At 64.9% G+C, this 44,200-nt stretch carries 39 protein-coding genes and 3 tRNA genes; 20 read left to right on the top strand and 22 right to left on the bottom strand.

Annotated features, from left to right (window positions below; translation table 11 throughout):
- On the bottom strand, positions 1–657 hold a 657-nt coding region (locus KHY18_RS17270), incomplete at its 3' end, for a Crp/Fnr family transcriptional regulator (RefSeq protein ID WP_249729190.1).
- Between the two features lie 205 nt (positions 658–862).
- Here KHY18_RS17270 and ppa point away from each other — a divergent pair.
- The 4 genes from ppa (at position 863) to KHY18_RS27270 (ending at position 6,021) form a co-directional block, all read left to right on the top strand.
- Positions 863–1,390 carry an inorganic diphosphatase gene (gene ppa / locus KHY18_RS17265; RefSeq protein WP_213302532.1) on the top strand — a complete coding sequence of 176 codons (528 nt, stop codon included), beginning with the start codon at positions 863–865 and terminating at the stop codon, positions 1,388–1,390.
- Between the two features lie 212 nt (positions 1,391–1,602).
- Positions 1,603–3,396, top strand: a complete 1,794-nt coding sequence (locus KHY18_RS27275) for a methyl-accepting chemotaxis protein (protein ID WP_213302529.1) — start codon at positions 1,603–1,605, stop codon at positions 3,394–3,396.
- Between the two features lie 232 nt (positions 3,397–3,628).
- Positions 3,629–4,117 carry a chemotaxis protein CheW gene (locus KHY18_RS17255; protein ID WP_213302541.1) on the top strand — a complete coding sequence of 163 codons (489 nt, stop codon included), beginning with the start codon at positions 3,629–3,631 and terminating at the stop codon, positions 4,115–4,117.
- A 152-nt stretch (positions 4,118–4,269) separates the two neighbouring features.
- Complete coding sequence (locus tag KHY18_RS27270) at positions 4,270–6,021, top strand: methyl-accepting chemotaxis protein (protein ID WP_213302526.1); 1,752 nt, start codon at positions 4,270–4,272, stop codon at positions 6,019–6,021.
- A gap of 4 nt (positions 6,022–6,025) precedes the next feature.
- On the opposite strand, the gene KHY18_RS17245 is transcribed toward KHY18_RS27270, so the two are convergent.
- A complete protein-coding gene (locus KHY18_RS17245) occupies positions 6,026–7,267 on the bottom strand; it encodes a GNAT family N-acetyltransferase (RefSeq protein ID WP_213302522.1) in 1,242 nt (413 codons plus the stop codon).
- A gap of 83 nt (positions 7,268–7,350) precedes the next feature.
- On the opposite strand from KHY18_RS17245, the gene KHY18_RS17240 reads away from it, so the two are divergent.
- Both KHY18_RS17240 and KHY18_RS17235 read left to right on the top strand, forming a co-directional pair.
- Positions 7,351–8,997, top strand: coding sequence for an NAD+ synthase (locus KHY18_RS17240; protein WP_213302520.1), 1,647 nt, complete (start codon positions 7,351–7,353; stop codon positions 8,995–8,997).
- A 46-nt stretch (positions 8,998–9,043) separates the two neighbouring features.
- Positions 9,044–9,382: a P-II family nitrogen regulator gene (locus KHY18_RS17235; protein WP_213302517.1), complete on the top strand. Its 339-nt coding sequence runs from the start codon at positions 9,044–9,046 to the stop codon at positions 9,380–9,382.
- A 27-nt stretch (positions 9,383–9,409) separates the two neighbouring features.
- Here KHY18_RS17235 and KHY18_RS17230 read toward each other — a convergent pair whose 3' ends face one another.
- Genes KHY18_RS17230 through KHY18_RS17205 form a run of 6 tightly spaced genes read right to left on the bottom strand, consistent with a single transcriptional unit; the run spans position 9,410 to position 12,895 of the window.
- The gene (locus tag KHY18_RS17230) at positions 9,410–10,012 is read right to left on the bottom strand and encodes an LOG family protein (protein WP_213302514.1); all 603 of its coding nucleotides are present in this window, start codon (positions 10,010–10,012) and stop codon (positions 9,410–9,412) included.
- On the bottom strand, positions 10,009–10,401 hold the full coding sequence (locus KHY18_RS17225; protein ID WP_213302512.1) for a diacylglycerol kinase: 393 nt from the start codon (positions 10,399–10,401) through the stop codon (positions 10,009–10,011). Before KHY18_RS17225 ends, KHY18_RS17230 begins: the two co-directional genes overlap by 4 nt.
- Before the next feature lie 21 nt (positions 10,402–10,422).
- Complete coding sequence (locus KHY18_RS17220) at positions 10,423–10,989, bottom strand: RDD family protein (RefSeq protein WP_213302510.1); 567 nt, start codon at positions 10,987–10,989, stop codon at positions 10,423–10,425.
- The gene (locus tag KHY18_RS17215; protein ID WP_213302509.1) at positions 10,989–11,858 is read right to left on the bottom strand and encodes a DUF3106 domain-containing protein; all 870 of its coding nucleotides are present in this window, start codon (positions 11,856–11,858) and stop codon (positions 10,989–10,991) included. The genes KHY18_RS17220 and KHY18_RS17215 overlap by 1 nt, the downstream gene beginning before the upstream one ends.
- Before the next feature lie 21 nt (positions 11,859–11,879).
- Positions 11,880–12,329: a DUF3619 family protein gene (locus KHY18_RS17210; RefSeq protein WP_213302507.1), complete on the bottom strand. Its 450-nt coding sequence runs from the start codon at positions 12,327–12,329 to the stop codon at positions 11,880–11,882.
- Positions 12,326–12,895, bottom strand: a complete 570-nt coding sequence (locus KHY18_RS17205; protein ID WP_213302539.1) for an RNA polymerase sigma factor — start codon at positions 12,893–12,895, stop codon at positions 12,326–12,328. The genes KHY18_RS17210 and KHY18_RS17205 overlap by 4 nt, the downstream gene beginning before the upstream one ends.
- 312 nt (positions 12,896–13,207) lie before the next feature.
- On the opposite strand from KHY18_RS17205, the gene KHY18_RS17200 reads away from it, so the two are divergent.
- The 7 genes from KHY18_RS17200 (at position 13,208) to pbpG (ending at position 22,882) form a co-directional block, all read left to right on the top strand.
- Entirely contained in the window at positions 13,208–14,992 is a 1,785-nt protein-coding gene (locus tag KHY18_RS17200) for an acetolactate synthase 3 catalytic subunit (protein ID WP_213302505.1), read from the top strand.
- 133 nt (positions 14,993–15,125) lie between these two features.
- Positions 15,126–15,617 (top strand): acetolactate synthase small subunit, encoded by a 492-nt coding sequence (ilvN, locus tag KHY18_RS17195; protein ID WP_175504496.1) that lies wholly within the window; start codon positions 15,126–15,128, stop codon positions 15,615–15,617.
- 56 nt (positions 15,618–15,673) lie between these two features.
- Positions 15,674–16,690: a ketol-acid reductoisomerase gene (gene ilvC / locus KHY18_RS17190; RefSeq protein ID WP_213302503.1), complete on the top strand. Its 1,017-nt coding sequence runs from the start codon at positions 15,674–15,676 to the stop codon at positions 16,688–16,690.
- A 558-nt stretch (positions 16,691–17,248) separates the two neighbouring features.
- Entirely contained in the window at positions 17,249–18,082 is an 834-nt protein-coding gene (gene pssA, locus KHY18_RS17185) for a CDP-diacylglycerol--serine O-phosphatidyltransferase (protein WP_213302501.1), read from the top strand.
- A 289-nt stretch (positions 18,083–18,371) separates the two neighbouring features.
- The gene (gene leuA, locus KHY18_RS17180; protein ID WP_213302498.1) at positions 18,372–20,042 is read left to right on the top strand and encodes a 2-isopropylmalate synthase; all 1,671 of its coding nucleotides are present in this window, start codon (positions 18,372–18,374) and stop codon (positions 20,040–20,042) included.
- An 83-nt stretch (positions 20,043–20,125) separates the two neighbouring features.
- Complete coding sequence (locus KHY18_RS17175; RefSeq protein WP_213302495.1) at positions 20,126–21,664, top strand: 2-isopropylmalate synthase; 1,539 nt, start codon at positions 20,126–20,128, stop codon at positions 21,662–21,664.
- A 117-nt stretch (positions 21,665–21,781) separates the two neighbouring features.
- Positions 21,782–22,882, top strand: coding sequence for a D-alanyl-D-alanine endopeptidase (gene pbpG, locus KHY18_RS17170; protein ID WP_213302492.1), 1,101 nt, complete (start codon positions 21,782–21,784; stop codon positions 22,880–22,882).
- A gap of 89 nt (positions 22,883–22,971) precedes the next feature.
- Here pbpG and KHY18_RS17165 read toward each other — a convergent pair whose 3' ends face one another.
- The 3 genes from KHY18_RS17165 to aat form a co-directional block, all read right to left on the bottom strand.
- Positions 22,972–23,790: an IclR family transcriptional regulator gene (locus KHY18_RS17165; protein ID WP_213302489.1), complete on the bottom strand. Its 819-nt coding sequence runs from the start codon at positions 23,788–23,790 to the stop codon at positions 22,972–22,974.
- A 73-nt stretch (positions 23,791–23,863) separates the two neighbouring features.
- Complete coding sequence (locus tag KHY18_RS17160) at positions 23,864–24,637, bottom strand: arginyltransferase (protein ID WP_213302486.1); 774 nt, start codon at positions 24,635–24,637, stop codon at positions 23,864–23,866.
- The gene (aat, locus tag KHY18_RS17155) at positions 24,634–25,374 is read right to left on the bottom strand and encodes a leucyl/phenylalanyl-tRNA--protein transferase (RefSeq protein WP_213302483.1); all 741 of its coding nucleotides are present in this window, start codon (positions 25,372–25,374) and stop codon (positions 24,634–24,636) included. The genes KHY18_RS17160 and aat overlap by 4 nt, the downstream gene beginning before the upstream one ends.
- A gap of 195 nt (positions 25,375–25,569) precedes the next feature.
- Between aat and KHY18_RS17150 the strand changes: the two genes are divergently transcribed.
- Positions 25,570–25,872: a hypothetical protein gene (locus tag KHY18_RS17150; protein ID WP_213302480.1), complete on the top strand. Its 303-nt coding sequence runs from the start codon at positions 25,570–25,572 to the stop codon at positions 25,870–25,872.
- Positions 25,873–25,991: 119 nt separating this feature from the next.
- Here KHY18_RS17150 and KHY18_RS17145 read toward each other — a convergent pair whose 3' ends face one another.
- From KHY18_RS17145 to KHY18_RS17130, 4 genes are all read right to left on the bottom strand, one after another.
- Positions 25,992–27,038, bottom strand: a complete 1,047-nt coding sequence (locus KHY18_RS17145; protein WP_213302477.1) for a Bug family tripartite tricarboxylate transporter substrate binding protein — start codon at positions 27,036–27,038, stop codon at positions 25,992–25,994.
- Positions 27,039–27,100: 62 nt separating this feature from the next.
- Positions 27,101–27,976 (bottom strand): TauD/TfdA dioxygenase family protein, encoded by an 876-nt coding sequence (locus tag KHY18_RS17140; protein WP_213302475.1) that lies wholly within the window; start codon positions 27,974–27,976, stop codon positions 27,101–27,103.
- Between the two features lie 153 nt (positions 27,977–28,129).
- On the bottom strand, positions 28,130–28,588 hold the full coding sequence (locus KHY18_RS17135) for a RidA family protein (protein WP_213302472.1): 459 nt from the start codon (positions 28,586–28,588) through the stop codon (positions 28,130–28,132).
- Between the two features lie 34 nt (positions 28,589–28,622).
- Positions 28,623–30,029 carry an aminotransferase class V-fold PLP-dependent enzyme gene (locus KHY18_RS17130; RefSeq protein ID WP_249729189.1) on the bottom strand — a complete coding sequence of 469 codons (1,407 nt, stop codon included), beginning with the start codon at positions 30,027–30,029 and terminating at the stop codon, positions 28,623–28,625.
- 363 nt (positions 30,030–30,392) lie between these two features.
- Here KHY18_RS17130 and KHY18_RS17125 point away from each other — a divergent pair, with 363 nt between their 5' ends.
- Both KHY18_RS17125 and KHY18_RS17120 read left to right on the top strand, forming a co-directional pair.
- A complete protein-coding gene (locus tag KHY18_RS17125) occupies positions 30,393–31,769 on the top strand; it encodes a cache domain-containing protein (protein ID WP_249729186.1) in 1,377 nt (458 codons plus the stop codon).
- Positions 31,766–32,401, top strand: a complete 636-nt coding sequence (locus KHY18_RS17120) for a response regulator (protein WP_213302466.1) — start codon at positions 31,766–31,768, stop codon at positions 32,399–32,401. Before KHY18_RS17125 ends, KHY18_RS17120 begins: the two co-directional genes overlap by 4 nt.
- Before the next feature lie 60 nt (positions 32,402–32,461).
- Here KHY18_RS17120 and KHY18_RS17115 read toward each other — a convergent pair.
- The 4 genes from KHY18_RS17115 to KHY18_RS17100 all read right to left on the bottom strand — a co-directional run bounded on the left by KHY18_RS17115 (position 32,462) and on the right by KHY18_RS17100 (position 33,307).
- Positions 32,462–32,537, bottom strand: a tRNA-Asn gene (locus KHY18_RS17115).
- Between the two features lie 41 nt (positions 32,538–32,578).
- Positions 32,579–32,654: transfer RNA gene (locus KHY18_RS17110), tRNA-Asn, on the bottom strand.
- Between the two features lie 56 nt (positions 32,655–32,710).
- Positions 32,711–32,786, bottom strand: a tRNA-Asn gene (locus KHY18_RS17105).
- Between the two features lie 80 nt (positions 32,787–32,866).
- Positions 32,867–33,307, bottom strand: coding sequence for a YbaN family protein (locus KHY18_RS17100; RefSeq protein WP_213302463.1), 441 nt, complete (start codon positions 33,305–33,307; stop codon positions 32,867–32,869).
- Between the two features lie 72 nt (positions 33,308–33,379).
- On the opposite strand from KHY18_RS17100, the gene def reads away from it, so the two are divergent.
- Positions 33,380–33,919, top strand: coding sequence for a peptide deformylase (gene def, locus KHY18_RS17095; RefSeq protein WP_213302460.1), 540 nt, complete (start codon positions 33,380–33,382; stop codon positions 33,917–33,919).
- An 87-nt stretch (positions 33,920–34,006) separates the two neighbouring features.
- Here def and KHY18_RS17090 read toward each other — a convergent pair whose 3' ends face one another.
- Entirely contained in the window at positions 34,007–36,598 is a 2,592-nt protein-coding gene (locus KHY18_RS17090) for a [protein-PII] uridylyltransferase (protein ID WP_213302457.1), read from the bottom strand.
- A gap of 76 nt (positions 36,599–36,674) precedes the next feature.
- Positions 36,675–37,490 carry a type I methionyl aminopeptidase gene (gene map / locus KHY18_RS17085; protein WP_213302454.1) on the bottom strand — a complete coding sequence of 272 codons (816 nt, stop codon included), beginning with the start codon at positions 37,488–37,490 and terminating at the stop codon, positions 36,675–36,677.
- Between the two features lie 145 nt (positions 37,491–37,635).
- On the opposite strand from map, the gene purL reads away from it, so the two are divergent.
- Positions 37,636–41,637, top strand: coding sequence for a phosphoribosylformylglycinamidine synthase (gene purL, locus KHY18_RS17080; protein WP_213302451.1), 4,002 nt, complete (start codon positions 37,636–37,638; stop codon positions 41,635–41,637).
- A gap of 78 nt (positions 41,638–41,715) precedes the next feature.
- On the opposite strand, the gene KHY18_RS17075 is transcribed toward purL, so the two are convergent.
- Positions 41,716–43,194 carry a hypothetical protein gene (locus KHY18_RS17075; RefSeq protein ID WP_213302448.1) on the bottom strand — a complete coding sequence of 493 codons (1,479 nt, stop codon included), beginning with the start codon at positions 43,192–43,194 and terminating at the stop codon, positions 41,716–41,718.
- A 227-nt stretch (positions 43,195–43,421) separates the two neighbouring features.
- On the opposite strand from KHY18_RS17075, the gene KHY18_RS17070 reads away from it, so the two are divergent.
- Both KHY18_RS17070 and KHY18_RS17065 read left to right on the top strand, forming a co-directional pair.
- Positions 43,422–43,919, top strand: coding sequence for an RNA polymerase sigma factor (locus tag KHY18_RS17070; protein ID WP_349630310.1), 498 nt, complete (start codon positions 43,422–43,424; stop codon positions 43,917–43,919).
- A gap of 60 nt (positions 43,920–43,979) precedes the next feature.
- On the top strand, positions 43,980–44,200 hold a 221-nt coding region (locus KHY18_RS17065; protein WP_213302442.1), incomplete at its 3' end, for a DUF4880 domain-containing protein.

Genomic DNA, 44,200 nt, shown 5'->3' with positions numbered 1-44,200 from the left:
CTGCTGCAGGTCTTGCAGTATCTGATTGGTGGTCTGGCGCGACAGCGCGAGCATGCGCGCCAGCTGCTCCTGCGACAGATTGAGCATGCGCCGCGACTGCGTGGTGTCCAGGCGCAGGCCGTAGTCTTCGGCCATGGTCACCAGCCGGCGCGCAAGCCGCTGCGGCGCGGCGAGCACCGACTGGTCTTCGAGGGTGATCAGCGCCTGGCGCAGCTTGAGCGTGACCAGCAGCGCCAGCGAGCGCCAATGTTCGGGGTGCTGGTCCAGCCATTGCAGCAACGGTGCCAGCGGCACCTGCAGCACGCAGCTGGGTTCGGTGGCATACACGTCGTGCGAGCGCGCGGACTCGTCGAACAGCGACAGCTCGCCAAACCAGGCCGGGGCTTCGAGCAGCGTCAGCAGCGTGCTGCGCGCGCGCGCGCCGCCGCCGGCGCTGGAAATGGACAGCGTGCCGCGCAGCACGGCGTAGAGGCCTCCGGGCGGATCGCCGGACAGGAACACGGCTTCGCCCGGCGCGAGCTGCTGCACGCGGGCCAGGCCCGTGAGCTGCTGGGCCAAGGTCTTGGGCAGTCCATGGAACCAACGGCCCGAACGCAGGATGATCAGGTGCTCGGGCAGCAGCGGCGAGAAGAGGGGTGAGGGCGCTTGCGTCAACATCACGACAGACCGACGGTGAATGGACAACATCCCTATTGACGCATGCCTGCCGGTTTTCCAGACGCATGAAAACCCTGATCCTCCCGCAGGTCGAACGCCTGCCGAGGTGATTTTCCCCGGCGTGCGCAGGGACGACCCGGGGCTGCGCCTAAAATCAGGGCCGATCCCGCTGTGGACCCCTCAATTCATTCAACTCAAGATCATCATGTCCCTCGACAAAGTCTCCCCTGGCAAGAATGCGCCCGATACGTTCAACGTGGTCATCGAAATCTCGGCCAACTCCCATCCCGTGAAGTACGAAGTGGACAAGGAATCGGGCGCGATCTTCGTCGACCGTTTCATGACCACGGCCATGCACTACCCCACGAACTACGGCTATGTGCCGCAGACGCTGTCGGGTGACGGCGACCCGGTCGACGTGCTGGTGATGACTCCTTTCCCACTGCCACCGGGCGTGGTCGTGCCCTGCCGCGTGCTCGGCATTCTGATGATGGAAGACGAAGCCGGCGTCGACGGCAAGGTGCTGGCCGTGCCCACCGCCAAGATCCTGGCGCAGTACGCCAAGATCGAGTCGATCGCCGACGTGCCCGAAATCACGCTGGCGCAGATTTCGCACTTCTTCGAACACTACAAGGATCTCGAAAAGGGCAAGTGGGTCAAGGTCCAGGGCTGGCAAGGCGTTGACGCCGCCAAGAAGGAAATCGTCGACGGCATCGCCAACTACAAGGCCTGAGGCGAGCGGCAAGCCATGGTCCGACGCACGCGCTTTCAGCCACGCCATTCCAGGATGGCGGGGCAAGCGTGTCTACCGGGCCACAGGCGTTGAATTCCCAGCGTGTTGTCAGCAAAGACAGCACGCTGTTTTGTTTGGGGCATCCATCTGCGCGCGACCGGCATGCGCGCGCAGGCGGGTGAGGGATGGCAAGCCTTCGAAGAAAGAAACACATGAAGTTGGCTGATATGCGCCTGGGAATGAAGCTGGGGCTGGGATTTTTTCTGGTGGTGTTGTTGACCGTCGCCGTGGGCGGCCTGGCGCTGTGGCAGTTGCAGAAAATCAATGCGGCCGCGAGTTTTCTCGGTGGCCAGGCGCTGCAAAGCGTGTCCGATACGGGCGACATCCGCGTGCAGTGGAACCGCCTGCGCCGGCTGGACGCAGGCCTGCTCTCGGCCAAGAGCGTGGAGGAAGCCACTGGCGTGGCGTCCGGCGCGCCAGCCGTTATGGAGCAGCTGCAGACGCTGGAGCGCAACTATGAAACGCTGGACCACAATCCCGAGGAACGCACGCTGATGGCCCAGTACCAGACCGAGCGCCAGGCCTATGTCGGCAGCCGCGAAGCCCTGCTGCAGGCGGCCAAGGAAAAGGATTACACCCTGCTCGAACAGGATTCGCTGCTGGGCGATGCCGTGGGCAATGTGTACCGCGGCGCGTCCGAAACCGCTTTCGTGGCGATCACGGAAACCGTGGGCCGGCTCAATGCGCTCAGCCAGCAACGCGCCAAGGAGGCGCAGCAGGCCGCGGCCGCGGCCTATGACGCCGCTCGCATCTGGGTCGTCGCCGGCGTGGGCCTGAGCGCCATCATTGCGGCTTTGTTTGGCGCGCTGGTGACGCGTTCCGTGACCCGGCCCGCGCGCCAGGCCGTCGACGCCGCCAACCATATCGCCCAGGGCGACTTGTCGCAGGCGATCGCGCCGGGCAACAAGGACGAAATGGGCGATCTGCTGCAGGCCTTGCAGCGCATGCAGACCAGCCTGGTGCAGACCGTCAACAGCGTGCGCAACAACGCCGAAGGCGTGGCCACGGCGAGCGCGCAGATCGCATCGGGCAACAGCGACCTGTCGGGCCGCACCGAAGAGCAGGCCAGCGCGCTCGAGCAGACTGCGGCGTCGATGGAGCAGCTGGGCTCGACCGTGCGCCAGAACGCCGACAACGCGCGCCAGGCCAACCAGCTGGCGCTGAACGCCTCGGCAGTCGCGGTGCAGGGCGGGGACGTGGTGGCCCAGGTGGTCGGCACGATGAAGGGCATCAACGACAGCAGCCGCAAGATCGCCGACATCATCGGCGTGATCGACGGCATTGCGTTCCAGACCAATATTCTGGCGCTGAACGCGGCCGTGGAAGCGGCGCGCGCCGGTGAGCAGGGCCGGGGCTTCGCGGTCGTCGCCAGCGAAGTGCGCAGCCTGGCGCAGCGCAGCGCAGAAGCGGCCAAGGAAATCAAGTCGCTGATCTCGGCCAGCGTCGAGCGCGTGGCCCAGGGCACGCATCAGGCCGATCTGGCGGGCGAGACCATGACCGAAGTGGTCGGTGCGATCCGCCGCGTGACCGACATCATGGGCGAGATCAGCGCGGCCAGCAGCGAGCAGAGCACGGGCGTGGCCCAGGTCGGCGAGGCGATCACGCAGATGGACCAGGCGACGCAGCAGAATGCGGCCCTGGTCGAGGAAAGCGCGGCCGCGGCCGACAGCCTGCAACGCCAGGCGCAGGACCTGGTCCAGGCCGTGGCGGTGTTCCGTCTGGCCCAGGGAGCGCAGGCTCGCGCCATCATCGCCAGCGCATTGCCGGCGGTGCAGCCTCCATCCGCGCGCGTTGCCGCCGAACTGCCCGCGGCGCCGCGCGCGCCGGCCAAGGCGCCGCAAGTGACCGCAGTACCCGCTGCCGCTGCTGCAGTGCCCGCCGTTGCCGCGCCGGCTCCCGCAACGCCGGCGCGCCAGACCGCGGACAGCGACTGGGAGACGTTCTGAAGGCCGGCAAGTCCTTTTTTGGGGCCTGCCTCCGTTTTTTAGTGACAATATGTAATTCGGTCGTGTGAGGGCGCTGCTGCCCTTGCGACCGGAACCCCATTCACACAGACCTGGGAACGATCGGGTGGCGCGGCGTTGGGCCTGCGCATCCGTTTTCCAGGTACATCCGCATACGCGGCAAGCTCAACCCTAGGGAGCCTTCATGCTTTCGAATCTTTCTTCTTCCGGCGGCATGCGTTCGCGCACCGCTTCCCAGACGGCCCAGGTGGCCAAGGCCGAGTTTCTGACGTTCCAGTTGGGCAAGGAAGAGTACGGCATCGATATTCTGCGCGTGCAGGAAATCCGCTCCTACGAGACGCCTACGCGCATTGCGCATGCGCCCGATTTCATCAAGGGCGTGGTCGATCTGCGCGGCGTGATCGTGCCTATCGTCGATCTGCGAATGAAGCTCGCGTGCCCGACCGTGGAATACACGGCGTTCACCGTGGTGATCATTCTCAATGTCGCCGACACCGTGCTGGGCGTGGTCGTCGACTCGGTGGCGGATGTGGTCAATCTGGCGCTCGATGCCATTCGCCCCACGCCCCAGTTCCAGTCGCAGGTCGATGAAGCGTTCATCAAGGGCATCGCCACGGTCGACGAACGCATGCTGATCGTGATGGACATCGAAGCCCTGCTGAGTTCGGCCGATATGGGTCTGCTCAAGGCCGCGGTCGGCTGAATCGGCGGACGCGGGGGTGACTGCGTCCAGGCCGATGGAGCAATGGCGCAGTACCGCCCCGGGGCATTTCCATCTCCGCTAGATTGCGCAACGCAAGCATTTCATTACATTTGATCCCGGGCCACCGGGGCGATTCACCAGAGACAAGAATCATGCGCTACGCTCACTTGAAGATCGGCACCCGCCTTACCTTGGCGTTTTCGGTACTGTTGTTGATTACCGCCGGCATCGCCGGCATGGCCGTATGGCGGCTTGAGGCGCTCAAGGAAGCGAATCAGGCCATCGCCACGGTGCAGATGCAGCGCGCCCTGCTCACGCAGCGCTGGGCGTCGGCCATCGAAGCCAACTGGGTGCGCACGTCGGCGCTGATGCGCAGCAGCGAGCCCGCGTATCTCACCACCTTGCGCAACGACATGGCGACGGCCAGCGAAAGCGTCAATCAGGCGCAAAAGCAACTCGAAGAGCTGGTGCACGACGACAGGGGCCTGGCCCTGATGGCCGAAGTCACCAAGCAGCGCAAGATCTATTCCGATTTCCGTTCCGGGCTGCAAAAGCGCCTGGCCCAGGGCGACGACGTCTCGCAGGAGCGTGACGGTCAGCTCAAGACGCTGGCCGATAGCTATCTGAAGTCCGTTTACGCGGTGGCCGACGACGCGGCCAAGAGCCTGACCGCGGTGCAGGCCCAGGCCCATGACTCGGCGACCACCAGCCAGGTGCTGCTCACCGCCGGCGCGGCCCTGGCCCTGCTGATCGGTCTGCTGCTGGGCGCGATGACCACGCGTTCGATCACGCGCCCCATCCACCGCGCGGCCGAAGTCGCGGGCGCCATTCGCAATGGCGATCTGACATCGAAAATCGATGCCACCGGCAAGGACGAAACCGCGCAGATGCTGCGCCGCCTGGCCGGAATGCAGGACAACCTGCGCAATATCGTGGCGCATGTGCGCCAGGGCTCCGAGGCCGTGGCCACGGCCAGCGCGCAGATTGCCTCGGGCAACAGCGACCTGTCGGGCCGTACCGAAGAACAGGCCAGCGCGCTGGAACAAACTGCGGCCTCGATGGAGCAGTTGGGCTCTACCGTGCGCCAGAACGCCGACAACGCGCGCCAGGCGAATCAGCTGGCGCTGAACGCGTCTACCGTGGCGGTGCAGGGCGGCGACGTCGTGGCCCAGGTGGTCGGCACCATGAAGGGCATCAACGACAGCAGCCGCAAGATCGCCGACATCATCGGCGTGATCGACGGCATTGCGTTCCAGACCAATATTCTGGCGCTGAACGCAGCCGTGGAAGCGGCGCGCGCGGGCGAGCAGGGCCGGGGCTTCGCGGTCGTGGCCAGCGAAGTGCGCAGCCTGGCGCAGCGCAGCGCTGAGGCGGCCAAGGAAATCAAGGCCTTGATCACGGCCAGCGTGGAGCGCGTCGAGCAGGGCACGCAGCAGGCAGATCTGGCGGGCGAGACCATGACCCAGGTGGTGGGCGCGATCCGCCGCGTGACCGATATCATGGGTGAGATCAGCGCGGCCAGCAGCGAGCAGAGCACGGGCGTGGGCCAGGTCGGCGAAGCGATCACGCAGATGGACCAGGCGACGCAGCAGAATGCGGCACTGGTCGAGGAAAGCGCGGCCGCGGCCGACAGCCTGCAGCGCCAGGCGCAGGAACTGGTCGAAGCCGTGGCGGTGTTCCGCCTGGACGACGGCCATGCCAGCGCCCCGCGTCTGGCGCCCGCGGCGCGTGCGCCCCAGCCCGCGCCACAGCGCAAGCCCGTGGCCGCGAAGCTCGCGCCGTCGGTGCAGCACAAGCCCGCGCCCGCGGCGCCCGTGGTGCCCGCCGTGCCGCACAGCGTCAGTTCGCGCGGCCGGCCGGCGCAGAGCGCGACCAGCGGCACCGACGACTGGGAAAGCTTCTAAGGCTTCACGCGGGCTTGGGCTCTGGGCTCTGGCCCTGTGCGGCGACCGCCGCGCGCAGCGGGCTGTGCGCGTGCAATTCTTCGAGATAGGCCTGCACGCCCGCGCCTTCGCGCTCCAGAAACCGGTCCACGGCATCGGCGAACGCCGGATGCGCGATCCAGTGGGCGCTGGCCGTGGGCGTGGGCAGCAGCGCGCGCGCCATCTTGTGCTCGCCCTGCGCGCCGCCCTCGAAGTGCGCCACGCCGTGCGCAATGCACCACTCGATGGGCTGGTAGTAGCAGGCTTCGAAGTGCAGGCAGTCGACGCGCTCCAGCGCGCCCCAGTAGCGGCCGTAGGCCACGCCGTGCGGCGCGCCCGCATCTTCGGCCGCGGCGGCGTTGAGCGCGATCAGGCTCGCGGCAATCGGCTGGCCGTCACGCTCGGCGATGAACAGCAGCCAGTGTGCTGCCATCTGCGCGCCCATGCGCGCGAAGAAGTCGCGTGAAAGATAAGGCGCGTTGCCGTGCTCGTAGTACGTGCGCGCGTAGCAGCTGTAGAAGAAATCCCAATCCGTGTGCTGGATCTGCGCGCCGTGCAGCGCCCGGAACGTCACGCCGGCCTCGGCCACCTTGCGGCGTTCCTGGCGAATCTTCTTGCGCTTTTCCTGCTGCAGCTGGGCCAGGAAATCGTCGAAATCGCGCAGCGGGCGCTCGCCCGCGGTGTCGATCGCGTGGTTGTTCCAGTGGAACTGCACGCCGCCGCGTTCCATCCAGCCGTCGGCGCGGCAGGCCGCGAGATCGGCGTCCTCGGTGAACAGCGCATGCACCGACGACCAGCCGTCCTGCGCCTGCACCCAGCGGCGCACGGTCTTGGCGAGCAGCGCGCGCAGCGCTTCGCTGCGCGCCAGCAGGCGCGAGCCGGGCACGGGCGTGAACGGCACGGCGATCACCGCCTTGGGGTAGTACTCGAGGCCATGCTCGGCATAGGCGCGCGCCCAGGCCCAGTCGAACACGTACTCGCCCGAGGAATGGTTCTTCGCATAGAGCGGGCAGGCCGCGACCATTTCATCGCCTTCCCACAGCGTGAGGAAGCAGGGCTGCCAGCCGGTTTCCAGCGTCGCGCTGCCGCTGGTTTCGAGCGCTTCCAGGTACTCGTGGCGCATGAAAGGCGTGGGCACGGGCTGGCGCGCAAGCAGGTCATTCCAGGCCTGAGCGGGGATCTCCTGCACTGCGGTGAACACGCGGGTGATAATTGCACTTTCAGCCATGCCTGCTCCCGGCGTTCGCTGCCGAATTTCCGGCCCTGGGAGAAGCGCTTTTGCGATGGGCCTTGTCGGCCTGATTTCTATCCATGACGTTCTCCATCTGCACTGCTCAGCGCAATTTTGTTGTGGGCGATCTGCCTGGCAATGCGCAAAAAATCATTGATGCCGCGCGCGCTGCGCATGCGGCCGGCGCGCGCCTGCTGCTCACGCCCGAACTCGCGCTGTGCGGCTACGCGGCCGAAGACCTGCTGCTGCGCCCCGCGTTTCTCGACGCCTGCGAGCAGGCCCTGCATACCGTAGCACGGGAAACCGCCGACCTCACGGGCCTGGCCATTGTCCTGGGACACCCCCGGCGCGCGGCCGGCGAGCGACTGTGCCACAACGCGGCCAGCGTGCTGCGCCACGGGGTTGTCGAAGCCAGCTATGCCAAGCAGGCCCTGCCCAACTACGCGGTGTTCGACGAGCAGCGCTACTTCACGCCTGGCGCCGCGCCCTGCGTGTTCGAAGTCGATGGCGTGCGCGTGGGCCTGCTGGTCTGCGAGGACGCGTGGCTGCCCGGCCCGGCGCGCCAGGCCGCCCAGGCCGGTGCGCAACTGCTCGCGGTCATAAATGCTTCGCCTTTCCATGGCGACAAGCCCGGCGTGCGCGAAGCCATGCTGCGCGAGCGCGTGCAGGAAACCGGCCTGCCCGTGGTCTATGCCCACATGGTTGGCGGCCAGGACGAACTGGTGTTCGACGGCCACTCGTTTGCGCTGGGCGCCGACGGCGCGGTGGTCGCACGCGCTGCGGGCTTTGAAGAAAGCCTGATGAGCGTGCAGGTGACGGCGCAGGCCGGTGCGCTGGCTTTGCAGGGCGAAGTGCTGCCGCTGGCGAGCGCGCACGAGCAACTGTGGCGCGCGCTGGTGCTGGGCGTGCGCGACTATGTGGGCAAGAACCGCTTTCCCGGCGTGCTGCTGGGCCTGTCGGGCGGCATAGACTCGGCGCTGGTGCTGGCGATCGCCGTCGACGCGCTGGGCGCCGACAAGGTGCGCACGGTGATGATGCCTTCGCCCTATACGGCCGACATCAGCTGGATCGATGCGCGCGACATGGCGGCGCGCGTGGGCGCGGCCTACGAGGAAATCTCCATCGTGCCGCAGTTCGAGGCCTTCAAGGCCGCGCTGGCCGCCGATTTCGCGGGCCGCGCCGAAGACACGACCGAAGAGAATCTGCAGGCACGCATTCGCGGCACGCTGCTGATGGCGCTGTCGAACAAGTTCGGCGCGCTGGTCGTGACCACGGGCAACAAGAGCGAAATGGCCACGGGCTACTGCACGCTCTACGGCGACATGGCCGGCGGCTTCGCGGTGATCAAGGACCTGGTCAAGACCCAGGTGTTTGCTCTGGCCAACTGGCGCAACGCGCATGACCCGTTCGGCACCGGCAGCAATCCGATTCCCGAACGCATCATCACGCGCCCGCCCAGCGCAGAGCTGCGTCCGGACCAGAAAGACCAAGACAGCTTGCCGCCTTATGAGGTGCTCGATGCCATCGTCGAGCGATACATGGAAAATGACGAATCCGTGCAAGACATCGTGGCCGCGGGCTTTGCCGCCGCCGATGTCGAGCGCGTGACGCGCCTGATCCAGATCAACGAGCACAAACGCCGCCAGGCGCCGATAGGCGTGCGCCTCACGCGCCGCAGCTTTGGCAAGGATTGGCGCTATCCGATCACCAATAAATTCCGGGCGTGATGCAGCAATGCATGGCGCCAACGCATTCCCACATCCAGGAGTTCCCATGAAAATGATCACCGCCGTCATCAAGCCGTTCAAACTCGAAGAGGTGCGCGAAGCCCTGGCCGATTGCGGCGTCACCGGCCTCACGGTCACCGAAGTCAAGGGTTTTGGCCGTCAGAAAGGCCATACCGAGCTGTACCGCGGCGCCGAATACGTGGTCGACTTCCTGCCCAAGGTGAAGATCGAAGTTGTGGTCAACACCGACGATGTGGACCGCTGTGTCGACGCCATCGTCAATGTGGCGCGCACCGGCAAAATTGGCGACGGCAAGATTTTTGTCACGGCGGTCGAGCGCGTGGTGCGGATTCGTACCGGCGATCTGGACTCTTCGGCTATCTGATCTCCAGAGGATCGAGGGCCGGGCGCCTCAGATAACTTCGCGCAGCGCCTTGGTCTGCGCCGCCGTTCCCGCGGCCTCGATCAGCGACGGCAGCAGCGCCGCCGCATCCGTGTGGCTTTCGATCAGACCCATCTGCCATTCGCCCATCAGCCCGCTTTGCACGCTGGTGCCGAGGAAAGTCAGCAGGTTGTCGTAGTAGCCATCGGTGTTGAGCAGGCCTATGGGCTTGTCGTGGTAGCCGAGCTGGCGCCAGGTCCAGACTTCGAACAGCTCCTCGAACGTGCCTATGCCGCCGGGCAGGGCAATAAAAGCGTCCGAGCGTTCGGCCATCATCGCCTTGCGCTCATGCATGTTCTGCACGATATGCAGTTCGTCGCAGGCATGGTTGGCCTGCTCCTTGTCGACCAGCGCCTGCGGAATGATGCCCACCACGCGGCCGCCGGCCAGGCGCGTGGCCTCGGCCACGGTGCCCATCAGGCCCGAACGGCCGCCGCCATAGACCAGCTGGCCGCCATGCGCGCCAATCCACTTGCCGACTTCGATCGCGGCTTCGGTGAACAGCGGGTTGACGCCGGGGCGCGAGCCCAGGTAGACGCAAAGGGAAAAAGCGGGAGTCGAAGAGTTCGTCATAGAAATTTCAAGTAAAGGGCGGACAGCCAGGTGCCCGCGCACAGCAGTACGGCCAGCAGCACCGCGGCGCTGCCCATGTCTTTGGCGCGCTTCGAGAGCGCATGCCATTCGGGGCCTATGCGGTCTATCGCGGATTCGATGCCGCTGTTGAGCAGCTCCACGATCAGCACCAGCACGACCGATGCCACCAACAATATGCATTCGCTCCAACTGCGGCCCAGCCATGGGGCGAACGGCAGCAGGATTAGCGCGCATACGGCTTCGGTGCGAAAGGCTTTTTCACCCCAGCCGGCGCGCAGGCCTTGCAGTGAGTAGCCGGTGGCATGCCATAGGCGGCGCAGGCCGCTGCGGGTTTTCTGAAGGTTGACCGGGGGAATCTCTGGAGGCATGGGCCGAGAGGATACGCTAGCCTAGGCCAGTCCGTCGGCCTTGCGGCGCTTGAGCCTGGCGCGCGCTTCACCCTGGGCGTCGTGCACCAGGCGCGTGCCGGCCAGCGCATCGTGCAGGAACTGGCGCTGCGGGTGCAGGCGGCTGAGCAGCGCCCAGACCGCGATCCAGCCGAGCATCAGCACCGTGGTTTCGCCCGCGGGCAGTTGGAACGGCGCGATCACCGCCAGCGGCGGCAGAAACCACAGCCAGCTGAGCAGATAGCGCGCCAGCGCCCGGCCCTGGGTCAGCGCGTTGCCTGATTTGTCGGTCACGCGGATATGCCAGGTCTTCATCGCCAGCGTCTGGCCCTTGGACCAGAACCAGGTGAAGTAGATGCCGAACACCACGAACAGAAAGGCCTGCAGCAAATGGCGGTTGTCCATCGCATTGCGCGTCTGGCTCAGCGTGCCGAACAGATAGCCGGCGATGAACACCACGCCGAACAGCAGCAGGCCTTCATAAAGCCAGCAGGCCATGCGCCGGCGCAGGCCGGGCGTCGGCGGCAGCGCCGGCTGCGCAGGAATCGAAGACGGGGCGGAAGAGGGCATCACGGTGGCGGCGGATCGCCCAGCCCGGTGCCCGCGGCGGTCGTGTCGGAGCCCAGGGGGGCCAGCGCGGGCAAGGGCAGCGCGGTCGCGGTGGACAGGTTGACGGGCGCGGTCTCGACCACGTTGGGCATGGTCACCGGGCGGGTTTCCACGGCGACCGCGGGCGCGGGCGGTGCAATGTGGTGCGTTGCCTGCGCGCTGGGCGTGGGAATCTTTGGCAGGTTGGGAACGTTGTTGGCCGTGGCCGTTGCCGTGGTGGCGGCGGGCACGCGCGCCAGTTTCTTGGCCGGCACGGGGCGCAGCGCGGGCGCGGCACCGCCCACGGGCTTGGCCGCGGCGGCCTTGGCGGCCAGCGCGCGCTTCTGTTCGTCGCTCAGCGCCTGATAGGCCTCCCACTGTGCCCATTTGTCCTTGGGCGCCATGCGGTTGGTGAGCGCGTAGTTGAGCCGCGCCTGGCTGCGCTGCTGCGCGCTCAGGCTGGCCCAGGATTCCATGCGGTCGCGCAGCTTGAGCTGTTCCTGCGCGGGAAGGGTGTCGAACGTGCCGGCAAGCACGATCCAGCGGCTCTTTTGCACTTCGCCCATGAACGGCCAGCGTTTTTCGAGCGGCTGCAGCACGCGTTGCTGCGCCTTGGTGAGTTCGCCCCAGTTGGGGCCCGCGGCCAGCAGGCGGCGCTGTGACAGACCGTTGCGCGGCGCATCGGAGTCTGCCGCGGGCGCCTGCGCGACCGTGGCCATGGCCAGCGCGCTCGGCGCCTGCCGCACCTGCGGCACGACCCAGGTCGCGAGCACGGTCAGCGCCAACAGCAGCGCCGACGCCACGGCGACGCTGGTCGAATTGCGGAGTTCAGTGCGCGGAACAGGGGGCATGCAACCGGGAAATCTCTAGGATCAGAGTGTCGAAACCGCGGGCGGTGTCTGGATGAACTGCAGGAAACCTGGATCGGCGTAGGCCGAAGGGGGCAGGTCGTCCGTGAGCAGTGCGGCGTCGACTTCGGCGACTTCGTGCGTGCCGAAATCGGTTTGCGAGGTGATGAACACCGCGAGGCTGATGGCCAGGCCGACCAGCGGCGCGGCGGTGAGCGCACCGCGCCACCAGCTGTGGCGCCCGGGTGCGCCCAGGGAGGCGACGCCGCCCTGGTTCTGCACCGCGCTTGCCGTGACGCGCTGGTGTACCAGCACTTCACGCCGGCGCTCCGACAGCGCACGCTCTCGACCGGCGCGCAAGCGCTCGCTGATGTCGTACGCCAGCAGTTGGTTGTTTTCGCTCAGGCGTGCGGTGACGCGCCGGGCGAAATGATCGGCGGCCTGCTCAACCGAGGGTGATACTGCAATGTTCATAACTGGATTCCTTTGGCCTTCAGTGCCTTGCTGAGGGTCTGAATGGCGCGAAAGCAGTGTGTCTTCACACTGCCTTCAGAGCAACCCATGGCGGCTGCGGTCTCTGCGACGTCCATCTCCTCCCAATAACGCATCAAAAAGGCTTCTCGTTGACGTGTTGGCAGCTCCTGAACCTCTTTTTCTATACTTTGTAGCGTTTGTACACGCTGAGTGTGCTCTTCGGCGCTTTGCACCGTCTGCTCATTTCCATTGCCAGCATAGGTCTCGAGCAGATCAAAGTCCATGCCGTCGTCGCCTTCGGGCTCGAAATCGCTCATGCGCGAGAACAGCGCGTTGCGCGTTTTCTGCCGCCGGAACCAGTCGAGCGTGCAATTGGACAGGATGCGCTGGAACAGCATCGGCAGCTCGCCGGGCGGCTTGTCCCCGTAATGGTGCGCGAGCTTGAGCATACTGTCCTGGACAATGTCGAGCGCCGCCTCATCATCGCGGACATGGTAGAGCGCGCGCTTGAAAGCACGTTTTTCCACATCCTTGAGAAATTGCGAGAGTTCTTGTTCGGTTGCCAAAGAGGTCAGCCTGCCGCGAAAAGGGCGCCGTGGCCAGAAAGAGGATTGCTGCAGCAGCTCGGCGAATTTCGCAAGCGCCAGCACAGGACGAAGCGAATTATCGCATCCATCGAATATTTTGCCGCACTGGGATGCCAGGGCATTGCGCCGCAGTGCGATAATCCGGGCGCAAATCAAAAAAGCAAACGGGTCATGGTCCGGCGTCCACACATTTCGCCCATGGTCATGGCCTCAAGTCCCGAACCGGCCCCACAAGGGCACAGGCCAGGGGCACCCAAGGTTTTTCGTTAGAGAAATTCGCAAAGGTTGATCATGGAAATTTCCAAGGCAGAGCTTTCTTCCGCTGCCGCCGCAGCAGCGTCGTCTCCCGCGCGTCCCACAGAACTCATGGGCGCCGAAATCCTCGTAAAGTCCCTGCAAGCCGAAGGCGTGCAGCATCTGTGGGGTTATCCGGGTGGCGCTGTGTTGTATATCTACGACGCACTCTACAAGCAAGACACCATTCAGCATGTGCTGGTGCGCCATGAACAGGCCGCAGTGCATGCCGCCGACGGCTTTGCGCGCGCCACTGGCGAAGTCGGCGTGGCCCTGGTCACTTCGGGCCCCGGCCTGACCAACGCCGTCACCGGCATCGCCACCGCCTATACAGACAGCATTCCGCTGGTCGTTATCAGCGGCCAGACATCGACGGCTTCCATCGGCACCGACGCCTTCCAGGAATGCGACACCGTGGGCATCACGCGCCCCATCGTCAAGCACAACTTCCTCGTCAAGGATGCGCGCGATCTCGCGGCCACGATGAAGAAGGCGTTCCACATCGCGCGCTCGGGTCGTCCCGGCCCCGTGGTGGTCGATATCCCCAAGGATGTGTCCTTCAAGAAGGCCGCCTGGAACGGTTATCCGCAGAGCATCGAAATGCGCTCGTACAACCCGGTGCGCAAGGGCCACAGCGGCCAGATCCGCAAGGCGCTGCAACTGCTGCTGACCGCCAAGCGCCCCTATATCTATACGGGTGGCGGCGTGTTGCTCAGCAATGCCTGCAACGAGCTGCGCACGCTGGTCGACATGCTGGGCGTGCCCGTGACGCACACCCTGATGGGCCTGGGCGCCTACCCCGCGAGCGAGCGCAAGTATCTGGGCATGCTGGGCATGCACGGCACCATCGAAGCCAACAACGCGATGCAGAACTGCGACGTGCTGCTGGCCCTGGGTGCGCGCTTTGACGACCGCGTGATCGGCAACCCCAAGCATTTCCAGTCGGTCGAACGCAAGATCATCCACGTCGACATCGACCCTTCGTCGATCTCCAAGCGCGTGCGCGTCGATGTGCCCATCGTCGGCGACGTCAAGGACGTGCTGGGCGAACTGATCGCCATGCTGCGCGAAACGCCGGCACGCCCCGACGCCGGTGCGCTCGCTGCCTGGTGGGACACCATCGAAGCCTGGCGCGAACGCGACTGCCTGCGCTACGACAACAGCAACCCTGAAGTCATCAAGCCGCAGTACGTGGTCGAGACGCTGTTCAACATGACGCGCGACTCCGACACCTACATCACGTCCGACGTGGGCCAGCACCAGATGTGGGCCGCGCAGTACTACCGCTTCGACGAACCACGCCGCTGGATCAACTCCGGTGGCCTGGGCACGATGGGCGTGGGCATTCCCTACGCCATGGGCGTGAAGCTCGCCAAGCCCGACGCCGAAGTGTTCTGCATCACCGGCGAAGGCTCGGTGCAGATGAACATCCAGGAATTGTCGACCTGCCTGCAGCACAACACGCCGATCAAGATCTGCTCGCTCAACAACCGCTACCTGGGCATGGTGCGCCAGTGGCAGGAAATCGAGTACTCGGGCCGCTACAGCCACAGCTACATGGACGCGCTGCCGAACTTCGTCAAACTCGCCGAAGCCTATGGCCACGTGGGCCTGCTGGTCGAGCGCACCGAAGACGTGGAGCCCGCACTGCGCGAAGCGCGCCGCCTCAAGGACCGCACGGTGTTCATCGACTTCCGTACCGATCCTACCGAGAACGTGTTCCCCATGGTCCAGGCCGGCAAGGGCATCACGGAAATGCTGCTCGGCACTGAAGACCTCTGAGCTTCGGGGCCTGGTCCCCGCTGCCTCACTTTCCGGCTATCTTCCGATAGCCCCATTTCGACGAATCTATTGCCCGCCAAGCCCGCGCATTACCGTGCGTGGGGGAGGGCGGCGAAAAGAGGAATCTGTATCCATGAAGCACATCATTGCTGTCTTGCTCGAGAACGAACCCGGCGCGCTGTCGCGCGTGGTCGGATTGTTTTCGGCGCGAGGCTATAACATCGAGTCCTTGACCGTGGCGCCGACGGAAGATCCGTCGCTGTCGCGCATGACCATCCAGACCACGGGGTCGGAAGACGTGATCGAGCAGATTACCAAGCACTTGAACCGCCTCATCGAGGTGGTCAAGGTGGTGGACCTGACCGAAGGCGCCTACGCCGAACGCGAACTGATGATGGTCAAGGTCCGGGCCGTGGGCAAGGAGCGCGAAGAAATGAAGCGCCTGGTCGACATCTTCCGCGGTCGCATCATCGATGTGACCGACAAGAGCTACACCATCGAACTCACGGGCGACCAGTCCAAGAACGACGCCTTTTTGCAGGCCATCGAACGCTCTGCCATCCTCGAGACCGTGCGCACCGGTGCGAGCGGCATCGGTCGCGGCGAGCGCATTCTGCGCGTTTGAATTTTCCCCCTGCCTTCCCTTTTTTACCCCCTAAGAACCCATCCACTGGAGCCAACATGAAAGTTTTCTACGACAAAGACTGCGACCTGAGCCTGATCAAGGGCAAGACCGTTGCAATCATCGGTTACGGCAGCCAAGGCCACGCACACGCACAGAACTTGAACGAAAGCGGCGTGAAGGTCGTGGTCGGCCTGCGCAAGGGTGGCGCTTCGTGGCCCAAGGTCGAAAAGGCCGGCCTCAATGTGATGGAAGTCAACGACGCCGTGAAGGCCGCTGACGTGGTCATGATCCTGCTGCCCGATGAAGACATCGCAGCCGTGTACAAGAACAACGTCGAACCCAACATCAAGCAAGGCGCTTCGCTGGTGTTCGCCCACGGTTTCAACGTGCATTACAATCAGGTCGTGCCCCGCGCCGATCTGGACGTGTGGATGGTCGCTCCCAAGGCCCCCGGCCACACCGTGCGCAACACGTACACGCAAGGTGGCGGCGTGCCCCACCTGATCGCCGTGCACCAGGACCAGTCGGGCAAGGCCCGCGATCTGGCCCTGTCGTACGCCATGGCCAATGGTGGCGGCAAGGCCGGCATCATCGAAACCAACTTCAAGGAAGAGACCGAGACCGATCTGTTCGGCGAACAGGCTGTTCTGTGCGGTGGTGCGGTCGAGCTGATCAAGATGGGCTTCGAAACCCTGGTCGAAGCCGGCTACGCGCCTGAAATGGCCTACTTCGAGTGCCTGCACGAACTCAAGCTGATCGTCGACCTGATCTATGAAGGCGGCATCGCCAACATGAACTACTCGATCTCGAACAACGCCGAATACGGCGAGTACGTGACCGGCCCCGAAGTGATCAACGCCGAATCGCGCCAAGCCATGCGCAACGCCCTGAAGCGCATTCAGGACGGCGAATACGCGAAGATGTTCATTCTGGAAGGCCGCACCGGCTACCCCAGCATGACCGCTCGTCGCCGCAACACCGCCGATCACCAGATCGAAAAGGTCGGTGGCCAGCTGCGCGCCATGATGCCCTGGATCGCCAAGAACAAGCTGGTTGACCAGACCAAGAACTGATCTGACGCAGGGCCTGTGCCCTGCCGCAGTTCATCGAAAGCCACCGCAAGGTGGCTTTTTTTGTGCGGTAGAGCACCCTTTCATAAGCTCTCAAGGAACAGCTTTTTCAAGCAAATCAATGACTTAACGACGGTCGGATTTGTGCAAACAGCGCTTGGTTAGTCGCGATTTACTTAAAACGGATAACTAATGGCCGTTCGCCCTGAGCCTGTCGAAGGGCGGCTGCGCTCTAGGCCAGCGTGCCCATTCATCCTTCGACAAGCTCAGGACGAACGGGATTCTTAGGCCATGCCTGGCCCTGTTTTGTCAAACGCCTTGCGAGGCTGGGTCTCGCTTACCTTGCCCAGAGTGAACGGGGTTTGTCTGCCACTCGTTGCTGGCCCGGCGAAGCTGGGGCCGGCTCCTACACCGGCGGCGCATGCGGGGCCCCATATTTATGAATGTCGGTGCAGTCCACGCGGGTACACTGCAACACACATGGAGCGCGTCAAGGCGCTCCTTCTCATATGGCGATTTCAGCGGTCCGTACGAACGGGCGCAGTGGTGGAGGTTTATTACATGCATGACGGCAACGATTTGACGGAAACCCCGGGTGTGGTGGTGCGCAAGCGCCGCAAGGGCATCTATATCCTTCCCAACCTGTTCACGCTGGCCGCGCTGTTCGGCGGCTTCTATGCCATCGTGATGGCGATGAACGGCCGCTTCGAGCTGGCGGCCATCGGCGTGTTCTGCGCGATGGTGCTCGACAGCCTCGACGGCCGCGTGGCGCGCATGACCAATACGCAGAGCGCGTTTGGCGAGCAGATGGATTCGCTGTCCGACATGGTGTCGTTCGGCGTCGCGCCGGCGCTGATCGCCTACGAGTGGGCGCTCAAGGGCCTGGGCCGCTGGGGCTGGATCGCGGCGTTTGTGTACTGCTCCTGCGCGGCGCTGCGCCTGGCACGTTTCAACGTCAACACGGCCGTGGTCGACAAGCGCTACTTCCAAGGTCTGCCTTCGCCTGCGGCCGCCGCGCTGGTCACGGGCTTCATCTGGCTGCTCAGCGACTCGGGACTGCTGCGCGGCGCCGACGGCCTGCTGACCTGGACGCAACTGACGTGGACCATGTTCGCGCTGACGCTGTACGCGGGCCTGACCATGGTCACCAACGTGCCTTTCTACAGCTTCAAGGACATCCACATGAAGCGCAGCGTGCCGTTCGCGGCCATCGTGCTGATCGTGCTGGCGATCGCGGTGATCAACATCCACGCGCCCACGGTGCTGTTCGGCGTGTTCGTGCTCTACGGCTTCAGCGGCTATGCGGTCTACGCCTGGCGCAAGGCCAAGGGCCAGCAGGTCAGCGTGATCAGCACGTCGAAAGACGAGCCCGAAGAACGCGGTCTGCATAAGTGACCCCCACGCTCCCTCACTGCGTGTGGTCGCGCGGGGGGCAACGCCCCCCGAAGCGCTTTTTGTCTTGTGGCGGCCCGGCGACAAGAAACCGGTAACCACCTGCGCGGAACTTGTGCTAAAGTGATCCTCATGCAAAACCTGTCGCTAGCTCTACTAACCATGTCCCACGGGCAGACCTAGTAGCGCGCGCGCATTCCCCCTACTTACGGCCCGTAGCATCAGCGACGGGCCGTTTTGTTTTGTGGAACGCTGGTGCACACCCCCTTTTCAATTTTTCGAAAGAGCCAAGATGTTGCAGAACCCCGCCAGCAAATACCCTGCATTTCCCCCCGTCCGCCTCGTTGACCGCACCTGGCCAGACGCGGTGATCAGCCAGCCTCCGGTGTGGTGCAGCGTGGACCTGCGGGACGGCAACCAGGCCCTGATCGAGCCCATGGACATTCCGCGCAAGATGCGCATGTTCGAAACCCTGGTCGACATCGGCTTCAAGGAAATCGAAGTCGGTTTTCCCTCCGCTTCCCAGGTCGAGTTCGAGTTCATGCGCAAGCTGATCGAGGAAGACCGCATTCCCGAAGATGTCACCGTGCAGGTGCTGACCCAGGCGCGCGAGCCCTTGATTCGCCGCACCTTCGAAGCCCTGGCCGGCGTGCCGCGCGCCATCGTTCACCTCTACAACGCGACCGCGCCCGTGATGCGCCGCGTGGTGCTGAACATGAACGAGGACGAGATCGTCGAACTCGCGCGCAGCAATGCCCAGCTGTTCAAGGACATCGCGGCCGACTACCCGCAGACGGACTGGACTTTCCAGTACTCGCCCGAAATGTATTCGGACACCGAGCTGGCGTTCTCCAAGCGCGTGATCGACGCCGTCACCGCCGTGTGGCAGCCCACGCCCGAGAAGAAGTGCATCATCAACTTGCCGACCACGGTCGAGCATTCGACGCCCAACCTGTTCGCCGACATGGTCGAGTGGACCCACCGCCACCTCGAGCGCCGCGACTCCATCGTGTTGTCGGTGCACCCGCACAATGACCGCGGCACGGGCACGGCCGCGGCCGAACTCTCGCTGATGGCCGGCGCCGACCGCCTCGAAGGCTGCTTGTTCGGCAACGGCGAGCGCACCGGCAACCTCGACATCGTCAACGTCGCGCTCAACATGTACATCCAGGGCGTGCATCCCGGCCTCGACTTCTCGCAGATCGACAACATCCGCGCCACGGTCGAGCATTGCAACCAGTTGCCCGTGCACCCGCGCCACCCCTATGTCGGCGACCTGGTCTACACCTCGTTCTCGGGCTCGCACCAGGACGCGATCAAGAAGGCTTTCGCCGCGCGCCAGGAAGGCGATGTCTGGGACATGCCTTACCTCCCGATCGATCCCAAGGACCTGGGCCGCAGCTACGAAGCCGTGATCCGCGTCAACAGCCAGTCGGGCAAGGGCGGCATCGCCTATCTGCTCGAAAGCGAGTACGGCCTGCAATTGCCGCGTCGCCTGCAGATCGAGTTCAGCCAGGCCGTGCAGCGCGAGATGGACGCCAGCGGCAAGGAATTGACGGCGCAGAATCTGTGGAGCCTGTTCCAGACCGAGTACCGCCTCGACGCCACGCGCCGTCCGCAGTACCGCCTGAGCGGTGAGAGCGGCACGGTCGCCATCAGCGGCGAGTTCCTGATCAACGGCGAAGTGCGCAGCTTGAGCGGCGAAGGCACGGGCCCCATCGACGCGTTCGTCGGCGCGCTCAGCGAAGCCACGGGCCGCAGCATCCGCGTGCTCGACTATGCGGAACATGCAGTGAGCGCCGGTGCCAACGCCCAGGCCGCGGCCTATGTCGAACTGCGCGTCGATGACGCCCATGTGGTGTACGGCGTGGGCATGGACGCGAACATCGTGTCGGCGTCGATCAGCGCCATCGTCTCGGGCCTGGAGCGCGCTCCGGTCGCTGCGGTCGTCGCCGCGGTCTGAATCGGCAAGGCCTGGTAAGCCCGGGCCGGTGTCGGAAGTTGTGAGAGTAAAGTCGGCGGATGTCTCTTTTTGGAGCGGCGGATATGACAGATCAACTCATCATTTTCGACACCACCTTGCGCGACGGCGAGCAGTCGCCGGGCGCATCGATGACGCGCGACGAGAAGCTGCGCATCGCGCGCCAGCTCGAGCGCCTCAAGGTGGACGTGATCGAGGCCGGCTTCGCTGCCAGCTCGCAAGGCGATTTCGAGGCGGTGCAGGCCATTGCGCGCGCCATCAAGGACTCGACCATCTGTTCGCTGGCGCGCGCCAACGACCGCGACATCACGCGTTCGGCCGAAGCGCTCAAGGATGCGCAGCGCGGGCGCATACACACCTTCATCGCGACCAGCGCGCTGCACATGGAGAAGAAGCTGCGCATGACGCCCGAGCAGGTGCTCGAGCAGGCACGCCAGTCGGTGCGCTTCGCGCGCAATCTGGTCGATGACATCGAGTTCAGCCCCGAAGACGGCTACCGCAGCGATCCCGATTTCCTGTGCCGCGTGCTCGAGGCGGTGATTGCCGAAGGCGCGACCACGATCAACGTGCCCGATACCGTGGGCTATGCGATTCCCGAGCTCTATGGCGAGTTCATCCGCAACCTGCGCGAGCGCGTGCCCAACAGCGACCAGGCGATCTGGTCGGTGCATTGCCACAACGATCTGGGCATGGCCGTGGCCAACTCGCTGGCCGGCGTGAAGATAGGCGGCGCGCGCCAGGTCGAATGCACGATCAACGGCCTGGGCGAGCGCGCGGGCAACTGCTCGCTGGAGGAAGTGGTCATGGCCGTCAAGACGCGGCGCGACTACTTCGGCCTCGACGTGAACATCGCCACCGAACATATTCTCGCGGCCAGCCGCATGGTGAGCCAGACCACGGGCTTCGTGGTGCAGCCCAACAAGGCCGTGGTCGGCGCGAATGCGTTCGCCCATGCGTCGGGCATACACCAGGACGGCGTGCTCAAGGCGCGCGACACCTACGAGATCATGCGCGCCGAAGACGTGGGCTGGTCGGCCAACAAGATCGTGCTGGGCAAGCTCAGCGGCCGCAATGCATTCCGCCAGCGGCTGCAGGATCTCGGTGTTGACCTCGACAGCGAAGCCGCGGTCAACGAAGCCTTCACGCGCTTCAAGGAGCTTGCCGACCGCAAGAGCGAGATCTTCGACGAAGACATTCTGGCCCTGGTCAGCGAGCAGGGCGCACAGGGCCACCACGACCCGTTCGTGTTCGTCTCGCTGGCCCAGCACAGCGAGACCGGCGAACGCCCGCATGCGCGCGTGGTCTTCAGCCGCGACGGCGTGGAAATCAAGGCCGAGTCGGATGGCAACGGCCCGGTCGATGCGTCCTTCAAGGCGATCGAGTCGCGGGTGCAAAGCGGCGCCGACATGGTGTTGTATTCGGTCAACGCGATCAGCGACTCGACCGAGAGCCAGGGCGAGGTCACGGTGCGTCTGCAACGCAGCGGCCGCGTGGTCAATGGAGTGGGCGCTGACCCCGATATCGTGGTGGCATCGGCCAAGGCCTACCTCAGTGCTTTGAATAAATTGCACAGCAGCAGCGAAATGGTGGTGGCGCAAGGTTGACGGTCGGCTCTATAATCTCGCTCACATTCTCATAAAAGTCGTGCAACTTGTTGTTTTGTGCGACTTTTTTGATTGAGCCTCCCCGATTTTCCTATTTTTGCTGCTTGGAGCATTTGGATGCACCACCGTCACCGCACCGTGATCGCCCGTCTCTTTCAGGTCTCGGCCGCCTTTGCATTGAGCGGAGCGCTGGCCTTTTCCGGGGCGTCCGCGGCGGAGAAGAAAGTGGCGAAGAAGCAGGCCGCCAGCAGCGCCAGCAAGCCCGCGCGTGCCAGCAAGGCCGTCAACACGGCCAAGGCCAAGCCCGCTGCGCGCAAGCAAGCCGCTGGCAAGGCGGGCCGGGCTGTCGCAGCCAGCGCGCGCGCTCCGGTGCGCGCCGTCGCGTACGCGCCGGCACGCCAATCGTTCGGTCAGCTCGCGGGTCTGCATGACGTCACCGATCCGCTCGATCTGAAGTCGAGCGTGGCCCTGGTCGTCGACCAGGAAACGCACGAAGTCCTGCTGAGCAAGAACGACCATGCGGTGCTGCCCATTGCGTCGCTGACCAAGCTCATGACCGGGCTGATCATCTCGCAGGCGCGCCTGCCCATGGATGAAGTGCTGACGATCACCCAGGACGACGTGGACACCGAAAAGGGCAGCAGCTCGCGCCTGCGTGTGGGCGCAACGCTCACGCGCGGCCAGATGCTGCACCTGGCACTGATGTCGAGCGAAAACCGTGCGGCCCATGCACTGGGCCGTACCTATCCCGGCGGCCTCGCGGCTTTCGTGACGCAAATGAATGTCAAGGCCAAGCTGCTGGGCATGGCCGACACCAAGTATGTCGAGCCCACGGGCCTGTCGAGCCGCAACCAGTCGAGCGCGCGTGACCTCGCGGTGCTGGTCAACGTGGCGCATGGCGACCCGCTGGTGCGCGAACTCAGCACGTCTCCCGGCTACGAAGTGGCCCAGGGCCCGCGCACGCTGCAGTACAACAACACCAACCGTCTGGTGAAGAGTCCCGCATGGGAAATCGGTCTGCAAAAGACCGGCTATATCTCCGAAGCGGGTCAATGCCTGGTGATGCAGGCCGAAGTCGCGGGCCGCAAGCTGATCATGGTGTTCCTCGACTCCGCGGGCAAGTTCAGCCGCCTGGCCGACGCCGAGCGCGTGCGCCACTGGGTGGAAAACCAATCGGGCGCGGCCGCCGTTCTGGCCAGCCATAAGATCAAGGGTTGAAGGCCGCAAGCCTTTGACATTTGCGGGTCCCGGCGCAGGGACCGCAAAACATGAGCCTCCCAGCGGTGCAAACCGCCAGGAGGTTTTTTTTATCCTGCCGTGCTGCTGGCCGGCATGCCGTCGACAGTGCGCCAGCCCGCAAAGCCCAGCGACATGGAAATCTCCGCGGCCGTTGACTGCAGCCGGGGCAGCCAGCCGTCGTCGATGCGATCGGCCGGGGCCGAAATCGACAGTCCCGCGACCAGCTTGCCCTGGTCGTCATAAATGCCCGCTGCAATGCAGCGCACGCCCAATTCGAGCTCTTCGTTGTCGCGCGCAATGCCGTATTGGCGTGTCTTGGCGAGTTCGTGCTCGAGCACGCCCAGCTGGGTGATGGAGTTGTGCGTATTGCCCGCGAGGCCGGTGCGCGTGGCGTAGGCGCGCACGCGCTGCGGGTCGTCGGCCGCGAGGAACAGCTTGCCCGTGGAGGTCAGGTGCAGCGGCGCATGGCCGCCGATGGCGCGCACCACCTGCATGCCCGAGCGCTCGCTGTAGGTGCGCTCCACATAGACGATTTCATCGCCCTGGCGCACGCTCAGGTTGACCGGCTGCTGGATCTGCTTGTGCAGCAGGCGCATGGGCGCCATCGCTGCTTCGCGCACGTTCAGGCGCGCCTTGACCAGGTTGCCGAGTTCGAGCAGGCGCATGCCCAGGCGGTAGCTGCCCGACTCGGGGCGGTCTACGTAGCGGCCTATGGTCAGGTCGTTGAGAATGCGGTGCGCGGTGGAAGGATGCAGGCCGGTCTTTTCGCTGATTTCCTTGAGCGACACCGCTTCCTCGCGCGAGGCCAGCACGTCGATGAGGGTGAACATGCGTTCGAGAACTTGGACGCTGGGTGCGATGGGAGTGCCGGGATCGGTTATTTTCATAATGCGGAAGCGGGACGGCAATGCGCGATTCTAGCGCCTGCCTGCAGACTGTTGCGCGAGCCGCGCCGCGTGCCTACAAAACCGGGTCGTGGCGGGCCGAGCGCGGCAGCCGGTCTATGCGTTCCCAGACCTCGTTGTTGCGCACTTCATGCGGCAGAAAACGTGATTTGTAATCCATTTTCGTGCTGCCTTCTATCCAGTAGCCGAGGTAGACGTAAGGCAGGCCCATGGTGCGCGCCTGGTCGATCTGCCACAGCACATTGAACGTGCCGTAGCTCACATGCGGCTCGGGTTCGTAGAAGGTGTAGACCGCCGACAGCCCGTCTTCGAGCACGTCGAGGATGGAGACCATCTTCAGCGCGCCCGGCGCGTCATCGGTCGCGGGCGCGCGAAATTCGACCAGCCGTGAATTGACGCGGCTTTGCAGCAGGAACTGGGTGTACTGGTCGATGCGGTCTTCGTCCATGCCGCCGCCGCTGTGGCGTTGGCGCTGGTAGCGCAGATAGAGCTGGTAGTGTTCGTCGCTGAAGCTCAGCCGGCAGATCGAGACCTGCAGGTCCTGGTGCTGGGCCATGGCGCGGCGCTGGCTGCGGTCGGGGCGGAAGGCGCTGGTCAGCACGCGCAGCGGAACGCAGGCGCGGCAGCCGTCGCAGTAGGGGCGATAAGTGAACATGCCGCTGCGCCGGAAGCCCATGGTGACCAGCTCGGAGTAGGTCGCGTTCTGGATCAGGTGGCTGGGCGTGGCCACCTGCGAGCGCGCCATTCTCCCGGCAACGTAGCTGCAGGGATAAGCCGCAGTTGCATAGAACTGCAGTGCCTGAAGAGGGAGGTCGTTGAGTTGCGTCATGCGGGGCTCAGCCAGTCCCAGTATACGGCGTCGAAGCGCCAATCCATGCGCGGCTTGCGGCGCTGGCGCGCCACTTCTGCCAGAAAGTCGTGGCGCGCCATGGTCTGCGCGCCCAGCGAGGCCAGGTGGGGCGTGGCCTGCTGGCAGTCGATCTGCGGGGCGCCATGCCGCCGGCACAGCGCGACCAGTGCGGCCAGCGCGATCTTAGAGGCGTCGGTCGCATGCGCGAACATCGACTCGCCGAACACCGCATGCCCCAGCGCCACGCAATACAGTCCGCCGACGAGCTTGCCGTCGACCCAGGTCTCGATGCTGTGCGCATCGCCCTGGCGGTGCAGTTCGCAATAGGCCTGGACGATGCTCTCCACGATCCAGGTGCCGTCCTGGCCGTCGCGCGGCGTTTGGGCGCAGTGACGGATCACGGTTTCGAACGCGCTGTCGATGCGGATTTCGCAGCCGGGCGTGGCGCGAAAGCGCTGCAGCGTCTTGCGCAAGGAGCGGTGCAGCCGGAAAGCCTCGGTCTGCAACACCATGCGCGGGTCGGGCGACCACCAGAGAATCGGCTGGCCCGCGCTGAACCACGGGAAGATTCCCTGGCTGTAGGCGCTGCGCAGATGCTGGGCATCGAGCTGGCCGCCCGCGGCCAGCAGGCCGGGAATGGGATCGCTTTCGCCCCAGGTCTGTTCAACGCCGGGAAAGGGGTCGTGCGGCGCAAGCCAGGCGAGGGATTTGGACATCGGATCGTTCCAGGAGGGACGGTGGCATTGTCGCAGGCCTGGGGCGGCCGGGTCGCCTGTATGGGGTAGGAGCGCATCCTACAGGCGATGGTGTCTTGTGTTGACAGTGGTTGCGCTGGCGAGCCCTTAATTTACGTCTATCGGCAAGCGTTGCAAACGCCTGTGTTGCGCAGAAGCCGTGAAGGAGGGGCAGATATGTTGTTCAGCAGAATCTTTGGTGGAAGCCTGTCCGAACCACGCTACATCCGCCGCACGCGGGTCTATCTCCAGGAAGCGCGCATGGCCGTGCTCGAGCATTCGATTGCCGCCGAGTACTACCAGTCGTCCGCGGAGATGTATGCGACGCGTGCCCAGCGCCTGGAGCAGGAAATCCATGAGTGGGAAGAACAGGCACTGCGCCGGCATAGCGCGGCCAAGGGCCTGACGCCGACGCGCATGGAGCCTCCGGCCGCGGTGCCGGCCGCTGTGTCGCCGCCATCGGTGGTGCGCGCGGCCTGAGGCGCGGTCCAGTGCGCCGATGAGGCGCCGGGCGACCAACGACGCACAGGCAGCGTTGCTGTCCTGTGCGTTGTATTTGCGGAAAAAAAGCGGTCCTGCGCAGAACCCTGTCGAATTGTTTATTCCGTCTTAACGCCCGAGCTGGCGACGACGCCGGCCCAATGCGCGGCTTCCTTCTGCACGAAAGTCTTGAAGTTTTCCGGGCCTGCGGGTGCGCCCACTTCCACGAACAGCTGTTCCAACCCCTTGCGCACGGCGGGATCGGTCAGCGCGGTGTTGAGGTGCTCGTTGAGCTTGCGCACTGCCGCGGCTGGCGTTCCCGCGGCGGAGAACAGGCCGAACCAGCCTTCCTGCACCACATTCGGATAGTTCAATTCCTTGAAAGTCGGCACATCGGGCAGAAAGCGGCTGCGCTTGTTCGAGGCCACGGCCAGCGGCTTGAGCATGCCCGATTCGAGATAGGGCGCGACCGCGCCCGCGGTGGCGAACATCATGCTGATGCGCGCGCCCACGAGGTCCTGCAGCGCGGGCGGGCTGCCGCGATAGGGCACATGCAGCAAAGGCGCGGCCGTGGCCTGGCCGAAAACATGGCCCAGCAGATGGGCTGTTCCGCCTATGCCGGTGGAACCATAGCTGATGGGCGCAGTGCCATTGGGCGTGAGCAAGGCCTTGAGCGTGGTCGGGCCCTTGGCGGGAACGACCAGCACGCTCGCGGTGCTGCCGATGAAGCCTATGGATTCGAAGTCGGCGACCGGGTCATAAGGGCGCGGCGTATGCACGGCGGGGGCGATCGCATTGGTGGCGATATGGCCCAGCAGCAGCGTATGACCGTCGGGCTTGGCCTGGGCGACGAACTTGGTGCCGATCACGCCGCCGGCGCCGGCCTTGTTGTCGACGATCACATCCTGGCCCAGCGTCACGCTCATACGCGCGGCGATCAGCCGCGCGACACCGTCGGTCGCGCCGCCCGCGGGGCCGGCGACGACGATGCTGATTGGACGCAGCGCCGCGCCCTGCTTGTCGTTGACGGCGGCGGTGCCGATCGAGGCCGCGCCGTAGAGGCCCAGGCCCAGCAGGCAGGTCAGCACGCCTTGCGTGAAACGGGATGCGGGGCGGGGCGTGGAGCGATGGATCATGGTGGTGTCGAACATTCGGAACAAAGGCATGCGGCAGCGCCACCCTCGCGTGAAGAAGGGGGTGTAGGCGCTGCGGGGTGGAAGTGGTGCGCTTACTGCGCGCGGTCGCTGACCTGGGTGCGGTACATCAGGCGGCGCGCCTGGGGATCGAAGGCATCGCGGCGGTGCAGCGTCACGCGGTTGTCCCAGGCGACCAGGTCGCCGGCCTGCCATTGCTGGCGCCAGGTGTAGGCGTCCTGCGTGGCGTGCGCCCAGAGGGTGTCGAGCAGCTCCTCGCTGTCGGCCAGCGACAGTCCGGGGACATAGGCATTGCGGCGGCGGCCCAGGTACAGGCTCTTGCGGCCGGTCAGCGGGTGAATGCGCACCAGCGGGTGGCGGGCGCCGACCGTGAGCCGCGGGTCGGTCACGCGCGCGAAGCCCAGGCGCAGTTCGCCCGCGCTGTTGAGGCTTGCATCGTGGACGCATTCGAGCGCGGCAATGGTCTGCTGCAGTTCCTCGGGCAGGCTTTCATAGGCCGCGTAGAGGTTCAGGAACTGGGTGTCGCCGCCGCTGGCCGGAACTTCGTGCGCATGCAGCAGCGCGGCGCGCGGTGGAGCGGGGTTGTAGGTCATGTCGGCATGCCAGACAGACTCGCCGTCGCCCAGGCCGCCTATGGGCTGCTCGTCGATCTTGACGTTGGAAATCACGGCGATCTCCTCGGGCAGCTCCTGGGCGCTCGCATGCATTGCCTTGCTCGCGATAGGGCGCTTGTCGAGCGCGCCAAAGTGGCGCGAGAAAGCGATATGGCCTTGCAGGCTCAGATGCGACTGGCCGCGAAAGCGCAGCACCAGATGGCGCTCCCAGGCGTCCTTGAGAAAGGCCACGGCCTGGTCGTCGAGCGGTGCGGCGAGGTCGATGCCGTCGATCTGGGCGCCAATCGTTTTGCCGAGCGGGATGGCGCGGAGCTGTTGTGTTGCGGCGTGGGTCATGTTGTGTGGCTGGCGGGAAGCGAGACCCCGATGCTAGGCAACACTGCTTATCGAAGGAATGAATAAAAAATCATGTCCTTAGTTGGAAAATGATGAAGCAATGCAAAAAGCCAGGCCCTCGCAAGGCCTGGCTTTTCGCATCGCCTGGGTGGGTCAGGGCTTCACGGCAATCGCACCGATTTCAACCGCCACGTCGCGCGGCAGACGCGCCACCTGCACCGTGGCGCGCGCGGGCGTGACGCCGCTGAAGAAGCTTGCGTAGACCTCGTTCATCTTGCCGAAATCGTTGAGGTCCTTCATGTAGACCGTGGTCGACACGATGTGCGCCATCGTGAGGTTCTCGGCGGCCAGCACGGCCTTGAGGTTCTCCAGCACCAGGCGGGTCTGGGCTTCAATCGGTGCATCCTTCATCAGCTCGCCGGTCTTGGGGTCGATGGGAATCTGGCCCGAGAGATAGATCACCTTGCCGGCCGCGACGGCCTGGGAATAAGGGCCTATGGCCTTGGGCGCGTCGGCCGAGGAGACGGCGCGGATGTCCTGCGCGGCGGCGATCTGGGTGCACAGCAGCAGGGCGGCGCCCAGCGCGGTCAGGAGGGAGCGGGAAGAGGTCATGGAATCGGTTCTCCGTAAGTGTTGAAGCAAAAGTTCAGGCCATCGAATTGCGCAGCGTCCACATGGCGTCGACCAGGCGGTCGATGTCGTTGGCGTCGTGCCACAGGTGGGTCGAGATGCGTATGCCGTTGTGGTTGGCGGTGTCGCCTATGACGGGGAAGCTGGCGTTGCGGATCACAAAGCCCGGGCCGAAGTCGCTGAGCATGCGGTTCACGAAAGCCGTCGATTTCTGCGCGTCCTTGACGTCCGTCTTGTTGGCGAAGGGGTTGAAGCAGGTCAGCGCCGAGACCAGCTTGGGGTCGTCCTTGGGCGAGTAGAGCGACTCGACGCCCCAGCGCTCGGCGATGCGTTCCTTGAGATAGGATGACAGCGCCAGGTCGTAGGTCTCGATCTTCTTGCGGCCTATGCTGTCCCAGCTCGCGCAGGCCTGGGCCAGCGCCTTGAACATGGGCACATGCAGGCTGCCGCAGCTGGTGACGCTGGCGGCGATGTCGTAGGTGGCCGTGCCGTTCGTCGTGCGCTCCAGCGCGGAGTAGCTGCTGGAGTGCACCGGATACCACTTGGGCAGCGGCAGCGGGTTGGACGCGCGAATCTTGTTGCGTATCACGAGAATGCCGGTCGAGCCCGGGCCGCACTGCCACTTGTGGCCCGCGCCCGACATGAAATCCATGCCCAGCGCCGCGTAGTCATAGGCCATCATGCCGGGCAGGTGGGCGCCGTCGACGATGCTGATGAGTTCATGCGTCTTGACCACCTCCATGAGTTCGGCGATGGGCAGCATGGTGCCGGTCACGTAGGTCGGCGACGACCACATCATGGCGCGCACGCGCTTGCCCTGGGCCTTGAGCGCACGGATGCGCTCGTCGAACAGGTTGCTGTACATGGCCGCGGTCTGGTCGTTGCCCACGGGCATGGCGATGCGCGAGACTTCGATGCCGTAGCGCGCGACCGCGATGTTCAGCGGCGTGTTGCCGCCGCCGTGCTCGTGGTTGGTGGTCACGACCACGTCACCCTTTTGCCAATCCAGGCCCAGGATGGCGTGGCACATGCCCGACGAGGTATTGGCCGAGAACGCGAGTTCGTCGGCATCGACGCCGAAGCCCGGAGCCACCTGCTGGCGCAGGTCGAGCAGGTTGCCGTAGCCGCTGCTCGAATCTTCGGCCTTGAGGTGGTTCTCGCTGGCGAACACGTCGAGCACGACCTTGGGCATGGAGCCGCCGGTGCCGATGTTCATGTAGGTGCGCTGCGGGTTGAGCACGAACATGGACTGCACCTGGGTCCAGAACGCTTCGTCCTGTACCAGTCGGCTGCGCAATTCGCTGATGGAGGATTGGCTGTTGGCATCGCCGCAGGCCGCGAGCAGCGGCGCGATGGCGGCGGCGCTGGCGCCATAGCCCATCATGCGCAGGAAGTCGCGGCGCTTGGCCGACCAGTTCTCCATGCCTGCGCTGCCGGCCAAGCCGGCTTGCTGTGAAGGGACTGCCAGCGATTTCTTTGAATTCAGCATAAATCTCCCGATGGAAAAAGATTCGAGGTGGGCGCCGTGGATTCGGTAATCAAAGCGGATTCCGTTGGGCGTTTCAAAATTCTAGAAGCCAAATGGCGTCATTCGATCGACTCTTTTCCCCTACGCAGCAGTACGTAGCACGGTATTGGATTTTCTTTTGGGTTGGCACGCATCCTGCATTCATGCCGTGTCGTGTCCATGCTGATTCACGTGAATATCATGAAATCCACTGCGCAGCGCACCATATTGGTTCCTTGTTCCCCAAAATGGTGACCCGTGCCCATTTTTAGAATATCCATGCGAATCAGGCTGATCGCGCTGACGACGGGAATCACGTTGCTGGTGCTCACGGCCGTGGCCGTGATGGTCCAGCGCCAGACGCTCAAGCTCGCCGGGCAGGAGCGGGAAGTGGTCCAGCAGATCTACGCCCAGAGCAAGGAAGTCGAGCTGCGCCACTATGTGAGCCTGGCGCAGGCGGCGCTGGGGCGGCTGGCCCTGGAGGACGGAGAGGTGGCGATGCAGCAGCGCCAGGCGCTGGCCATGTTGTCCCAGATGCAGTTTGGCAAGGACGGCTATTTCTTCGTTTATGACCGCCATGGGAATATGCTGCTCGAGCCTTCGCAAATGGGTTTGCAGGGCGTCGATTTCTGCGAGCCTGATAATCCCGCAGGGTTTCAGCAGGCGCGCATGATTATGACTTCGGCCCAGCAGGGTGGGGGGCTGGTTCGATATGACTGGATGAAGCCATCGTCGCAGTCGAATACGCCAAAAATGTCTTTTGTTCTGCCCATGCCGCAATGGGGTTGGGTGATTGGCGCCGGTCTTTATATGGATGATATCGATGCCACTTTGAATATCATCGATAACCATGCGCGGCAGAATATAGCGGAAACGCGCCAGCGCTTTTATGCGATTGCCGCGGGCGCCGTGGTGGTCATAGGCCTGGCCGGGCTGGCGTTCAATCTCAGCGGCCAGCGCGTTGCGGGCGAGAAGCTGCAGCGGCTGGCGCAGCGCGTGGTGCGCTCGCAGGAAGATGAGCGCGTGCGCGTGGCGCGTGAATTGCACGATGGCGTGGTGCAGGTGATGGTGTCTTCGAAGTTCCTGCTCGAAACCGCGCAGGCGACCTTGCCGCCGGGGGCGGCGCCCGAAGCGGGCCGGCGCGGTGCGCGCCATCTGCTGGACCAGGGCTTGCAGCGCCTCAACGACGCGCTGGCCGAGATCCGGCGCGTGTCGCACGGCTTGCGTCCCGCGCTGCTCGATGACCTGGGCCTGGCCGCGGCGCTGGCGCTGCTGGTCGAACAGATCCAGGCGCAGTGCGCGTGGCGCGTGGAATTCGTGCAGCAAGGCCAGGGGCGAGATCTGCCCACGGCCCATGCGACGGCATTGTTCCGTGTCGCGCAGGAAGCATTCAACAATATCCAGTCCCATGCACGCCCCACGGCGGTGCAGGTCGTGCTGCGCTTTGGCGCGCGCACGGTGTCGCTGCAGATCATCGACGATGGCCTGGGCTTCGACCTGCGGCGTGTGCAGGCCGACGCGCGCGGCGGCATCGGTCTGCGCAACATGCGCGAACGCATGGAGAGTCTGCAGGGACGCTTCGAGATCGAGTCCGGCCGCGAAGGCACGCGGCTAATGGTCGTGTTGCCGCTGCCGGCGTCGGCGAGCGCCGCATGACGGCCAGCGTGCGCGTGCTGCTGGTCGACGACCATCCGCTGGTGCGCGACGGAATTCGCATGCGCCTGGGCATCACCGATCACATCGTTGTCGTCGGCGAGGCCGCGAGCGTGGCCGAAGCGGCCGAATTGGCGCAGGCGCTGCAGCCCGATGTGGTCGTGACCGATATCCGCATGCCCGGCGCAAGCGGCATCGAACTCGTCGCCCAGTTCGCCCAGACTTTTCCCGATCTGCGCATCGTCGTGCTGTCGATGCACCGGGACCCCGAATATGTGCGCCGGGCGCTGGATCTGGGCGCGCTCGCCTATGTGCTCAAGGACGGCGCGGCCCAGCAATTGCTCGATGCGATCGATGCGGTGGTGCAGGGCTGCATCTATCTGAGCCCGGGCCTGCAGGAATTGCTGGGGGAGTGCGCGCCGCTGCAGCGCTCGAGTCGGCCGATCACGCCCAAGGAGGCGGAGGTGCTGCATCTGCTGGCGCAGGGGCGCTCGAGCCGGGAAATTGCGCAGACGCTCGGGGCTTCGGTGCGCACCATAGAAACCCATCGGCTGCATCTGCGGCGCAAGCTGCGCGTCGACGGCCAGGCGGCCCTGGTGAAATACGCGGTCGACTATGTGGATCTGACGCTCTGAGCCAAGGGAAGCGGAAAAGAAAAAAGGCTTGCAACGTAAACGCTGCAAGCCTTTTTATTTTGGCTCCTCAACCTGGGCTCGAACCAGGGACCTACGGATTAACAGTCCGGCGCTCTACCAACTGAGCTATTGAGGAACATCTTACTGATCGCCCTGTACAATTGCAGGGCTTAATTTTGGCTCCTCAACCTGGGCTCGAACCAGGGACCTACGGATTAACAGTCCGGCGCTCTACCAACTGAGCTATTGAGGAATATTTTGGTACTTACTTAACACGTTGCCCTGTGCGATTGCAGGGCAAAAAATTCTTGGCTCCTCAACCTGGGCTCGAACCAGGGACCTACGGATTAACAGTCCGGCGCTCTACCAACTGAGCTATTGAGGAAGAAGACTTGAATTATAGGACGAAAATTTCAGTGTTCTGGAAAGATGGGCATTTTTTGCAAATTTTCTTCTGAACCCTGTTCATTTCAGCGCGCCGGGCTCGGGCCGCGACCAGAGCCAGACCAGCACGCAGGACATGCTGCCCAGCGAAAACCAGCGCACCCAGCTGGGCACCGGCGCCCAGCAGACCACGACCGCGCCGAGGGCCATCGCGGCGCTCGCGCTCCACTTGGCGCGCCGGCTCACGCGCCCGCCCGCGGCCCAGTCGCGCAGCATAGGGCCGAACAGCCGGTGGCGCCACAGCCAGTTATGCAGCCGCTCCGAACTGCGCGCCGCGGCCCAGCCGGCTATCAATATGAAGACCGTGGTCGGCAACCCTGGAATGAACACGCCCGCAATGCCCAGCGCGAGACTGATGCAGGCGCAGGCCTGCAGCAGCCAGCGCAGCGGGCGCGAGGGCAGCATGCGCAACGGTGGAACGCTGGGCGCGGGAACGGGGGCGGGCTGCTCAATCTCGGGCATGGCCTATTGTGCCGTGCAGAAGCAGGCCTGCAGGCGGCGCGCTATGCTTGCCCGCATTGGCAAGGATTTCATATGACGGTACGCACTATATTGAAGATGGGCGATGCGCGACTGCTGCGCGTGGCCCAGCCGGTGACGGCTTTTGACTCCGATGCGCTGCATCTGCTGGTCACCGATCTGCTCGACACCATGGCCGCGGCCAATGGCGCGGGCCTGGCCGCGCCGCAGATCGGCGTCGACCTGCAGGTGGTGATCTTCGGCTCGGGCGCGCCCAACCCGCGCTATCCCGATGCACCGGTGGTGCCGCGCACGGTGCTGATCAATCCGCAGATCACGCCGCTGGGCGAGGAGTTGGAGAACGATTGGGAAGGCTGCCTGTCGGTGCCCGGCATGCGCGGCATGGTGCCGCGTTGGCAGCGCATACGCTATACCGGCTTCGACCAGTACGGCGACCCGATAGACCGCACGGTAGACGGCTTCCATGCGCGCGTGGTGCAGCACGAATGCGACCATGTGTGGGGCAAGCTGTACCCGATGCGCATGACCGACTTTTCGCAGTTCGGGTTCACGGAAGTGCTGTTTCCGGGGATCAGTGCGGCGGAGGATGATTGAGGCACAACGTCAGCGAAGCGCGAATCGAGCCGTCGCCGGGCCGCCCCAAGGCGGCGAGGCCTCCCGTGGGGGGGGGGGCGTGGGGGCTTAGAACGACAACGCCTTGATCAACTCCGTCTCGATCGCTATCTGCCTGGCGTTGTGCTGCAGCTCCGCGCCTTCTATAAGAAAGGTGTCTTCTACGCGCTCGCCCAGCGTGCTGACCTTGGCGAGCTGCACGCTAAGGCGATGGCGGGCCAGCAGGCGGGCGACGACATAGAGCAGGCCTGCGCGGTCTATCGCTGAAATGCTAAGCAGCCAGTGCTGGGCCTTGTCGTCGGGGCTCAGGCTCACGCGCGGCACCATGGGGAAGCTCTTGACGCGGCGTGACACGCGCCGCTGCGAAGGCTCGGGCAGTTCGCCGCCGCGCTCTATGGTCTGGACCAGTTCGGTCTCGACCAGGTTCATCAGTTCGCGGTAGCGCTCCTGCATGGCGGGCGCGACGATCTGGAAGGTATCGAGCGCATAGCCGTTGCGCGCGGTGTGCACGCGCGCGTCGAGAATGCTGAAGCCCGCGCGGTCGAAATAGCTGCAGATGCGCGCGAACAGGTCTGCCTGGTCGCGTGCATAGACCAGCACCTGCAGGCCTTCGCCCGCGAGCGACTTGCGCGCGCGCACGATGGGGTGGGGCGCGCCCACGTTGCGCGACAGGTGGCGCGTATGCCAGGCGATGTCGGCGGCTTCGTGGCGCATGAAATAGCTTACGTCGAGCGTATCCCAGAGCTTCTTGTGCGACTCGAAGGGCTGGGCCGACAGCGCGAGCTGCACCAGCGCTTCGCGCTTGCGCGACTCGATCTCGGCCGCGGCGTCGGGCGCGCGCCCGCCGAGCACGCGCAGTGTCGCGCGGTACAGGTCTTCGAGCAGCTTGCCTTTCCAGGCATTCCAGACCTTGGGGCTGGTGCCGCGGATGTCGGCCACCGTGAGCAGGTACAGCGCCGTGAGCCGGCGTTCGGTGCCCACGCGCTGGGCGAACGCGCCTATGACTTCGGGGTCGGCCAGGTCCTGCTTTTGCGCGACCTGGCTCATGGTCAGGTGTTCGCGCACCAGGAATTCGACCAGCGCCGAGTCGGCCTTGTCGATGCCGTGCGCGCGGCAAAAGCGCTTGACTTCGACGGCGCCTATCACCGAGTGGTCGCCGCCGCGGCCCTTGCCGATGTCGTGAAAGAGTGCCGCGAGGTACAGCAGCCAGGGCTTGTCCCAGCCGCCCGCGAGCTGCGAGCACATGGGGTATTCATGCGCATGCTCGGCCATGAAGAAGCGGCGCATATTGCGCAGCACCATCAATATGTGCTGGTCGACGGTGTAGACGTGGAACAGGTCGTGCTGCATCTGGCCCACGATGCGCCGGAACGGCCACAGATAGCGTCCCAGCACCGAAGTCTGATTCATCAGCCGCATCGCATGCGTGAGGCCGCTGGACTGCTGCAGGATCTTGAGGAAGGTTTCGCGGTTCACCGGGTCGTGGCGAAAGCCGCTGTCCATCAGGCCGCGTGCATGGTAGAGCGCGCGCAGCGTGCGCGCCGACAGATCGGTCAGGCCGACATTGGTTTCATAGACCAGGAAGGTCTCGAGAATCGCATGCGGGTGGCGCTCGTAGAGATCGTCGCTGGCGATCTCGATCATTCCCGCCTTGTTGAAGAAGCGTTCGTTGATCGGCACGAGATCGTGCGCGCAGGGGTTGAAGCGCTCCTCGATGTTCAGCCGCAGGATATGGCTCAGCTGCGAGACCGCCTTCGCGGCCCAGTAGTACTCGCGCATCAGCGTCTCGCTGGCGCGCAGCGCCAGGCGCTGGCCGTCGGGCGCGGTCGATTCGAAGCCGAAGCTTTCGGCGACCGCGGTCTGCAGATCGAACACCAGCCGGTCTTCATGCCGGCCCGAAATCGCGTGCAGGCGCGCGCGAATGAGGCTCAGCAAGGCTTCGTTGGCTTCGAGCTGCTGGGCTTCGAGTTCGGTGGCCAGGCCGTTGGTCGCGAGTTCGCGCCAGCTGTTGCCCAGGCCCGCGGCGCGCGCCAGCCACATGATGTATTGCAGATCGCGCAGGCCGCCGGGCGACTCCTTGCAGTTGGGCTCGAGCGCGTAGGGCGTGTTTTCGTATTTGTTGTGGCGCTGGCGCATTTCCAGCGTCTTGGCGACCATGAACGCGCGCGGGTCCATCTGCGCGCGGTAGGCGCGGCTGAATTCGTCGAACAGCGCGGCGCTGCCTACGATGCGGCGCGCTTCGAGCAGCGCGGTCTGCACGGTCACGTCGCGCTCGGATTCCTCCAGGCATTCGGCCGTGGTGCGCACGCTCGAACCAATTTCGAGCCCCGCGTCCCAGCAGCTGCCGATGAATTGCTCCAGTTGAGCAGCGAGCGGGCTGCCCGCGCCGGCGTCGGCGTTCACGGGCAGCAGCACCAGCACATCGACGTCAGAGCCAGGGAACAGCTGGGCGCGGCCATAGCCGCCCACGGCCAGCAGCGCGGCGTCGGCCGGCAGTTCGGCCTGCTCCCAGAGTCGGCACAGCAGCTGGTCGGCGAGTGCACTCAGTTGGTGCAATGCCGCACGGATGTTGCGCTTGGTCGTGGCGGGCGTGAGCAAGGCGGCCACGAGGGCGGCCTTGTCGCGGCGGTAGGTGTCACGCAGGGCGTGCAGAGGATTCATGGTCAATAGGGTAAAGGAAAAAGACCCGCTGAATCACTTGCAAGAATCATGCGCGCTCCTGGTGCGCGCCGCTGTGTCAGCAGCAGGTCGTGGTGACGAATTCAGGCAGTGTGGGCGAGCCTGCCGACAGTGTCATGACTTCGTAGCCGGTGGGGGTCACGACCAGCGTGTGCTCCCATTGCGCCGACAGGCTGTGGTCCTTGGTGACGATGGTCCAGCCGTCACGGCCCAGTTCCTTGATGTCGCGCTTGCCCAGATTGAGCATGGGCTCGATGGTGAAGATCATGCCGGCTTCGAGCACGGTGCCCTGGCCGGGCTTGCCGTAGTGCAGGATCTGCGGCTCTTCGTGGAATTTCTTGCCGATGCCGTGGCCGCAGAACTCGCGCACCACCGACAGGCCATGGCCTTCGGCGAAACGCTGGATAGCGTGGCCGATGTCGCCCAGCGTATTGCCGGGCTTGACCTGCTGGATGCCCAGCCACATCGACTCGAACGTCAGCTGCGACAGGCGCTTGGCCGCGATCGAGCATTCGCCGATCATGTACATGCGCGAGTTGTCGCCGTACCAGCCGTCAGCGGTGATCACGGTGACGTCGACATTGACGATGTCGCCCTTTTTCAGCGGCTTGTCGTTGGGAATCCCGTGGCAGACCACGTGGTTGACCGAGGTGCAGAGGTGACCGGGGTAGGGCGGATAGCCGGGTGGCTGATAGCCTATGGTGGCGGATACCGTACCTTGCTGGGCCATGCATTCGGCACCCAGGCGGTCGATTTCGGCGGTGGTGATTCCGGGCTTGATGTGGGGGGCAATATAGTCCAGCACTTCGGAAGCCAATCGGCAGGCGACGCGCATGCCTGCTATGTCTTCGGCGGTTTTGATGGTGATGCTCATCCCGCAATTATCCCATTGCACCTCCAGGCCTGCTGGTATCAGGGCTGCGCGAAGGCGCGCACATCGGTAAAATGCCGGCCATCCCCCACGGCGCGCCTTCTTCGGGCGCGCTGTCCCACGCCTCCTATTCCCGACAGGCTGCCACGTGACTTTGCATCTGACCCAGCTGGAGGGCGGCAACGCCCTGAGCTCTTTCCGCGCCCAACAACTGCTCTCCTCCCTGGAGGCCATCCACCCCAAGATCAACGGTGTGGCCGCGCGCTTCGTGCACCTTGTGGCAACCGAGACCGCACCCGACGCCGACGCGCACGGCCGCCTCGCGGCGCTGCTGACCTACGGCGAGCCCTATGTGGGCACCAGCGACGGCCTGGCCGTCGTCGTGACGCCGCGCCTGGGCACGATTTCGCCCTGGGCATCGAAAGCCACCGACATCGCCCGCAACTGCGGTCTGGCGATCCAGCGCGTCGAGCGCGTGACCGAGTACCGCATCCAGCTCAAGTCCGGCCTGCTGGGCGGCACGCCCGAACTCACGCCCGAGCAACTGGGTCAGATCGCCGCGCTGCTGCACGACCGCATGACCGAGTCGGTCATGACTTCGCGCAATGAAGCCGCCAAGCTGTTCACCGAACTGCAGGCCCAGCCCATGGCCTTCGTCGATGTGCTCGGCGGCGGCGCGGCCGCGCTGCTCGCGGCCGACAAGGCCTGGGGCCTGGCGCTGGCCGAAGACGAAATCAGCTATCTCGTGAATGCCTTCCAGGGCCTCAAGCGCAATCCCACCGACGTGGAATTGATGATGTTCGCCCAGGCGAACTCCGAGCATTGCCGCCACAAGATCTTCAACGCCAGCTTCACCATCGACGGCGTGGCGCAGGAGAAGTCGCTGTTCGGCATGATCCGCAACACCCACCAGGTGTCGCCCCAGCACACCGTGGTCGCGTATTCCGACAACGCATCGATCATGGAAGGCCATGAAGTCGAGCGCTTCGTCGCGCGGCTGGACGCCGGCGAAGGCAATGCGCCCAGCTATGTGAAGCAGCAGGCCACGCACCATGTGCTGATGAAGGTCGAGACGCACAACCACCCCACGGCGATCTCGCCTTTTCCCGGCGCCTCCACGGGCAACGGCGGTGAAATTCGCGACGAAGGCGCGACCGGCCGCGGCTCCAAGCCCAAGGCGGGTCTGAGCGGCTTCACGGTGTCCAAGCTGTGGGGCAGCACCGTCGGCAAGCCCGAGCACATCGCCAGCCCGCTGCAGATCATGACCGAAGGCCCGCTGGGCGGCGCGGCGTTCAACAACGAATTCGGCCGTCCCAATCTGGCCGGCTACTTCCGCGAATACGAGCAGGAAGTCGGCGGCGTGGTGCGCGGCTACCACAAGCCCATCATGATCGCCGGCGGACTGGGCGTGATCGACAAGGACCAGACCAAGAAGATCGAATTCCCCGCGGGCTCGCTGCTGATCCAGCTGGGCGGCCCCGGCATGCGCATCGGCATGGGCGGCAGCGCTGCCAGCTCCATGGCCACGGGCACCAACGCCGCCGAACTCGACTTCGACTCGGTGCAGCGCGGCAACCCCGAAATCGAGCGCCGGGCGCAGGAGGTGATCAACCATTGCTGGCAGCAGGGCGACGCCAACCCGATTCTCGCCATCCACGACGTGGGCGCGGGCGGTCTGTCGAACGCCTTCCCCGAACTGACCAATGACGCGGGTCGCGGCGCGCGCTTCGATCTGCGCGCGGTCAACCTCGAAGAGTCGGGCCTGGCGCCCAAGGAAATCTGGTCGAACGAAAGCCAGGAACGCTATGTGCTGGCGATCGCTCCCGAGTCGCTGGCGCAGTTCACCGCGTTCTGCGAGCGCGAGCGCTGCCCGTTTGCCGTGATCGGCACGGCCACCGAAGAGCGCCAGCTGGTGCTCGAAGACACGGCCATCGTTGCCGGCGACCAGAAGTTCCCGGTCGACATGCCCATGAACGTGCTGCTGGGCAAGCCGCCCAAGATGCACAAGGACGTGACCACGCTGGTGCGCGAACTGCCCGCGATGGACCTGACCGGCGTGGCGCTGGAGTCCGCCGTGATCGACGTGCTGGCCCACCCCACGGTGGCGTCCAAGCGCTTCCTGATCACCATCGGCGACCGCGCCGTCGGCGGCCTGACCCACCGCGACCAGATGGTCGGCCCATGGCAGGTGCCCGTGGCCGACGTGGCCGTGACGCTGGCCGACTACCGCGGTTTCGCGGGCGAAGCCATGGCGATGGGCGAGCGCACGCCGCTGGCATCGATCAACGCGCCGGCCTCGGGCCGCATGGCCGTGGCCGAAGCCATCACCAATCTGCTGGCCGCGCCCATCGAGCTGCCGCGCGTCAAGATGTCGGCCAACTGGATGGCCGCCTGTGGTGAGCCCGGTGAAGACGCGGCGCTGTATGCGACCGTCAAGGCCGTCGGCATGGAACTGTGCCCGGCGCTCGATATCTCGATTCCTGTCGGCAAGGACTCGCTGTCGATGCGCACGCAGTGGCAGGAAAACGGCGTGACCAAGAAGGTCACTTCGCCCGTGAGCCTGATCATCACCGGCTTCGCCTCGATTGACGACGTGCGCACCACGCTCACGCCCCAGCTCGACGCGCAGGAAGAAGACACCACGCTGGTGCTGATCGACCTGGGCCGCGGCAAGATGCGCATGGGCGGCTCCATCCTGGGCCAGGTGCTCAATCAAAGCGGCAACGAAACGCCCGACCTCGACGACGCCAAGGACCTGGTGCAACTGGTCAGCGCCGTCAACGCGCTGCGCGCCGAAGGCAAGATCCTCGCCTACCACGACAAGGGCGACGGCGGCCTGCTGGCCACGGCGGCCGAAATGGCCTTCGCCGGCCATGTGGGCGTGTCGCTGAACGTCGACATGCTGGTCCTTGAAGGCGACGGCATTTCCGACAGCCGCATGGACAGCGGCGACAGCAAGAACTGGGCGCAGCAAGTCAGCGGCCGGCGCGAAGAGCTCACGCTCAAGGCGCTGTTCAATGAAGAAATCGGCGTCGTTCTGCAGGTCAAGACTTCCGAGCGCAATGCCGTGATGCAGACGCTGCGCGAGCATGGTCTGGCACAGTGCAGCCATTTCGTCGGCAAGACGCGTCCGCTGTCGAGCACCATCGATGCCGGCAAGGGCCAGCTGCAAGTCTGGCGCGATGCCAAGGCCGTGTTCAGCGCTTCGCTCAGCGACCTGCACCAGGTGTGGGACGCCGTGAGCTGGAAGATCGCGCAGCAGCGCGACAACCCGGTCTGCGCCGATGCCGAGCACGCCGCGGCCGGTGAAGCCACCGATCCCGGCATGCACCTGTCGCTGTCGTTCGACGCGCAGGAAAATGTCGCCGCGCCGTTCCTGAACCTGGCCAAGCCACGCGTCGCCGTGCTGCGCGAGCAGGGCGTGAACTCGCATGTCGAAATGGCCTATGCGTTCACCGAAGCCGGCTTCGAAGCCGTCGACGTGCACATGACCGATCTGCAGACCGGCCGCGCCAAGCTGCAGGACTTCGCCGGCGTCGTCGCCTGCGGCGGCTTCAGCTACGGCGATACGCTGGGCGCGGGCATAGGCTGGGCGCGTTCGATCACGTTCAACGACCGCCTGTCGCAGGAATTCCAGCAGTTCTTCGGCCGCACCGACACCTTCGGTCTGGGCGTGTGCAACGGTTGCCAGATGTTCGCCGAACTCGCCGAGATCATTCCCGGCGCGCAAGACTGGCCGCGTTTCACGCAGAACCAGAGCAACCGCTTCGAAGCGCGTCTGGCGATGGTCGAAGTGCTGGAATCGCCCAGCCTTTTCCTGCAAGGCATGGCCGGCAGCCGCCTGCCCATCGCCGTGGCCCACGGTGAAGGTTTCGCGAACTTCAGCGAGCGCGGCAATGCGGCCCAGGCGCTGGCCGCGATGCGCTATGTGGACAACCACGGCCAGCCCACCGAGCAGTACCCGTTCAACCCGAACGGCAGCGCGGGCGGCCTCACGGCGGTGACCACGGCCGACGGCCGCTTCACGGCCATGATGCCCCACCCCGAGCGCGTGTTCCGCAACGTGCAGATGAGCTGGACCACGGGCGACAAGAGCGAGTTCAGCCCCTGGATGCGCGTGTGGCGCAACGCGCGCAAGTGGGTCGGATGATCTGACGCACACCCCGGGCCGCTGACGCGGCCGGGCTGGCGGGACCGGGCACCTTGCGGCGCCTGGCCCGCCATTTTTTTAGAGCAGGTTCTCCACCAGGCTCTTGTTGCGTGGCGTGTTGCGCTCTTCTTCGGCGCGGAAGTTGACCAGCTTGGTCATGGTCTGCAGCAGCTGCTGATCGGTCTGCCTTGTGGCTTCGTCCAGCTTGCCTTCCACGGTGGCCAGTTGCGTGCTGGTGCGGGTGCGGTCCTCGACCGTGAAGACGTCGTAGTTGCCCGAACCCGTATCGAGCATCACGCCGCCGCGCGACTTCATGTACTGGCCCGTCAATTTCTCGTCGCGTGTCTGCGTGACCGTGACGTCGTCGGAGCCGGGCTTTTGCTTGGTCTCGGTCTGCTGGCTGAGTTGGTAGTTGGCATGGCCCATTTCGACGATTCCGCCAAAGCGGCCGGTGCGCTCGAAATCGCCGCTGAAGCGCGCTTCGAAGTCGGCCAGGCCGCTGAGCAAAGGCTGGACTTCGGAGGCGATTTCGGGGAGCACCGCCAGCGCCTGTGACTCGGTGGCCGCCGGCGCCGCGTGCAGTTGGGCGAACGCATCCTTGAACACGCCCACGAGCCGGCTGTCGGCATGGCTGCGCTCGGCTGCCGCATCGAACTGGCGCAGCATGGAATTGATCGCCGAGTCGCGCTGCCGGTTCTGGACCGCGCCCAAAGGCGTCTGCGCATCGACCGAAAGCGCGACGTTGCCTAGCGGGCCCTGGAGCTCGACCGTATTGCGCTGCGGCCCCAGGTGCAGGCTGAACTTGGACAGCGGCTGGGACACCTGCGGGTTCTTCACCGACAGATCGACGCTCTTGAGCACGCTGCGGTCGAAGTCCATGAGACCGGAGAGATCCAGCGCGGGCTGGTCGGACTGACCCAGGCCTTCGAGCGCCTGGTCCAGGCCTTGTGCGAGCTGGGCCAGCGCCTTGCGCTCGCTGTTGCTCAGGGGGCCGGACGACTTGATTTCCACCTGCAAGCCGTTGCGGCCCAGGGTTTGTCCAGAATCCACGGCGATCGTGAGTTCCACGGTCTGGCCGGAACGCGTCTGGATCACGAGGCTGGCTTTTGCGGCCTTGCTGCCGAAGCTGTCGAGCGCGGCGCTGTCCAGCGCTTGCGTGCTCATGTCCGCCGATCCCGCCATGGCCGCGGTGTTGTAGTTCACCAGGGTCTGGCTGTAGTCCTTGCCCGTGGCCGCAAACTGGTTCAACAGCGCGCTGCCCAGGCCGCGCCATTGGCCGGCAAGGCCTTCGACGCGGCTGCGCGCGGTATTGTTCAGCATCAGCGTGCTGACCTCGTCCCTGGTCTGGCTGGCCCAGGCCTGGCGTTGTGTGGACAGGGGCGCGGGCTTGGCGTAGACGACGTCGACGGCAGTCATCGTGTCCAGGCTCAGGACCGTGGATGGCGTGGACTGGCTCGCGGCAGGGCTTTGCACGGCCGCCTTGGAGGCCGCGGCCGCGACGCTCCTGAGGGCTTCGCTGCTCAACGCGCTGGAATGGGTGAGGGACACAATGTTCACGGGCTGTCTTCTCCTTTTTTTCGGGCCATCAAACGAGGGCAGGCCTGCATCTTTATCGGCATGTGTGGCGCATTCTGAAGGGTTTGCCTGCCGGATGGGGTTTTTCTGCGGCGCAACGCCTTGAATCTAGCGTCCTGCTATTTGAGAATCATTCGCATTGATGTTCTATAATGCGCGCAGTCCCGCTTGCGCCGTGCGCCGGGCTTCGTTGTGGCCTGGACTGGACCGTGCTGACCCGTTACTACCGAGATCTGCTGAACTTCTGCCTGCGCAAGGTGCGCGACCGGGACGCCGCGGCCGATCTCGCGCAGGAGAGCTACGCGCGCGTGCTTTCCATGCAGCAGTCGGGCCAGGTGATTCTCGAGCCCGGCGCCTTGCTGCGCCAGGTCGCGCTGCGTGCCAAGATCGATCTGGACCGACGCGCCGCCGTGCGCCAGCACGACGACATCGACGCGCTGGCCGAAGCCGATCAGCCCGCGAGCCCCGCCTACCTTCAGCCCGAACAGGCCTATGCCTCGTCGCAGGCGGTGGACGCCTATCTCGAGACCATAGAAGCGCTGCCGGCGCGCTGCCGCGAAGCGTTCTGCATGTACCTGTTCGACGAGCTGCCCAACCAGGAGATTGCGCAGCGCATGGGCGTGTCGCTGAGCATGGTCAACCAATATATCAGCCGCGGCAAGATCGCTTGTGCGGCGCGCAGAAAGTTGCTCGATGCGGGCCAGTGACTTCCATGCCTGCGCGCCCGGATGCAGTTTTGCGCCTGCTCGCGCGTCTATATTCATAAGATGAGCCGTTCCTCCTTGCCTTCTTCCGCCGCCGCCCCGTTCGACGAGGCGGCCGAGGCGCGCGCGCTGGCGGAGTTTTTCGGCCAGCAGGATGCTGTCGATGTCGCCGCCGCCGATTGGCATACGCGCGCCGAGCAGGGCTTGAGCGCGCAAGAACAAGATGCACTCGCGCAGTGGCTGGCGGCCGACCCTGCGCATGCCGCGGCCTGGCGCGGGCTGGA

It is taken from the genome of Acidovorax sp. CCYZU-2555, assembly GCF_018413525.1.
Lineage (GTDB): Bacteria > Pseudomonadota > Gammaproteobacteria > Burkholderiales > Burkholderiaceae_C > Comamonas.
Note: the sequence above shows the minus strand (reverse complement) of the source record. Positions and strands in the feature narration are given on the sequence as shown.

Coding starts and splice junctions, on each gene's coding strand:
- ppa (WP_213302532.1), top strand. CDS start 863: ATGTCCCTCGACAAAGTCTCCCCTGGCAAGAATGCGCCCGATACGTTC.
- KHY18_RS27275 (WP_213302529.1), top strand. CDS start 1,603: ATGAAGTTGGCTGATATGCGCCTGGGAATGAAGCTGGGGCTGGGATTT.
- KHY18_RS17255 (WP_213302541.1), top strand. CDS start 3,629: ATGCGTTCGCGCACCGCTTCCCAGACGGCCCAGGTGGCCAAGGCCGAG.
- KHY18_RS27270 (WP_213302526.1), top strand. CDS start 4,270: ATGCGCTACGCTCACTTGAAGATCGGCACCCGCCTTACCTTGGCGTTT.
- KHY18_RS17245 (WP_213302522.1), bottom strand. CDS start 7,267: ATGGCTGAAAGTGCAATTATCACCCGCGTGTTCACCGCAGTGCAGGAG.
- KHY18_RS17240 (WP_213302520.1), top strand. CDS start 7,351: ATGACGTTCTCCATCTGCACTGCTCAGCGCAATTTTGTTGTGGGCGAT.
- KHY18_RS17235 (WP_213302517.1), top strand. CDS start 9,044: ATGAAAATGATCACCGCCGTCATCAAGCCGTTCAAACTCGAAGAGGTG.
- KHY18_RS17230 (WP_213302514.1), bottom strand. CDS start 10,012: ATGACGAACTCTTCGACTCCCGCTTTTTCCCTTTGCGTCTACCTGGGC.
- KHY18_RS17225 (WP_213302512.1), bottom strand. CDS start 10,401: ATGCCTCCAGAGATTCCCCCGGTCAACCTTCAGAAAACCCGCAGCGGC.
- KHY18_RS17220 (WP_213302510.1), bottom strand. CDS start 10,989: ATGCCCTCTTCCGCCCCGTCTTCGATTCCTGCGCAGCCGGCGCTGCCG.
- KHY18_RS17215 (WP_213302509.1), bottom strand. CDS start 11,858: ATGCCCCCTGTTCCGCGCACTGAACTCCGCAATTCGACCAGCGTCGCC.
- KHY18_RS17210 (WP_213302507.1), bottom strand. CDS start 12,329: ATGAACATTGCAGTATCACCCTCGGTTGAGCAGGCCGCCGATCATTTC.
- KHY18_RS17200 (WP_213302505.1), top strand. CDS start 13,208: ATGGAAATTTCCAAGGCAGAGCTTTCTTCCGCTGCCGCCGCAGCAGCG.
- ilvN (WP_175504496.1), top strand. CDS start 15,126: ATGAAGCACATCATTGCTGTCTTGCTCGAGAACGAACCCGGCGCGCTG.
- ilvC (WP_213302503.1), top strand. CDS start 15,674: ATGAAAGTTTTCTACGACAAAGACTGCGACCTGAGCCTGATCAAGGGC.
- pssA (WP_213302501.1), top strand. CDS start 17,249: ATGCATGACGGCAACGATTTGACGGAAACCCCGGGTGTGGTGGTGCGC.
- leuA (WP_213302498.1), top strand. CDS start 18,372: ATGTTGCAGAACCCCGCCAGCAAATACCCTGCATTTCCCCCCGTCCGC.
- KHY18_RS17175 (WP_213302495.1), top strand. CDS start 20,126: ATGACAGATCAACTCATCATTTTCGACACCACCTTGCGCGACGGCGAG.
- pbpG (WP_213302492.1), top strand. CDS start 21,782: ATGCACCACCGTCACCGCACCGTGATCGCCCGTCTCTTTCAGGTCTCG.
- KHY18_RS17165 (WP_213302489.1), bottom strand. CDS start 23,790: ATGAAAATAACCGATCCCGGCACTCCCATCGCACCCAGCGTCCAAGTT.
- KHY18_RS17160 (WP_213302486.1), bottom strand. CDS start 24,637: ATGACGCAACTCAACGACCTCCCTCTTCAGGCACTGCAGTTCTATGCA.
- aat (WP_213302483.1), bottom strand. CDS start 25,374: ATGTCCAAATCCCTCGCCTGGCTTGCGCCGCACGACCCCTTTCCCGGC.
- KHY18_RS17150 (WP_213302480.1), top strand. CDS start 25,570: ATGTTGTTCAGCAGAATCTTTGGTGGAAGCCTGTCCGAACCACGCTAC.
- KHY18_RS17145 (WP_213302477.1), bottom strand. CDS start 27,038: ATGCCTTTGTTCCGAATGTTCGACACCACCATGATCCATCGCTCCACG.
- KHY18_RS17140 (WP_213302475.1), bottom strand. CDS start 27,976: ATGACCCACGCCGCAACACAACAGCTCCGCGCCATCCCGCTCGGCAAA.
- KHY18_RS17135 (WP_213302472.1), bottom strand. CDS start 28,588: ATGACCTCTTCCCGCTCCCTCCTGACCGCGCTGGGCGCCGCCCTGCTG.
- KHY18_RS17130 (WP_249729189.1), bottom strand. CDS start 30,029: ATGGAGAACTGGTCGGCCAAGCGCCGCGACTTCCTGCGCATGATGGGC.
- KHY18_RS17125 (WP_249729186.1), top strand. CDS start 30,393: ATGCGAATCAGGCTGATCGCGCTGACGACGGGAATCACGTTGCTGGTG.
- KHY18_RS17120 (WP_213302466.1), top strand. CDS start 31,766: ATGACGGCCAGCGTGCGCGTGCTGCTGGTCGACGACCATCCGCTGGTG.
- KHY18_RS17100 (WP_213302463.1), bottom strand. CDS start 33,307: ATGCCCGAGATTGAGCAGCCCGCCCCCGTTCCCGCGCCCAGCGTTCCA.
- def (WP_213302460.1), top strand. CDS start 33,380: ATGACGGTACGCACTATATTGAAGATGGGCGATGCGCGACTGCTGCGC.
- KHY18_RS17090 (WP_213302457.1), bottom strand. CDS start 36,598: ATGAATCCTCTGCACGCCCTGCGTGACACCTACCGCCGCGACAAGGCC.
- map (WP_213302454.1), bottom strand. CDS start 37,490: ATGAGCATCACCATCAAAACCGCCGAAGACATAGCAGGCATGCGCGTC.